A 41987-nucleotide genomic window follows, 5' to 3' on the forward strand; every position below is an offset into this window, starting at 1 on the left:
TGATCAGGCGGATCGGGCCCATCAACCGGTCACGCTCCCGGGGCGCCAGGTCTGCCAGCCACAAGGGCGTGATACGGGGGTCGTAATAGCGAAAAAAGGCCTTGGCATCGCCCTCGAAGCGGGCGTGAATCAGGCTGCGCAGGTGTTGCACTACCGCCGCCTCATTGACCTCGGACTCCAGCCAGATACCCGCCGTCGTACTCCACTCTTGGCTAAAGGCATGCGCCAGCGGGCTGTTCGGCACGACCGGCAGCAACACCGGGCTCACCGTTACCAGCGCGCTGTACGCAGTCTGTTGATACAGCAATTGATACGCCGTACTGCCGGCGAGCTCGAACAGGCGATTCGGCAGGTTGTCGATCAGGGCGCCATCGAGCAGCAAATACGCCTGACTCATGGGTTCGACTCCGCTAGTTTTTGGCATGCGGCGCAGAACGGTGCGGCTTGCTGAGCGGCCTGCCGCAACGCCGCTTCCTGGGTAACCGCCGGCAAAGCATCCAGCGCCGCGGCAACCATCGGTATGGCCGAAAGGGCCTGCTGCGCGGGCACCCCCGATACCGGTGCACCGCCCAGAACGATGGGGACGCTGCTGAAGATTGCGCCGGGACCGATGACGAGATGCTGGCCGCCGCCTTTCAAGGTGATGCTGGCGCCGGCATCGAGGATCACTTGCGCCCCGGCATTCAGGTGCACTTGCTGACCGGCCTCGACCACCAGCGTTTGCCCGACCCGGGTGTGGATGCTGCTGGCGACTTGCAGGTAGTCGTTGGCCTTGAGTTCGACCTTGCGATCCGCCGTCACAGTGCGCTGATCTTCAGCTTCCAGCACCGCAATGCTGTTGCCCTTGATGGTTTCCCGGCGTTCGTTACCCACCTCAAGCTGGCTGTCGTTCTCGATCTTTTGCTCGAGATCGCGCTGGGCACGCAGGTAGATTTTTTCCTGCCCGGCCCGGTCTTCGAGCGACAACTCGTTGTAGCCACCACCGGCGGGCGAACTGCGGCTGCGCAACACGGTCTTGGTTTTGTTCGCGGGCAACGGGTACGGCACCGCCGTGCGGGTATTGGGCACGCAGCCGGTAATCAACGGCTGGTCGGGGTCACCTTCCAGGTAGGTCACCACCACTTCCATACCGATGCGCGGGATGGTCACCGCGCCAAAACCCTCACCGGCCCAGCTGGATGAAACCCGTAGCCAGCAACTGCTCTTGTCGCTGTTCAGCTCGGCACGGTCCCAATGGAACTCGACTTTGACCCGGCCATGCTCATCGCAGAAGATTTCTTCGCCCTCAGGCCCGGTTACGCGGGCGGTCTGGCTGACCAGCACGGGTTTTCGGGTGACCAGCGGTGGCCGGTAGAACACGTCCCAGGGAATGGCGCTGAAGCTGTTGCGGTAGCCTTGGCTGAAGCCGTCCTCGGCCTGGCTGTCGCTGTCGGCCGACTCCTCCAGTACCTGCGGCTGCTTGCCTTCGTGCGTCACACTGAGCAGGAGCCACAAGTCGTTGCAGGTTTTACGCGGGTGCTCGCGCAGGTCGAAGAAATGACCGCTGCGCAAGTTCGGCTGATCGCTCTTGCCTTCGGCCAGCTGATAGTCGCTGCGGTGCCGCTCCAAGGCCTGACGGGCCAGCTGTTTGCCGCGTTCTTCGGTGTCGATCGGCGTGGGGTAGTGGTAGTCCTCGAGCGCCGGCTTGAACTCGGCGGTGCACTGGTTCTCCACTAACCGGCTTGGCCTTTTCAGGTCGTAGTCGCGCCGGGTGACCTTAGTGGTCCGGGTACTGAAGCGCTGGGAGAACTGGCTGATGACCGGGTGATCGGCCACCTGCCCGGTGCCTTGCTGATACGGCGTTTCCCCCAGCTTGGGAAAGAAGGTCTGGTCTTCGGTGAACACCAGCCGGTGACCGTCCGGGCTGTGCTCGTGATGCCAGGCAATGCCTTCTTCACTGCACAGTCTTTGCAGTAGCTGGTAGTCGTTTTCGAAGTATTGAGTGCAGTATTCGCGCACGGGACTGTTGCGGACATGGAAGCTATAGGCATCGGCCTGAATGCCATGGCCGTGGAGCACCTGGGCGATAATCTGCGGCACCGTCAGCTGCTGGAAAATCCGCTGGTTATGGCTGAACTGCAAGTAGTGCAGGGCTGGCACCAGAGTCAGGTGATAACGGGTCAGACGTGTACCGGGCTCGCCGACCCTGACATCTTCGATCCGCCCATGGATACCTTCGCCATTCAGGCCGAACTGAAGGAACGCCGGCTGACTGAGCAGGCTTTCGAGGTCGAAGTCGGGGTACTCGCTGACCAGCTCGACCTGGATCGCATACAAGCAACTGATGGTTTCGGTACCGTCAAACGCCAGCACCTTGAAATCGTTGCGCACAGAAGGGAGCAAAAACGCGAAGTGCGCAGCATTGGCCGACGCGAACATAGGCTTATCCTTAAGCTGAAAAGTGAAAGCACAACGCGATGTCCAGGCGAACGCCCGGGCACGCTCAAATTTCAGCGCACGCTACCAAGGCAGCAAAGGAATTGATGTAAGACGCATCCTAAAGCGCGTGGGAAATTTCGCTTTCTCACACTCTGAGTGGCGCAGTGGCCTAGGTGTGGTCTGCGCGCACAAACCACCCATCCCGCTGCTGCAACCGCCAGCCCATCAGCCCCAGCGTCACCCCGCGCAAGGCCATGAACAGCAGAAAGCCCAGCCACACGCCATGGTTGCCCAGGTCTCTGGCGACATAGGCGACCGGCAAGGCAATCGCCACGCTGAGCAACATGCCATTGCGCATCTCCCGCGCCCGCGTCGCCCCGATGAACAGGCCATCGAGCAAGTAGCTCCACACCGCCACCAGCGGCAACAGCGCCAGATAAGGCAAGTACTGGTAGGCCGTGGCGCGCACGCTGTCGATATCGGTCTGCATATTGATGAACAGGTGCCCGCCAAACAGAAACAGCACGGCAAAGCCACTGCTGGCCAGCAGCGACCAGCCGCAGGCCACGGTCAGCGAGCGCCGCAAGGCCTGGCGATCACCGGCACCGATGGCATGCCCGCACAAGGCCTCGACCGCATGGGCCAGGCCATCGAGGGCATAGGCGGTCAGCAGCAGGCCATTGAGCAACAGGGCATTGGCCGCGACAGTGGCTTCACCCAAACGCGCGCCCTGCACGGTGATCAGGAAGAACACCGCCTGCAAGGCCAGGCTGCGGATGAAAATGTCGCGGTTGACGGCCAGCAATGGCCGCCAGCTCTGCCAGCGGCGCAGCAGGGCCCAGGCGACTTGCCCCGGGTAAGCGCGCAAGGCCGGGCGGGTCAGGGCCAGGCCGAGCAGGGCGGCACTCCATTCGGCAATCACCGAGGCCCGCGCCGAACCGATCACGCCCCAGTCCAGGCCCAGCACGAACCACAGGTTGAGGGCGATGTTGAGCAGGTTGGTGGTCAGCAGAATCACCAGCGGTGCCTTGGCGTTCTGGGTGCCGAGGAACCAGCCGACCAGGGCGAAACTGGCGAGCGCCGCTGGCAGGCCGAACAGGCGGGTCTGGAAAAAGTCCTGGGTCGATTGCTCCAGCGCCGCCGACGGCTGCATCAACTGCAGGGCCAAGTGACTGAAGGGCAGGGCCAGCAGGCCCAGCAGCAACGCGAACAGCAGCGCCAGCAACAAACCCTGTACCAGTACCTGGCGCAACGCTGCGCCATCGGCACGCCCGGCGGCCTGGGCGGCAAACCCGGTGGAGCCCATGCGCAGAAAACCCATGACCCAGGCGAGGAAGGTGTACAGGCTGGCGCCCACGGCGACCGCACCGAGCTGATGAGCATGCGGCAGATGGCCGATCACGGCGCTATCGACCAGCGCCACCAGGGGGACGGAAATATTCGAGAGAATCATTGGCGCGGCCAGGGCCCAGACCTTGCGGTGGGTCGGGCGGTCGCGCCAGTCGGTCAACAATCGGGACATGTCGGCTCCAGGCAAGCCGGACATTGTAGCCGCAGCGCACGCAGGCGGCCCGGTTGATATATAGTTCTTCCCTCAGAACCTGCTGCCAAAGAGTTTTTCCCATGCTCAACAAAGGATTGTTGCTGGCCTGCGCGCTGGCGTTGCTCAGCGCCTGCGACTCGTCTGCTCCGGACAAGCCAGCCCCGGCTCCGGCCCCCACGCCTGTGCAGACGCAGGAAGCCGCCAAGCCGGCCCGTGAAGACGCCGCGACCCTGGCCAAGCGTTATGCCGGTCGCGAACTGAGCGTCGTGGATGTCTCGGAAGTTCAGGTCGATGGCGCCAGCGCGCTGTCCTTGAGCTTTTCGGTGCCACTGGATGCACAGCAGAATTTTGCCGACCGGGTGCACCTGGTCGATACCGTCAAAGGCAAGGTCGACGGTGCCTGGGAGCTCTCCGACAACGGTATGGAGCTGCGCCTGCGTCACCTCGAGCCGCAACGCAAACTGGTGCTGACCATCGATGCCGGCCTGCAGGCCGTTAACGGCGAACGCCTGGCCGCTGAATCGGTCAGCCGTCTGGAAACCCGCGACATGCAGGCCACCATCGGTTTCGCCAGCCGTGGTTCGCTGCTGCCGACGCGCCTGGCCGAAGGGCTGCCGGTGATCGCCCTGAACGTCAACAAGGTCGATGTCGAGTTCTTCCGCATCAAGCCTGAATCGTTGTCGTCGTTCCTCAGTGCCTGGGGCCGCAACAGCAGCCTGTACTACTACCAGTCGAAAGAAACCCTGGACATGGCCGAGCTGGTTTACAGCGGCCGTTTCGACCTCAACCCGGCGCGCAACACCCGTGAAACCGTGTTGCTGCCGATCGCCGGAATCAAGCCGCTGCAGGAGCCGGGCGTGTACCTGGCGGTGATGCGTGCGTCGGGCACCTACGACTACTCGCAACCGGCCACCCTGTTCACCCTCAGCGACATCGGTGTGTCTGCACACCGTTACCAGAACCGCATGGACGTATTTACCCAAGGGCTGGAAGGCGGCAAGGCGTTGAGTGGCGTCAACCTTGAGCTGCTCGATGCCGAAGGGCGGGTGCTCGGCCAAGGCAAGACCGACAGCGACGGCCATGCCCAGCTGCCGATGCCGCCGAAGGCGGAAACCCTGCTGGCCCATCAGGGCGTGCACACCACCATGCTGCGCCTGAACAGTGCCGCGCTGGACCTGGCGGAGTTCGACATCACCGGCCCGCAAGCCAACCCCCTGCAGTTCTTCGTCTTCGGTCCACGCGACCTGTACCGCCCAGGCGAGACCGTGCTGCTCAATGGCCTGTTGCGCGATCAGGACGGTCGTCCGCTGAAGCCGCAGCCGGTGACCGTGGAAGTGCGCCGGCCGGATGAACAGATCAGCCGCAAGTTCGTTTGGGAACCGGGCAGCAATGGCCTCTACCAGTACCCGCTGCAACTGGCGACTGAAGCCCCGACCGGGCGCTGGCAGTTGTTGTTTGACCTGGGCGGCGGCAAGAAGCAGATCTACGAGTTTCTCGTCGAAGACTTCCTGCCCGAGCGTCTGGCCCTGGAACTCAAAGGCAGCGATGAGCCGCTGAGTCCTGAGCAGAGCGCCGAGATCGACGTCAATGGCCGCTACCTCTATGGCGCCCCGGCTTCCGGCAACCGCCTGAGCGGCCAGGCTTATGTGCGCCCGCTGCGCGAAGCGGTAGCGGCGTTGCCGGGCTATCAGTTCGGTTCGATCACCGAGCAGGAGCTGAGCCAGGACCTGGAGCTGGATGAAGTTACCCTGGACGCCAACGGCAAGACGACGATCAGCATCGAAAGCAAATGGTCCGAAGCCCGTTCGCCGCTGCAACTGACGGTGCAAGCCAGCTTGCAGGAGTCCGGTGGCCGGCCGATCACCCGGCGCCTGGAACAGCCGATCTGGCCCGCCGAACGCCTGCCGGGGCTGCGCGGCTTGTTCGACGGTGAAGAAACCGACAGCGATGGTCCGGTGGAATTCGAAGTGCTGGTCGCCGACCGTGACGGCAACAAGCTGGCGGCCAACAATCTCAAGGTGCGCCTGATTCGCGAGCGTCGGGACTACTACTGGAACTACTCGCAGAGTGACGGCTGGAGCTACAACTTCAACGAGAAGTTCCTGACCCAGAGTGAAGAGACGGTCAATATCAAGGCCGGCTCGACCGCCAAGCTCAACTTCCAGGTTGAATGGGGCCCGTACCGCGTCGAGGTCGAAGACCCGCAGACCGGCCTGGTCTCCAGCGCGCGCTTCTGGGCCGGCTACCGTGCCCAGGACAACGCCGACGGCGGTGCCGTGCGTCCGGACCAGGTCAAGTTGGCCCTGGACAAACCATCCTACGCCGATGGCGCTACCGCCAACGTGACGGTCACGCCACCTGCGGCCGGTACCGGTTACCTGATGGTCGAGTCCAGTGAAGGGCCGCTGTGGTGGCAGGAGATCGACGTGCCCGCCGAAGGCAAGACCTTCGCCATCAACCTCGAGCGTAAATGGGCACGCCATGACCTGTATGTCAGCGCCCTGGTGATTCGTCCGGGCGAGCGCAAGGTCAACGCCACGCCCAAGCGTGCGGTCGGTGTGCTGCACCTGCCGCTGGATCGTGGCGAACGCAAGCTGGCGGTGACCCTTAGCGCGCCGGAAAAAATGCGTCCCAAGCAGCCGTTGACGGTCAAGGTCCAGGCCCGCAATGCCGACGGCAGCGTGCCCAAACAGGTGCATGTGCTACTCGCCGCGGTAGACGTGGGCATTCTCAATATCACCGATTACACCACGCCAGACCCGTTCACCGGCATGTTCGGCCGCAAGGCTTATGGCGCCGACCAGTTGGACATCTATGGGCAGTTGATCGAAGCCGGTCAGGGCCGTCTGGCCAGCCTCGCTTTCGGTGGCGATGCGGCGATGGCCAAGGGCGGCAAGCGCCCGAACACCAGCGTCACCATCGTCGCCCAGCAGAGCGCGCCGGTGACCCTCAACGACAACGGCGAAGGCGAGGCCAGCGTCGATATCCCCGACTTCAACGGTGAATTGCGCCTGATGGCCCAGGCCTGGACCGATGAGCGCTATGGCGTGGCTGAAGGCAAGACCGTTGTCGCCGCGCCGTTGATCGCTGAGCTGTCGGCGCCGCGCTTCCTCGCCGGTGGCGACAGCACCACCCTGGCGCTGGATGTCTCGAACCTGTCCGGGCAGGCGCAAAAACTCAACGTGCGCCTGAGCACCGAAGGCCAGTTGAGCCTGATGCGCGCAGCCGAGCAAAGCCTCGAACTGACCCAGGGCAAGCGTGTCACCCTGCTGGTACCGGTGCAGGCCAACGGTGGTCTGGGCCAGGGCAAGGTCAAGGTCGAAGTGACCGGGCTGCAACTGCCGGGTGAGACGGCCACAGCCTTCAGCCGCGAATGGACTTTGGGCGTGCGTCCGGCGTACCCGGCGATGCTCAAGCACTACCGGGTGGCGCTCAACGATCAACCGTGGAGCCTGCCGGAGGCTGATCTGGCCGCATTCGAGCCGGCCGGTCTGGAGGCGATGCTGGCCTTGTCCAGCCGTCCGCCGCTGAACCTGGCCGAACAGATCCGTGCCCTGGAAGCCTACCCCTATGGCTGCCTTGAGCAGACCACCAGTGGTCTGTATCCCTCGTTGTATGCCGATGCCGCGACCCTCAAGCGTCTGGGCATCAGCGGCGAGCCCGCCGAAGTGCGCAAGCGCAAGATCGAGATGGGTATCGAGCACTTGCTGGGCATGCAGCGCTACAACGGCAGCTTCGGCCTGTGGAGTTCGGATTCCGAAGAGGAGTATTGGCTGACGGCCTATGTCACCGATTTCCTGCTGCGGGCTCGCGAGCAGGGTTATGCGGTGCCTGCCGAGGCCCTGAAAAAGGCCAGTGAGCGTCTGCTGCGCTATCTGCAGGAGCGCAACCTGATCGAGGTCAACTACAGCAACAATGCCGAGCACAGCCGTTTTGCCGTGCAGGCCTATGCTGCCCTGGTGCTGGCCCGCACCCAGCAGGCGCCGCTGGGCGCGCTGCGCAGCCTGTTCGAGCGGCGCAGCGATGCCCGCTCCGGCTTGCCTTTGGTGCAGCTGGCCATTGCCCTGGAAAAAATGGGTGACAAGCCCCGTGCGCAGCAAGCCTTGCAAGCGGGCCTGGCGGTCAGCCGCAACGACAAGGACTGGCTGGGCGACTACGGCAGCCCGGTGCGCGACCAGGCCTTGATCCTGGCCTTGCTCGAAGAGAACAACCTGGCCAGCACCCAGCTGGATCAACGGCTGTTCCAGTTGTCCGACCAGGTCGCGGCCAGCCAGTGGTTGTCGACCCAGGAACGCAACGCCTTGTTCCTCGCCGGCCGCGGCTTGCTGAACAAACCGGAAGGCAAGTGGTCGGCGCGTCTGGACAGTGCCGGCGAATTGCGTGACCTGGACAGCGCGCAGTCGGGTCTGAAACTGGAAGGGCCACTGCTGGCTTCGCCGCTGACCGTGCAGAATCAGGGCAGCGACACCCTGTACCAGCAACTGACCCTGTCCGGTTATCCACGCTACGCCCCGGCGCCGAGCAGCTCGGGCATGAACATTCGTCGTGAGTACCTCGGTTTGAACGGTCGGGCCCTGGATATCCGTGCGCTCAAGAGTGGTGATCTGGTGCTGGTGCACCTGGCCGTGACCGCCACCTCCCGGGTGCCGGATGCGCTGGTGGTCGACCTGCTGCCTGCCGGCCTCGAGCTGGAAAACCAGAACCTGGCGCAGAGCGCGGCGAGCCTGGACAACGCCAGCAGTGCGGTCAAACAGTGGCGCGACTCGATGCAGAACGCCAACATCGTGCACCAGGAGTTCCGCGATGATCGTTACGTTGCGGCGTTGCCTGTGGACAGCTACGGCACCACGCACTTGCTGTACCTGGCGCGTGCAGTGACCCCGGGTACCTACCGGGTGCCGCCGCCGCAGGTGGAGTCGATGTATCGACCGAACCTGCAGTCGGTGGGGGAATCGGCAGGTGAGATGGTGATCAAAGGTCGCTAAAGGGAATCGGTAGGAGCGGGCTTGCCCCGCGATTGCGGTGTGTCAGTTACATCGCATCGCGGGGCAAGCCCGCTCCCACCCACCGTCAGTGAATGATCCAGCTCATAACCCACAAGCCCAGCACCAGCCAGATGATGCCGAGGATGATCGAGGCACGCATGAAGGCACGGATGGCCGAGTACAGCAGCATCAAGCCGATGATCAGGGCAACGATGCTGACCAGCGAGGTGTCCATGCCCAATGTGCGCGCCAGGCCATCGATGAAATTGCCACCGGCGTTGGCCAGCAGGTTGAACAACCCGCTCAGGCCATCGACGACAAAGCGGATCAGTGCCCCCAACGCCTGGCCGAGCCACTCGAAAAAACCTTCTACATGCATAGTTGCTTCCTGATGATCGTATCGGCGAATCTGCCGTTGCCAACCCTTTGGCTGTGTACTGGCCTGCTCAGTTCCCTGGCCAGCGACACGGAGGCCTGATGCCCATCTTAGCGAAACGCCTGAGTGTCGTATCGGCTGTCGTGCTGTTGTGCGCCGCGCTGTTGTGGGCGGCTGACCGTCTGTGGCCTTTGCCGCTGCCGGCCGATGACCTGGCGCGCGTGGTGCTGGCTGAAGACGGCACGCCGTTGTGGCGTTTCGCCGATGCCGACGGGGTCTGGCGTTATCCGGTCAGTGCCGATCAGGTATCGCCCTTTTACCTGCAGGCGCTGCTGACCTACGAGGATCGCTGGTTCTACCACCATCCCGGGGTCAATCCACTGGCCCTGGCTCGTGCTGCCTGGCAAAACCTGCGCGGCGGACGGGTGCTGTCGGGTGGCAGTACCCTGTCGATGCAGGTCGCGCGGCTGCTCGATCCGCATGCGCGCACGCTGCCGGGCAAGCTGCGTCAGTTGTGGCGCACGGCCCAGCTGGAGTGGCACCTGAGCAAGGCGCAGATTCTGGAAATCTACCTCAATCGCGCCCCCTTCGGCGGGACCTTGCAGGGCGTGGCAGCAGCCAGTTGGGCCTATCTGGGCAAATCGCCGCAACACCTGACGCCGTCTGAAGCGGCCATGCTCGCGGTACTGCCCCAGGCGCCAAGCCGCTTGCGTCCGGACCGGCACCCGGCACGCGCGCAAGCGGCCCGCGACAAAGTGCTCAAACGCCTGGCCGAGTACCAGGTATGGCCCGAGCAACGCGTCATCGAGGCGATGGAAGAGCCATTGTTACTGGCACCACGTCAGGAACCTGCGCTGGCACCGTTGCTGGCGCGCCGCCTGAACCGGCCACACAGTCCGCCGCTGATCCGCACCACGCTCGATGCGGCGCTGCAGCGGCGCCTGGAAGACTTGCTGCTCGGTTGGCGCGCCCGCCTGCCCGAGCGCACCTCGGCGGCAATTCTGGTGGTTGAGGCGCAGACCATGGCGGTACGCGCTTACCTTGGCTCGGTCGACCTGAACGATGAGCGCCGTTTCGGTCATGTCGACATGATCACCGCATTACGTTCCCCCGGTTCGACCCTCAAACCGTTTCTCTATGGCATGGCCATGGACGATGGTCTGATTCATTCCGAATCCTTGCTGCAGGACGTGCCCAGACGCTACGGCGACTATCGCCCGGGGAATTTCTCCATGGGCTTCAGCGGCCCGGTGGCGGCCAGCTCCGCCCTGGCGCTGTCACTCAATCTGCCTGCGGTGCAGTTGCTTGAAGCCTATGGCCCCAAGCGCTTTGCCGCGCAGATGCGCAATGGCGGTGTGCCGTTGACCTTGCCCCCGCTGGCAGAACCGAACCTGTCGTTGATCCTCGGTGGCGCGGGCAGTCGCCTGGAAGACCTGGTGGCCGGTTACGGTGCGCTGTCTCGCGGTGGCTTGAGTGCGCCCATGCGTTTGCAGCCGGACGCACCGCTGCTCGAACACCGACTGCTGTCGCCAGGCAGCGCCTGGATCATCCGGCGCATTCTCAGTGGCCAGGCACGTCCGGACCGCGATCCGCATGCTGAACTGGTACAGCGTCCGCTGCTGGCCTGGAAGACAGGCACCAGCTATGGCTTTCGCGATGCCTGGTCGATTGGCGTCGGACCGCGCTATCTGATCGGTATCTGGATCGGGCGCCCGGATGGCACACCGGTACCCGGACAGTTCGGCCTGGCGTCGGCGGCGCCGTTGATGCTGCAGGTCCATGATGTGCTGAGCAATCGCGACAGCCAGCGCGGTATTGCCGTGCCGGTGGCGGCGGTGCCGGATAATGTCGGGGTGGCCGCAATCTGCTGGCCGCTGGGGCAACCGCTGGCCCGCCAGGACAGCAATTGCCGGCGTCAGCGTTTTGCCTGGACCCTGGATGGCACCACGCCGCCGACTTTGCAGGCCGCCGACCAACCCCTGAGCGTCGGGTTGCGTGAAACCGTGTGGGTCAACGCACAAGGGCAGCGGGTTGATGCCAGTTGCCCGGGCGCTCAGGCCAGGGAGATTGCCTTGTGGCCTGCGCCGCTGGAACCCTGGTTGCCCCGCGTGGAGCGTCGCGAAGCACGGCTGCCCGCGGTAGATCCGCAGTGCCCACCGCAGGTAGCGGCCACGGCACCGCCGCTGTCCATCGTCGGCGTGCGCCAGGGCGATCAACTGCGCCGTCCGGCTGCCAGCAGCGAACCGTTGCGTCTTGAGGTTTCGGCGCTGGGCGGCAGTGGGCGGCGCTGGTGGTTCCTCAATGGCGCGCCGCTCGGTGAGTCGCAGGGCCAGGAGCACTTGAGCGCTCGCTTCGAGCAGAGCGGGCGGGTGGAGTTGAGCGCGTTGGACGAGAGCGGCCAGACCGCGCGGGTCGAGTTTCAGATCAATGAATGAGCGGGCTGGGTGGCAGCCCCTTTCTGATTAGACGACCCTGCGCGCAGCACCTACGCTTGAACCTGACGAGGGAGCCGTCCTGGTGCTCTTGTATCTGTCGGGATCATGGAGCGTCACATGCGTCCGTTGGCCGTCGCGGTTCTCAGTCTTTCTTGGGCAAGCGGGCTGAGCGCCGGATCGCTGCCAGTGTTTCTCGATAGCAATGAAGTCGAACGCAGCCTGCCCGCGCCCAACCTGCCCGCCGACAGCTATCGGCCCAGTACACCGGTCTTGCATGTAGCCACCCCTGCGGCACCGTCGCTGCAACTGCCGATGAACACGCGGATCCTGTTGCACAAGGTGCGCTTTGTCGGCGGCACCCTCTATCCGTTGAGTGATCTGCGGGACAACTACCAGGCTCTGGTCAATCGCGAGATCACCCTGGGTGAGCTGGTCGAAGCCACCCAGCGCCTGACCCGGCGTTATCAGCAGGATGGTTACCTGTTGTCCTACGCGTACCTGCCGCCACAGGACTTTGCCGATGGACACGTACAGGTTGTGCTGGTCGAGGGCTACATTCGCGACTATGAACTGCAAGGTGATATCGGCCCGGCGTCTGCCTATCTGGACACGCTAGCGAGCAAGCTCAAGGCCGAGCGCCCGCTCACGCGCAAGACCTTGCAGCGCTATACCGCACTGATGAGCCGGGTGGCTGGCGTTACGCTGCAGGCCCAGGTGCTGCCTGGCGACGCCAATGGCGCGAGCACCCTGGTTGTCCAGGCTGCGCGCCAGCCCATCAGCGCGACGCTGAACCTCAGCGATGGCAGCCGCGAGGACCTGCAGGCGCTGTTGGGTGTCAGCAGCAATGCCCAGACTGCGCTGGCCGAGCAAGTTAGTTTCACGGCGCTGTTTCCTCCGGGTGCTGAGCATGAGCATTACTACCGCCTGGACTACGCCCAGCACCTGGACAGCGAAGGCAGTCAGCTGAACCTGTCGGCCACACGCTTTCGCAGTGATCCAGCCGCTCTGGTTCGCCTGAACAACGGCACCGACCTCAAGCAGCATCGTGAGCATGAGCGCTATTCGATTGGTTTGAGCCAGGTCGTGACAGCGTCACCCAGCGAGTGGCTCAACGTTGCCGGGCGTCTTTACGCAGTTAGCGACGACACTGATTATCAGGCCGTCGGCTCGGTCTTCAACAGCCGCAGCCGTACCGACCTGCGCGCCCTGGCCTTCGAAGGCGACTGGCGCCAGGCCGATCCCCGGCAATTGCGCATCCTCAGTGTCGGCGCCTACCAGGGCATGGATTACCTGGGGGCGAACACCGACAGCGATATCGACCTGGACTTTCTGCGCCTGCGGGTGTCCGGGCTGCAGAGTGATCGCTATTTCGATCATTGGCAGGGTGTGGTTTCGGCGGTGCTGAACTGGAGCAACGACAGTTTGCCGGACAGCGAGCGTGCCGTATTTGGCGGCCAGCGTTTCGGTCGTGGTTATCCCGCCGACCAGGCTTCGGGGGACAAGGGCTGGGGTGTGGCTTATGAGCTGAACTACAGTTTCAAATCCGATGGCCACGGGTTCAAGCTGGTGCAGCCCTATGTGGTACTGGATGCCGCGCGCAGCTGGTTCAACGAGCTTGAAATCCGCGACTCAAGGTTGTCTTCGGCAGCACTGGGGGTGCGCATTGGCGATGCACGCCACTACAGCATTGCCCTGGAAGCGGCCAAACCGATGTCGGACATCGCCCTCGACAGCCTCGACCGGCAGCCGCGTATTACCTTGAGTTTCAGTTTTCAACTGTAATCGCGTGGCTTGGGAAAGAGGTTATCCAGCGTTTCCAGCAGGCGGATGTGATAGACCGGTTTGCGAAACAGGTCCAGCACCTGAGGGCGCAGCAGGTCACTGATGTCGTCCATGTCGGCATGACCGGAGGTGACGATCACCGGCAAGTGTTGGCGGGCAGTGTGCTCGCGCAGGCGCTTGATCAGTGAAATGCCACTTTCTTCCGGCATGCGCAGGTCGGTGATCACCAAGGCCACGTCCGGGTGGCGGGTGAGCTGCTGCAGGGCGAGTTTTACCGAGGTGGCCGTGTGGCAGCAGAAACCTTCGCCCTCAAGCAGTTCGGCAAGTTCCAGCAACGCACCCTCTTCGTCATCCACCAGGAGAATCTGTTCACGCAGAGAGGAGGTTGGCATGGTGTATTTCCATTACAGGTCAAAGGTCAGGCCGTTCAGTCCATGAAGCCCGCCGCCAGGAAGCGGGCCTAGTGCGCTGTTGTCCGCAGGTGCAATGGCGAAGTGCTCGATGACAGCGCCAGCGCCAGCTGCGTGCGGTTGTGCATATGGGTCAGGCGCAGTACCTGGGAGACGTAGAGCTTGACGGTGTTTTCGGTGATGCCCAGTTCGCAGGCGATCTGATAGTTGGTCTTGCCCTGGCTGACCAGGCGCGCGACTTCCAGTTGCCGGGGGGACAGTTGTTCGAAGTTGCCCGGAAGGTTCTCGGCGACCGGCTCGTTCTCGACGTCGGTGGCGCGACGGTGTGCACCCAGGCCCCGGGCTTTTTCCAGGTCCTGGTAAAGGTCGTCGATCGAGTCGGCCAGGTACTGCAGTTTCTGGTTGAGGTTGCCCAGCCGCTGTTGGTTTTGCTGTTGTTCCTGCAGTGCGGCCTCCTGGCGTTGCACGCCTTCGAGCAGTTCGTTCAGGTCCAGGGGTTTCTGGTAATAGTCGGCAAAGCCTGCGCGCAAGGCCCTGATCACATCCTGTTTGTCGGCTCTGTCAGTGAGCATGATGGCCTCGAAAATCCGCTGTTGCCCGGCAATCGTCCTCAAGGCACCGAACAGCTCAACGCCATCGCATTGCGGCAGGTGCAGAGTGCACAACACCAGGCCGATCGACGGGTCGGCGGCAAAGTTTTCGATAGCCTGGTTACTGGACAGGCAAGGCAGGCAACGGTAGCCATTGCGCTCGAGAAATTCACACAGCTCTGCGACGACCAGGGGGTGGTCATCGACGACCAACACTTTTACTTCACTGAGGTTCCTGTTCACACGCTACTCCCTGCTGATAAGCCCCTCTCTCCCGGAGCCTGGGGTTTTGCAATCGGTCGTCAACTCACTAGAAAGTAGTCGTACTTTGCGTTCATGTAAAAAACGTGCACGGGCCAGAGACAGGCTTGGGCGACTAATGGATCCAGACACTGGCCAGGACAAAACCCGCCAGTATGAAGGGGGCAAAGGGTTGTTTGTTTGCCGATTCCTCAGTCAATTGCTTGATGCGGTTCTTGACCTTCTGACTCAACAGGGACCACAGCCAGCGACGGCTGGAGAGCCAGATCAGCACGGCAATCCCGGCGCCGATGAAGGTGCCCAGCACATACATGCGATCGGTCGCCAGGGCCAGGGCCGCGAGTAGCTTCACATCACCCGCGCCAAAGCGCCCGAGCATGTAACCGGGCAGAGTCAGGAGCATGACGATGGCCAGTGCCCAGCCGCCTTCACTGGCGTCGGCGCCGATCCAGGTGTGTCCGGTCATGAACAGGTAGGCCAGGGCGCAGGTCGCCGCGCCGAGGGTCAGGGTGTTGGCGATCTGGCGCTCACGCACATCTTGTTCAGCGCACAAGGCAAGCCACAGCAGCAGAACAATGCTTTGCATTGGCGAAATGCATCCCTTTGTGGTGAATGATTCTATGCTGTCAGTCAGGTGTCACTGTCAGGGTAGACGCGATCATGAAAGCAAGCCTGGTCGGAAGGCAAAAAGGCGCTGTGGCGCTGGCGTTCATTGCGGTATTCGTGATCTTTTTTACGCTGTTCCCTGCTGCGCTCAGCGACAAGGCCCAAGCGAGCCGGCAACGGTGAGTGGCGTGGCACGGTTGTTCGGGCGTTGGCGTGGGCGCTCGACACCGGTGATTGCCGAGCCGGAGCCACCGGCCAGTGTGCCCGCCGTGGGATTGCAGATAGGGCTCGACGATGGCGCCAGGGTACAGCGCCTGGCCGGCCCATTGCGTGCGGCGCTGGCGTTGCCGGCGCACAGCGAGGTGCGATTGCAGGACTATGTGCAACCCTACAGTCTGGTGGTGCTTGAGGGGGCGCCCATGGACTGGCAGGCGCAGCCGTTGGACCTGGATTTCAAGGCGGTCGGTGGCGGTACGCTGCATACCCGAGGCTGGTTGCTGGGACAGCCCGGCAATTGGCTGCTACAGCTGTTTGATATCGGCGATCTGTTGCAACATCGCCAGCAGTCGCTGGGCGCAGAGCGCCAACGCCACCTGATGAGTCATTTGGCCTGCGAATTACGCAATTGCAGTATCGAGCGTCTTGAGCACGTGGCCCGGGAGCAATTGCAATGGCTGGTTAGGCATTGGCGGGCCAGCGGTGGGCGGATCCTGCTGCCTGGGGAGCAGGGCTGGCAGACCTATGCCAGAAGCAACGACCCACTGCAGTGGCCCAGTGATGATGTGATCGGGCGTCTCCTGGATCGACGGGGTCCGGGGCAGATGGTCTCAAGCACCGAGCATGCAGACCTGCAGGCACTACTGCCGCAGGTCGATATTTACCTGCTGCCATATGCCCACGGGCATAGTGTCCAGGCCTGGCTGATTTGTGCCGATCCGCTTGAGCCGCTGGTTGCGGCGGATGCGCTCAGTGCCTGTGCCGCCTATGCCGAGCCTCTGGTCAGCCGTTTGGCTGTATTCGATCTGCAACAACACCGCGAGCGCCTGGACAGCCTGCAACTGCAGCTCGGCGCCGGGTGGTGGCAGTGGCGTTTGAACGAAGCGATGTTGCAATTGGACCCCAGCCTGGCAAGTAGTCTGGGGATGCCGAGTCAGTTGACCATCAGTCAGTGGCTGAGCCGCGTGCACCCGGCCGACCGCGAAGCGGTGCAACTGGCCCTTGGTGAGCTGCAGCGCGACGGTTGTGCCTTGCACTTGAGTCTGCGCCTGCTCGACAACAAGCTGCCGGCCACTGCCCGCTGGTATCGCCTGTGTGGGCAAGTGCGTGGCAGTGGCCAGCAACGTCGCCTGCAAGGTTTCATGCTCGATATCAGTGACATCAAGTGTCAGCAACGCTAGGCCCGCGCCTTCAGCGCGGCGGATAGTTCGACAAGGCGTTCATCACCGTTTCCTGGATCGCATTGCTGCGTTCTTCCGGGCTTGGCGGGTAGTTGTTCATGATCTGCTCGGCACTGCCGCGCCACACCAGCTTGCCATCTCTGGCGTCGAACATATCGACCTGGATGGTCGCCACCTTGTAGTCAACGCTGCGGGTCTCGTTGTACATCGGCCCGCCCCAGTAGTTACCCCAGTAGCCGCCCCAGGCCCCACCATAGTTGGTAGTGATCTGCTGCTGACGCTGTTCGACGATCAGGTAAGTCTGCACTTTCAAATCGCCTTTGCTGCTGCCCTGGGCCGGGCGCAAACCACGCTGATCCAGCTGGCCGGTAACGGCCTGGCGGATGCGCTGTTCGGTCAGGTCGCTCTTGATCCGCGGGTCGTCGGGGCGGTACTGCAGGGCCGGTTCCTGCCAGACCCAGCTGCGATAGGCAGTAAAGTCGCGGCTGGCGTCATAGTCCTGAGTGACGTTGTGGCTCTGGCAAGCCCCCAGAAACACCACGAGTGAAAGTAAAGCGAGACGGCACAACATGATGGATCTCCAATTGCCTTTAGCTGGGAGGATAGCCGTTGAGGGCCTTTTTCACTGATTCGCGCAGGGCCTCCTCGCGTTCGCGTTGCGAGCCCTGGCTGGCGGTTTCGGCGCTGGTGCTCCAGACGGCCTGACCGTCGCGGGCGTCATACAGGTCGACATGGACCACCATCACTTCGACTTCGTAGGTGCGTACCAAAGGCACGCTGGCATATACCCCATAGCCATTGTGGTAACGGCCGGCACTGCCGTAAGCGCCGTAGCCGCCGTACGGATAAGCCCCATAGGGGTAAGCATCGTAGGGGTAATAATCTTCGCGCACCTGCTGCAGACGGCGTTCCAGTTGCACATTGGCGCTGACCAGCAGATCGCCGGCCTGGCCATTGCGCGCCGGGCGCAGGCCGTGCTGATCGAGGGCGTTGCTGACCGCTTCGGCCAGTTGCGCAGGTTCTGCCATTGCGCCGCCGGCCGGCAGCTGGCCGTCGTGCCAGGCCCAGCTGCGGTAGCGGCCAAAGTCCCGTGGCGGCGCAGGATAGGCGCTGGCATCGAAAGTCGTGGCCGCTTGCGGCGGGGCTGGGGGCAGCGGGCGGGAACTGGCGACATAGGGGTTGCTGCTCTGGCAGCCGGCCAGGGCCAGGCACAGCAGGCCCAGAGGCAAACGGTACGGCATGGCACCCTCCCGGCGTGGTTCAGCGTGGTCGACAGAGCCAATGCAGGTAACGCCCCAACCCGGCAAAGGCGGGATGGCGCCGATGCGCCAGTTCCATTTCCAGCAGGTCGGGCAACTCGGCTCTGGCCTGGAATTCACTGGGCATGTAATCGTGAAACACCCGTACTCCGCTCTCTGTTTCGACCTGCCACAGATCTTCAAGTTGCACCCTGAGCGTGCGTGGATCAAGCGGTTTTTGCGGGGTCAGGCTTTGCTTTTCACCGGCCATGTCATCGCGCCGCAGTTTGCGGAAATGGCCCTTGAGCAGGTTGCGATAGACCAGCGCATCACGGTTGTAGAACGCCAGTGACAGCAGGCCATCGCGGCGGGTCAGCTGGTGCAGGACCGGCAGGATGGTTTCCGGTTCTGCCAGCCATTCCAGTACCGCATGGCACAGTACCAGGTCGTAGGGCTCGGTCAGTTGGCCGAGCAGCTCCTGCCAGGGCGCCTGGATGAACGTCGCCTGCTGGCCGGCTTCGGCAAACCGTGCGCGGGCGCCTTCGAGCATCGGCGCGGCGGGCTCGGCGAGGGTGACCTGGTGGCCGCGCTCGGCCAGCCATAGGGCCATGTGCCCGAGGCCCGCGCCGATATCGAGGACGCGCAAGGGGCGCTCGGGCAGGGTTTCAGCGAGGTCGGCCTGCAGAACCGCAAGGCGGATCGCGCCTTTGGCACCGCCGTAGATTTTCTCGGCAAAGCGCGTGGCCAGGGCATCGAAATGGCGGTCTTTCATCGGGCAAACCGCCGTTCGCTGTCGGCCAGCTTGGCGCGCACCACCTGCTCCATGTCCAGGCCCAGTTCGCTGCACAGCAGCAACAGGTACAGCACCACGTCGCCGACCTCCTGGCCGGCATGCTCCAGTTGCTCAGGTGCCAGCTGGCGCGACTGGTCTTCGCTCAGCCACTGGAAGATCTCCACCAGTTCGGCCATTTCCACGCTGGCGGCCATGGCCAGGTTTTTCGGGCTGTGAAAACCGCGCCAGTCGTTGTTGTCACGGATGCGGTGCAGGCGTTGGGTCAGTTCGTGCAGGTTCATCAAGGCTCTCCTCAAGCCGCATAGCTTCAGGCGGGCCGCTGTGCAACGCAAGCGCGGCGTTTCAGTCCAGTGACCGCCAGCTGCCGTGCATATGGACCAGCTCGCCGTGGCCGTCCAGACGGAGCTGGCCTTGGGCGGCGGCGGGGCTGGCGTTGAGGATCACTTCGCTGGGCAGGCGCAGCGGTTTGAGGAAGTCCACCGCGATCTCATAACCACTGGCCGGCAAGTGTCCGCGCAACGCGGCAAGGGTCATGGCTTTGCTCCACATGCCATGAGCAATGGCGCAGGGGAAGCCGAACAGCCTGGCGCTGGCGGCGCTCAGGTGGATCGGGTTGTAGTCGCCGCAGACCTTGGCATAACGGCGACCGATATCGCTGTCGGCGTACCAGCGGGTCAGTTCATCCAGCGGTTCACTGACCGGTTCTTCAGTCGCCGCGGGCTCACCGCTGAGCTTCACGCCGCGGCAGAGCATGCGGCTGGTTTCCGACCAGAGCAGACCGAGGCCGTCTTCCGCCTCGGTAATCATGTCGCAGGTGGCGCCTTTCTCGTGTGGCTGCAGGTTATCCACATGCACAGAGAAGCGCAGGCGACTGACACCACCCAGTGGACGCATAACGCGGATGCTGTTGTGCAGATGGACCATGCCCAGCAAAGGGAAGGGGAATTCCCTGGCCGTCAGCAACTGTAACTGCAAGGCGAAGGCCATCACGTGCGGGAAGGTTGGCGGCAAGCGTCCGTCGTCGCTGAAATGACAGAGCTTGCGATAGGCCTCAAGCTGCTGCGGCTTAACCTCCAGGTAGCAGCGCAAGCCACTGTCGGGCAAGGTATCGCCGGTGATCTTGCGCTTGCGCGCGGCGCGCAGGTAAAGGCTGGAAAGTGCCGCTGTGCTGCTCAGGTCCTGCCAGTGTCGAGTCATGTTCAGGCTCCCATTACGGCCTGGCCGCAGACACGTAGTACCTGACCGTTTACCGCACCGGAACCCGGTTGTACCAGCCAGGCAATGGCTTCGGCGACGTCCTGGGGCAAACCGCCCTGACCCAGGGAACTCATGCGCCGTCCGGCTTCGCGCAGGGCGAAGGGAATGGCCGCGGTCATGCGGGTTTCGATAAAACCGGGGGCCACGGCATTGATGCTGCTGCCGCGCGCGGCCAGTTTCGGCGCCCAGGCCTGGGCCAGGCCGATCAGCCCGGCCTTGCTGGCGGCGTAGTTGGACTGGCCGCGATTGCCGGCGATACCGCTGATCGAGGCCAGCAGCACGATGCGCGCGTGGTCATGCAGGGCGCCGCTGTCGAACAGCGCCTGGGTCAGCAGCTGCGGCGCCTTGAGATTGACGGCCAGCACCGAGTCCCAGTACTCGGGGGTCATGTTGGCGAGCGTCTTGTCACGGGTGATGCCGGCGTTGTGCACGACGATGTCGATGCCGTCCGGGAGCCCTTCAAGCAGTTGCGCGGCGGCGTCGGTGGCGCAGATGTCCAGCGCCAGACAGCGCCCGCCGAGACGTGCGGCCAGGGCCTCAAGGTCAGTCTTGGCCTGGGGTACGTCGAGCAGCACGACCTCGGCGCCGTCGCGGGCCAGGGTTTCGGCAATGGCTGCGCCGATGCCGCGCGCTGCCCCGGTGATCAGCGCCTTGCGCCCGGCCAGTGGCCGGGTCCAGTCCTGCACTTGCGTGGCGCAGGCCTGCAGGCGCAGGACCTGGCCGGAAACGAAAGCGCTCTTGGGCGAGAGGAAAAAGCGCAAGGCACCTTCGAGTTGGTCTTCTGCATCGTCACTGACGTACAGCAACTGCAGAGTGCCGCCAGCGCGCAGTTCCTTGGCCAGTGAGCGACTGAAACCTTCCAGGGCGCGTTGCGCGACTTGTGCCAGCGGGTCATCGAGCTGCTCCGGCGCCCGCCCGAAAATCACCACATGGGCGCAGGGCGCCAGGCTGCGCAGCAGCGGCTGGAAGAACTCGCGCAATTGCTTGAGCTGGTCAATGTCGTCCAGCTCGCTGGCGTCGAACGCCACGGCCTTGAGCTTGGGGCCAAGGCCTGCGACCCATTCGGTCGCGTTCAGGTCGGGGCTGGCGAAGCTGTAGACCTCATCGGTCAGGCGTTGGGCAAACGCCTCGACTTTGTTTGCCAGGGGGCCGCCGCCGAGCAGCAAGGCGCCTTCGACCGGGCGCAGTCGGCCTGCCTGCCAGCGTTCCAGGCGAGCAGGGCTGGGCAACCCGACGGCACCGACCAGGCGGCGGCCGAGATCGGAGTTGGCGAAGTCGATATAGCGGTCGCTCATGGCTTGCTCTCCCTCAAATAGCTTCAAAGTGTGGACCATCTTTGGCCATCGGTCGTTCGAACCCTGAAAAAACACCTACGCTGTGGGTGGGAACACCACTGCCTTAACCAGCCTCCCACCGTTAGAAAAGGACGAAACTTATGCGCTCACTGCGCCGGGTCGCAATCATTGGCGGCAACCGGATTCCCTTCGCCCGCTCCAACGGCGCCTATGCCACGGCCAGCAACCAGGCGATGCTAACGGCAGCCCTCGAAGGGCTGATCGAGCGTTTCGGGCTGCATGGCCTGCAACTGGGCGAGGTCGCCGCCGGGGCGGTGCTCAAACATTCACGGGACATGAACCTGACCCGCGAGTGCGTGCTCGGTTCGCGGCTCTCGGCGCAAACCCCGGCTTACGACCTGCAGCAAGCCTGTGGCACCGGGCTGGAAACCGCCTTGCTGGTGGCCAACAAGATCGCCCTCGGGCAGATCGACAGCGGGATTGCCGGGGGCGTCGATACCACCTCCGATGCACCCATCGCGGTCAATGAAGGTTTGCGCCGGATTTTGCTCCAGGCCAACCGCGGCAAGACCCTGGCAGACAAACTCAAGGCGTTTCTGCAGTTGCGTCCAGGGCACTTGAAACCGCAACTGCCACGCAACAGTGAGTCGCGCACCGGGCTGTCCATGGGGCAGCATTGCGAGCTGATGGCGCGGACCTGGCAGATTCCCCGTGCGGATCAGGACCAGCTGGCCCTGCTCAGTCACCAGCACATGGCAGCGGCCTATGCCGAGGGCTGGCATGACGATCTGCTCACGCCGTTCCTCGGCCTGACCCGCGACAACAACCTGCGCGCCGACCTGACCCTGGAGAAGCTCGCCAGCCTCAAGCCAGTGTTCGAGCGTAGCGACAAGGGCACCCTTACCGCCGGCAACTCCACGCCGCTCACCGATGGCGCTTCTGTGGTGTTGCTGGGCAGTGAAGAGTGGGCCCGTGAACACCAGCTTGAGGTGCTGGCCTATCTGGTCGACGGCGAAACCGCTGCGGTGGACTTCGTCAAAGGCCAGGAAGGGCTGCTGATGGCACCGGCTTACGCGGTGCCACGTTTGCTGGCGCGTAACGGCCTGGACCTGCAGGATTTCGATTACTACGAGATTCACGAAGCCTTCGCCGCCCAGGTGCTGTGCACCCTCAAGGCCTGGGAAGACCCCGACTACTGCCAGCACCGCCTGGGGCTGAGCGAACCGTTGGGCGCGATCGACCGCCGCAAGCTCAACGTCAAGGGCAGCTCATTGGCTGCCGGGCACCCGTTTGCCGCTACCGGTGGGCGCATCCTGGCCAACATGGCCAAACTGCTGGCCACCGCCGGCAAGGGCCGTGGCCTGATTTCAATCTGCGCCGCCGGTGGTCAGGGGGTGACGGCGATCATCGAGCGCTGACCCATGTGGCCATCGTGATGGGCGCAGGACGATTGGCATAGTGTTCGGCCATGATCGAGCAGACGATCAGCTGCAGCGGATGGTAGATCATGATCGGCAGCAGGATCAGGCCCAGCCCCGGATGCGCACCGAAGATCAGTGCAGCCATCGGCGCACCAGCGGCCAGGGATTTCTTGCTGGCGCAGAATACCGCTGCCACTTCATCGGCCGGGCTCAAACGCAGGGCCCGGGCAGTGCGGGTGGTCAGCCAGAGAATCAGCGCCAGTAACAGGGCGCTGCCCACAAACGCAGTGATCAGCACCGCACTGCCTTGTTGCTGCCACAGGCCCGAAACCATCGAGTTACAGAAGGCGGCATAGACCAGCAGCAGGATCACCAGCTTGTCCATGACGCTGGTGTAGCGCTTGTAACGGGCGAAGAAACGCCCCAGCCAGGGGCGCATCAATTGGCCGAGCACCAGCGGCATCAGTAGCAGGGCACAGAGGTCGAGCAGGGTCGCACCGAGGTCGATGCCGTTGCTGCCGCTGCCGACCACCAGGCTGACCAGCCAGGGCGTGATGAAAATGCCGAGGACACTGGACAAGCTGGCATTGAGAATCGCTGCGGGCACATTGCCGCCCGCGCTGCCGGTCAACGCCACCGAGGACGAGATGGTCGAGGGCAGGGCGCACAGGTAGAAAAAGCCCAGCATCAGCAGCGCCGGTACATGGCTGCCAAGCAGCTTGTCAGCCAGCCACCAGAGCAGCGGGAAGACCACGAAGGTGAAACCCTGCACCATCAGATGCAAGCGGCCGTTCTTCAGGCCACGGCCAATCTGCTCGCTGGACAGGTTGATACCGTGCAGGAAGAACACCAGGAACACCCCGCCATTGATCAGGTACTCGGCATGCAGTGCCCCGCCGCTGCGGCCAACACCGGGGAACAGCCAGGCGAGGAAGGTGGCGAGGAACATGCCGCAGAGGAACCAGTCGGTTACCACGCGTTTAAGGTGTTTGAGCGCTTGCATCGGCGGGCCTTCGAATCATTTTGTAATCATTGAGCGCACAGGCTACGCTCGGCGGATGATTGCCGTCTTGCGACATAAGGCCAAGTGATGCCGATAAACGGACAACAACCGTCACCGCGTCCGATTCCTGTGCTTGAGCGCCTGCCGCGGGCGCTGTATGCGCGGGCGGAAAGTCTCGGGGCCGGCTCCTGGACACCACGTCATCAGCATGACTGGGTACAGTTCTCCTACGCGATCAGTGGCGTGCTGGGGGTGTACACCGCCGAGGGCAGCTACTTCGCGCCGCCGCAGTGGGGCGTCTGGATCCCGCCTGGGGTTGAACACGAGGTGGTGACCTCGATGCAGGCCGAGATGCGCAGCCTGTATGTGCGCCGTGAGGACGCCAGCTGGGCGCCGGGGCAGTGCCGGGTGCTGGAAGTCACGCCGCTGGCCCGTGAGCTGATCAAGCAGTTCTGTCTGCTGCCGGTGGACTATGCCGAGGGCGACAGCGCCGACGCGCGGTTGGTGTCAGTGTTGTTGGACCAGTTGCAGACCCTGCCGGAGGTGGGCTTTTCCTTGCCTTTACCCCAGCATCCACGCTTGCTTGAGCTGTGCAACGAATTGCTCGCCGAGCCGGAGCAGGGGCAGTCCCTGGGGCAGTGGGCGCAGCGCTTGAACACCTCGGAAAAGACCCTGACACGTCTGTTCCAGCGTGAAACCGGCTTGAGCTTTCGCAGCTGGCGGCAGCGCATGCGCCTGTTGTCGTCGCTGACGGCGCTGGAGGCCGGACAGAGCGTCACCGAAGCTGCGCTGGGCTGCGGTTATGATTCCACCTCGGCCTATATAGCGGCGTTCAAAAGCCTGTTCGGTTTCACCCCGGGGGGCATGCGGCTGTAGTGCGGTAAAGAAATCTGGCGATTTTTGTGAACGATTGAGCACCAACATTTACAAAAACTATGGCAAGTCAGGCCGATTGCCGTTACAACGCAGTGCGGTCTTGCTACAGCGACAATCCGGTGCAGCACCGGTGACCTACAAAAAATCCCGTGTCTGGCAGAACAGGACCCCCGACAAAAGCCGATGAAGACTCCAAAACGCATTGAACCACTGGTTGAAGATGGACTGGTCGACGAAGTACTGCGACCGTTGATGAGTGGCAAGGAGGCCGCCGTGTACGTGGTGCGCTGCGGCAAGGAATTGCGCTGTGCCAAGGTCTACAAAGAGGCTAACAAGCGCAGCTTCCGTCAGGCCGCCGAGTATCAGGAAGGCCGCAAGGTGCGCAACAGCCGCCAGGCCCGGGCCATGGCCAAAGGCTCCAAGTACGGGCGCAAGGAGGCTGAGGACGCCTGGCAGAATGCCGAAGTAGCGGCCCTGTTCCGCCTGGCCAATGCCGGCGTGCGCGTGCCGCGACCTTACGACTTCCTTGATGGCGTGCTGCTGATGGAGCTGGTGGCCGACGAGTACGGCGATGCCGCCCCACGGCTCAATGATGTGTACCTGGAGCCTGAGCAGGCGCGCGAGTACCACGCGTTCGTGATTCGCCAGATCGTCCTGATGCTGTGCACCGGCCTTGTGCATGGCGACCTGTCGGAGTTCAACGTGCTGCTGGGGCCGGATGGCCCGGTGATCATCGACTTGCCGCAGGCGGTGGATGCGGCAGGCAACAACCACGCCTTCAGCATGCTCGAGCGCGATGTCGGCAACATGGCCGCCTATTTCGGGCGTTTTGCCCCTGAGCTCAGGGACACCCGTTACGCCCAGGAAATGTGGGCCCTGTACCAGGCCGGCGAACTGTTGCCGGAAAGCGAGCTGAGCGGTCAGTTCGCCGAGGACGAGCACAGCGCCGATATCGACGGGGTCATGCGTGAAATCGATGCGGCGCGCCTGGACGAAGCCCGTCGGCGCGCCATCCGCGAGGACGCCGAACGGGGTTCGAGCAAGGAAGAAGAGCCGACACCGCCCTGGTTGCAGTAAGCCGTCAGTGACAGCAGCTGCCCCCGGCTGCCAGGTCCTTGAGGATCGGGCAGTCGGGACGATCATCGCCCTGGCAATGGGCGACCAGCTCGCTCAGGGTATCGCGCAGGCTCACCAGTTCTTCGATGCGCCGGTTGAGGTCATCGATATGCTGGCTGGCCAGGGCCTTGACGTCGGCACTGGCGCGCTGGCGATCCTGCCACAGGGTCAGCAGACGGGCGACCTCATCCAGTGAAAAGCCCAGGTCGCGCGAGCGCTTGATGAAGGCCAGGCGGTGCAAGTCTTCCTGTTGGTAAACGCGGTAGCCACTGTCACTGCGCAGGGCTGGCTTGAGCAGGTTAATGGACTCGTAATAGCGAATCATCTTGGCGCTCAATCCTGAGCGCCGGGCGGCTTGGCCGATGTTCATTGGGCGTCGTCCTGTATTGGGTGTTCAGGCAGGCCCCCAGCATCAACCTTTCCACAAGGGTAAGGTCAATAGCCCAGCCCGGATCTGATCAACGTGAGGCCATTCTGATCGGTCGCAATCCGGTATTTATTGATCTGACCGGCCAACAGCTTCAAGTGGTTACTGCGCTGATTCTCGATCCCCGGCTGGCAGCCTGGGGCCTGGCCAGGCAGGTAGCGCAGACGCACATCGAGTTCGCCCGGTGGCAGGTTGAATGAGGTCGATTGTTCCTGGAACACGCGTCCGGCCAGTTGATCGTTGATGTACACACCAATCTCGCACGAGGTCGCCACTTCCAGACGCTCGCGGGAGATGATCAGAATGCTGTAGTCGCTTGGCCCCGCGGCATTGGCCTGGGGAAGCACGGCGAAAATACCCAGCAGGCCGAAAAGGCCGAAAGCTGCCCTGCGCATGAAATGAAACTCCTGCATCGTCAATCGTCAGGCTCGCAGCTTGGCCGACCCGCACGATGATTTCCAGCCCGGCAGCGTAAAGCGGATCTTGACCTTGCCCCGGTGGCAAGCTTGAAACTTGGTCAAAACCCACAGGAGGCAGTTCCCATGCAAGTGTTCAACGTTCAAGGAATGACCTGCGGCCATTGCGTCAAGGCCGTGACCCGTGCCGTACAGGCGCAGGATGAAGACGCCGTGGTTGAAGTCGATCTCGCGCAGAAACAGGTGAAGGTGCAAAGTTCGCTGCAGGCTCCGCAGATTCTTCAACTGATCCGCGAAGAAGGCTACCAGGCCGAAGCGCTCTGACCCCTGCGGGTCCGCGCGGTGGATAAAAGATTCATCGCGCGGGCCCAACTCTTCGCAGCGAAACCCCGGCAGGCCGGTTAGACTAGCAGACTTGCTTAGCCTGCTATGGATTCCCGATGAACCTGCGAACCATCCTGATTCTGGGCGCCTTGAGTGCGTTCGGGCCCCTGGCAATCGACTTTTACCTGCCAGGCTTTCCAGCGATGGCGCTGGCTTTCGGTACTGACGAAAAACATATCCAGACCACTCTGGCTGCCTACTTCCTCGGCTTGTCCATTGGTCAGCTGGCCTATGGGCCGGTGGCTGATCGCTTCGGCCGCAGGATTCCGCTACTGGTCGGCGTCTGCCTGTTTACCCTGGCGTCACTCGCTTGTGCCTTTGCGCCCAATCTCGATGCGCTGATCGTGGCGCGCTTCGTTCAGGCGCTGGGTGGCTGTGCCGGCATGGTGCTGTCAAGGGCCATCGTCAGTGACAAATGCGATGCGATAGCCTCGGCCAAGGTGTTTTCCCAACTGGTCCTGGTGATGGGCCTGGCGCCGATCCTGGCACCGATGCTCGGTGGTGTGCTGGTCAATGTGTATGGCTGGCAATCGATCTTTGTTGCCCTGACTCTGTTCAGCGCCCTGTGCACCCTGGCTGTTGCGTTGGGCTTGCCGGAAAGTCTGCCGGCCAGTCAGCCACGTCAGCCGCTTTCCGGTGCCTTGCGTCAGTACGGGCGCCTGCTCAAGGATCGGCTCTTCATCGGCCATGCCTTGACCGGGGGTATCGCCATTGCCGGGATGTTTTCCTATATCGCCGGTTCACCCTTCGTCTTCATCAAGCTCTACGGGGTGCCCGCCGAGCACTATGGCTGGCTGTTCGGCAGCAACGCGGCAGGTTTCATTCTGGTGGCGCAGATCAATGCGCGGCTGCTGGCCAAACGTGGGCCGGCCTTTTTGCTGCGACGGGCCGTATGGGTGTACCTGGCGTCGGGCTTGACCTTGCTGGCGATCAGCGCCTTGCAACCGGCTCAGCTGTGGCCGCTGCTGATTCCACTGTTCATCTGTATTGCCAGCCTGGGTTGCATCATCCCCAATGCCTCGGCGTGCGCCATGAACGGACAAGGCGCACGGGCCGGGAGTGCTTCGGCGCTACTGGGCTGTATTCAGTTCAGCGTCGCGGCGGGGGCTGCGGCATTGGTCGGCGTATTGCACGATGGCAGCGCAGTGCCCATGGCGCTGGTCATCAGTCTCTGTGGTCTGGGGGCGGTAGCGATGTCGATGGCTACGCGCCGGTTACAGCTCAGCCGACCCGTTTGAGCGGGTGTGGCGCCTGCAAGCGGGTCTGCAAGGTATTGACGAAGGCCCGGGCCTCGGCCTCGCTGCGAAAGTTCACGACCTGCTGGTCCAGTCGAACCTGCCAGGGGCAGCCGGGCTTCTGGGCTGATGCACTGACTTGAATAATCATCGCGGCATACCTGCAGTTGGCGTTGGCTGACGAATTGTAGCGCTGCTGTACGCCAGGGAAATGACCGGGATCAGTTGTCGGACTGACGGTCATGCCCACCCCGATAGCGGGGCGGGCGCTTTGCCTCAGAAACCCTCCAGTACGATCTTGCCTCTGGCTGCACCGCTTTCCAGCAGGGCGTGGGCGCGGCGCAGATTGGCGGCGTTGATGGTGCCGTAATGCTCGCCCAGAGTGGTCTTGAGGGTACCGGCATCGATCAGTTCGGCAACCCGGTTGAGCAGGTTGTGCTGCTCGATCATGTCGGCGGTTTCGAACAGCGAACGGGTGTACATGAACTCCCAGTGCAGCGACAGGCTTTTGCGCTTGAGCAGGCCGACGTCCAGTTGCTTGGGGTCGTCGATCAGCGCCAGCTTGCCTTGCGGGGCCAGGGCCTCGACCAGTTGTGCCAGGTGCTGGTCGGTCTGGGTCAGGCTGGCGACATGGGTGACGTAATCGATACCCTGCGCCTTGAGTGCTTCGGCGAGTGGCTGGCTATGGTCGACCACCTGGTCGGCGCCCAGTTGACGGACCCATTCCTGGGTCTGTGGACGCGACGCGGTGCCGATCACGGTGAGCCCGGTCAACTGACTAGCCAACTGGGTCAGGATCGAGCCGACGCCACCAGCTGCGCCGACGATCAACAGGCGTTGGCCCAAATCCTTCTTCCCTTCAGCAACCTGCAGGCGTTCGAACAGCAGTTCCCAGGCGGTGATTGCCGTCAGCGGCAGGGCGGCGGCTTCAGCGAAACTCAGGGTTCTGGGCATATGGCCGACGATGCGTTCGTCCACCACATGCAGCTCGCTGTTGGCGCCGGCCCGGGCGATGGAGCCGGCGTAATAGACCTTGTCGCCAGGCTGGAACAGGCTGACCTCGCTGCCCACCGCCTTGACCACACCGGCCACATCCCAACCCAGCACCTTGGCGACACCCGCTTCAGGCTGCACGTTCTGGCGGACTTTGGTATCCACCGGGTTGACGGAAATGGCCCGCACTTCTACCAGCAGGTCACGTGGCCCTGGCTCAGGGCTTGGCAGCTCGATGTCCTGCAGGGCGGCCGGGTCGGTAATGGCCAGGGAATGGTAGTAGGCGATGGCTTTCATGCGTGACGTCCTCAAGGGCAAATCGTTGGGCGCCATCATTGGCGCTTTCACTTCCTGTTAAAAGCCGCTAGAACGACAGATACTTTCAATATTTTTTTGATAATGCCGAGGCCTTCCTGTGCGAATCGATGACCTGCAGCTGTTCGTTCGCACCGCCGAACTGGGCAGCCTGTCAGCGGCGGCGCGCCTGCTCGACCTTTCTCCGGCGGTGGCCAGTGCCGCGCTCAAACGCCTGGAGCAGCAATTGGGTACGCGCTTGCTTGCTCGCTCTACCCGCAACCTGCGCCTGACCGCCGAAGGCGAGGGCTTTCTGTTGCACGCACGCAATGCCCTGGCAAGCCTGGATGAAGGACAGCGTCAGCTGGCACGGGGGCAGGATGACGTCAGTGGCGTATTGCAGCTGTCGGCGCCGTCGGACTTCGGGCGCAATGTCTTGCTGCCCTGGCTGGATGAACTGCAACGTGAACACCCGAAGCTATCGGTGCGCCTGTTACTGGGCGACCGCAATGCCGACCTGTTTCGCCAGGCGGCGGACATTGCCCTGCGCTACGGTACGCCGGAGGATTCAAGCCTGGTGGCACTGCCACTGTGTCCAGATAACCGCCGGGTGTTGTGCGCCGCGCCTGCGTACCTGGTCCGCCATGGCGAGCCGAAGGACGTTGCCGACCTGGCCCGGCACAATTGCCTGCTCTACCAGTTGGGCAGCCGTGTTCACGATCATTGGCGATTTGGCCGCGGAGCAGCTGAAGCCGGGATAACCGTCAGCGGCGACCGTTTTTGCGACGATGCCGATGTAGTCCGCCGCTGGGCGCTGGCAGGCGTGGGGATCGCCTACAAATCCTGGCTGGATGTGGCGTATGACGTGCAGGCAGGGCACTTGAAGGTGTTGTTGGGGCACCTGGAGGGCGAAGCCGCGCCGCTGAACCTGATGTGCACGCATCGGGCGCAATTGGGTAAGCCGGTGCAGTTGCTGCGCAATCTGCTCAGGGAACGCTGCCAGTTGCTGTTCGAACAATTACAGCATGTGAGCCCGTAGAGCACTTTTGCTGCTACAGAACTTGCCGATTTATTTGTAGTTCGTGAGTGCTTGAACTGTAGGCTTAGTTCCTGGTTTTTTTATGACCCGCTGTTTGAAAGTTGAAACGAACAGGTATGGCGTGCGGGTCTACAACAAACGTGTCGAAGGTTAACCCGTGCCTTATGCGAATACGTTGTGGCTATGGTTTGGCAGAGCAGGGTAGTTTTACCCCGTTGCCTGCAGAGAGGAACGGGGTTTGTTGCGCCGAGGCGGCTTATAATCGCCCCGGCAGTCGTTTCCAGCGAGAGAAACTTCCATGTCTGCGGCCGACAAGTTATCGCTATCACTCGATCTTTGCCTGGTTCAAAGCGCTGGCTGACTGCTGGTGAGTCAACACTAAAACTTCCAGCCGCTCTGACATCGGGAACCTCGCAGTAAACGCCGCTGCCATGGTTATTCGAACGATTTCAGATGTGATCTCGCAGGGAGTTGAGATATGAAACCTGTTACAAGTATCAGCCAGATTGCCAGCCTGCTCGCTGATCCCAAACGCAGCGCGATGCTCTGGGCGTTGATCGACGGAATGGCACGGCCCTCTGATGAACTGGCGGACATAACCGGCCTGACGCTTTCTTCAGCCTGTGCACATTTGGCAAGGCTCTCGGCCAGTGGCTTGCTCAAGCTTGAGCCGCGCGGCAGAAAACGCTATTTCAGGCTGGCCGGACCTGAAGTCGGCGCTGCTGTGGAAGCATTGGCCAGTGTTCAGGTCACCACCCGGGAAATGCTCGCGGCCCGGGAGGACGTCGGCATTCCCCTGTCCATGCGCCGGGCCCGGTTATGCGGTGATCATCTGGGCGGTGAGCTGGCGGCGGACCTCTACCAGCGCCTGTTCGACGCCGGCTGGCTGGAGGGCCTGGAGCAACAGATCGAAGTGACTCCGGAAGGGCGCACACAGTTTGCCCGCCATGGCATCTTCATTGACGCGCTGGCCCGCTATCAGCATAGAAGATTCAGCAGTTGTCGCTGCTGCAGCGAATGGAGCGACCACCGCCCGCACCTGGGTGGCGCGTTGGGCAGCAGCTTGCTCAAGCTGTTCATGCAATCGGGCTGGATCCGCGAGAGCGAGACTTCACGCAGGTTGCAGATCAGCGCGGCAGGACTGCATCAGATCAACCGGATTGCCCAGCCGTTAACGCTGCAATCCGTCGGCTAGCGCCGTAAGGCAAGCCCGCTCCCTCCGTAGGAGCGGGCTTGCCCCGCGATCACTCAACGATGTTTACGGCTTCACCAACCGCGCATCCAGGCTGTTCTGTGCCAGACGCCGGGCCTGATCCTGAGTCATGCCCAAGTGGGTATGCAGGGCATGGAAGTTTTCGGTGACATAACCACCAAAATAAGCTGGATCGTCCGAGTTCACTGTGACCTTCACGCCACGCTCGAGCATGTCGAGGATGTTGTGCTGGCTCATGTGGTCGAACACGCACAGTTTGGTGTTGGACAGCGGGCAGACGGTCAGCGGGATCTGCTCGTCGATGATCCGCTGCATCAGGCGCTCGTCTTCAATCGCACGCACACCATGGTCGATGCGCTGGATCTTGAGCAAGTCGATGGCTTCCCAGATGTACTCGGGAGGCCCTTCTTCACCGGCGTGGGCAACGGTCAGGAAACCTTCGCTGCGGGCGCGGTCGAAGACGCGCTGGAACTTGCTAGGCGGGTGGCCCATTTCCGAGCTGTCCAGGCCAACGGCGATAAAGGCATCGCGAAACGGCAGGGCCTGGTCTAGGGTCTTGTGCGCTTCTTCTTCGCTCAGGTGGCGCAGGAAACTCAGGATCAGGCCGCTGCTGATGCCCAGCTGCTGCTGGCCATCTTTGAGCGCAGCGCTGATGCCATTGAGCACCACTTCGAAGGGAATGCCACGATCGGTGTGGGTTTGCGGGTCGAAGAACGGCTCGGTGTGGATCACGTTCTGCGCCTTGCAGCGCAACAGGTAGGCCCAGGTCAGGTCGTAGAAGTCCTGCTCGGTGCGCAACACGTCGGCGCCCTGATAGTAGAGGTCGAGAAACTCCTGCAGGTTGTTGAACGCATAGGCCGAACGCAGCGCTTCGACGTCGTTCCAGGGCAGGGCGATTTTGTTGCGTTCGGCCAGGGCGAACAGCAGCTCGGGCTCCAGCGATCCTTCCAGGTGCAGGTGCAATTCTGCCTTGGGCAGCGCGTTAAGCCAGTCGTACATAAAGTCGGTTTCTCATCAGGTGCGGTTGCCCGCATTCTACAGGGTTGTTCGCCGCTGGCCGAGAAAGCTGACCGGGTGGTGCATGCCACAAACCTTCTACAGTGACTACAGTCACTTTGTCCGCCATCACTGGATCAAGGCCGTCAATGCTTGCCCTCATGAACCAGGAAAAACCGTTGTTACTGGCTGTGCTGCTGGCGGCCCTGGCCTGGCCGCTGCAGGGACAGCTCTTGGAGCATGGTCACACGGTCGCGTTACTGGCGGGGTTGGTACTGGTGGTGGCAATCATCTGTGCATCGATGCGCGTGGCCCAACATGCCGAACGGCTGGCCGAGAATGTCGGCGATCCTTACGGCACCATGATTCTGACCTTGTCCGCGGTGATGGTCGAGGTGCTGGTGCTGGCGATCATGATGAGCAATGAGCCCTCGCCCACGCTGGTACGCGACACTATCTACTCGGCGGTGATGCTCGATATCAACGGGATCCTAGGCCTGGCAGCGCTGATGGGCGGGCTCAAGCACGGCGAGCAGCCGTACAACGATGATTCGGCACGCACTTACAGTGTGATGATCATGACCGCCATGGGGGTTTCCATGGTGGTTCCGGAGTTCATTGCGCGTGAGCACTGGAAGCTTTATTCGGCGTTCACCATCGCCGCCATGCTGCTGCTCTACGCCTTGTTCCTGCGCATGCAGGTCGGGCCGCACAGCTATTTCTTCAGTTACAGCTATCCGCAGAAGAAACGCCGCAATCCATCGCCGGTAGCGGTGAACAAGGTTCACTCGATCGTCATCCTGGTCTTTGGAGTGCTGGTTATCGGGGTACTGGCGGAGGCCATGTCGCATCCCCTGGATTATGGCCTGGAGGGCAGTGGGGCGCCGCCGGTATTGATGGCCATTGTGGTGGCGACGATTTCGGCAGCGCCGGAGATCCTCACTGCATTGCGTGCAGCGCTGGCCAACCGCATGCAGTCAGTGGTCAATATCGCCCTGGGAGCATCGCTGTCCACGGTGATATTGACCGTGCCACTGATGGAGGCGATGGCGCTCTACACCGGCCAGCCCTTCCAGATGGCCATGACGCCAGTGCAGACGGTGATGATCGCCATCACCCTGATCGTCAGCGCAATCAATCTCAACGATGGCGAAACCAACGCGATCGAGGGCATGACCCATTTCGTGTTGTTCGCCACCTTCATCATGCTGGCGTTTCTTGGCCTCTGAAGCCTCAGCCGGCAATCAGCTGCGCAGCGGCCTGGCGGTGATCGGCGATCAGGCCCTGGACGTCCAGGCCTTCGATCTGCCCGTCGATCACTCGCCACTGGCCAGCGATCATGACCCGGTCGGCGCGATCGGCACCGCACAGCAACAGTGCCGAAAGCGGATCGTGGCTGCCGGAGAAACGCAGTTCGTCGAGTTTGAACAGGGCCAGGTCAGCCTGTTTACCCACAGCAAGCTCCCCGATGTCTGTACGCCCAAGCAGTTGCGCCGATCCACGGGTAGCCCAGCCCAGGGCGAGTTCCGGGGTGATCGCTTCGGCGCCGTAGCGCAGGCGCTGCAGGTACAGGGCCTGGCGCGCTTCGAGGATCATGTTGGAGGCATCGTTGGAGGCTGATCCGTCGACCCCCAGGCCAACCGGGGCACCGGCGTTGGTCAGATCAACGGTCGGGCAGATGCCCGAAGCCAGACGCATGTTCGAGCTCGGGCAGTGGCAGATCCCGGTACCGGCGGCGCCCAGGCGGGCGATTTCGTCCGGGTTGAAGTGAATCCCGTGGGCCAGCCAGGTACGCGGACCAAGCCAGCCGACACTGTCCAGGTAATCCACGGTACGCAGACCGAAGCGTTGCAGGCAGAAGTCTTCTTCATCGAGGGTTTCGGCCAGGTGGGTGTGCAGGCGCACATCCAGTTCTTCGGCAAGGCTGGCACTGGCGCGCATGATCTCCGGGGTGACAGAGAACGGCGAGCAGGGGGCCAGGGCAATCTGGATTTGCGCGCCTTCGTCACGTTCGTGGTAGCTGTGGATAAGTCGTTGGCTGTCGGCCAGGATCACTTCACCCTGTTGCACCGTCTGCTGCGGCGGCAGACCGCCGTCGGCTTCGCCCAGGCTCATCGAACCGCGGGTGAGCATGGCGCGCATGCCCAGCTTGCGCACGGCTTCGACCTGTACGTCGATGGCGTTTTCCAGGCCATCCGGGAACAGATAGTGGTGGTCAGCGGCAGTGGTGCAGCCGGACAACAGCAATTCGGCCAGGGCCACGCGGGTGGCCAGCTCGAGCTTGGCCGGGGTCAGGCGGGCCCAGACCGGGTAGAGGGTCTTGAGCCAGGGAAACAGCGGCTGGTTGACCACCGGCGCCCAGGCGCGGGTCAGGGTCTGGTAGAAGTGGTGATGGGTGTTGATAAGTCCTGGCAGGACCACGTGCTCACGGGCGTCGAACACTTGTCCACAGGGGCTGGACGGGCTTTCGCCGAGGGCCAGGACTTCAGTGATGCGGCCGTCTTCAAGGACCAGGCCGCCACGGGCATCGAGGCTGTTGGCGGTGAAGATGGCAAGCGGGTTTTTCAACCAGGTACGGGTCGCAGGCATGGTGCCGGCTCCTCTGAAAGTGGGTTCAGGTTAGCCAGCTCAGTGTTGTCCTGTCTGCTGATCCAGGTCCGCCACGGTGGGCGAGGTGTCGAGTCTACACCCACCGTGAACGGTTTCACCAGATCAGGCTGTCGCCCTTGTAGTTGATGAAGTACAGACCACCTTTGCCGGCGTAGGCCTTGACCTGTTCAAGCAAGCCACGGGTGCTGGTGAGCACGTCAATGTCGGCACCTTCGCCACCCATGTCAGTTCTGACCCAGCCCGGGTGCATGGCCAGCACCGTGAGCGGAGTGTCGCCCAGGCGTACCACGAAGCTGTTGATCATCGAGTTCAAGGCAGCCTTGCTGGCTTTGTAGAGCGATAGTTCCGGTTCATTGGGAATGCTTACGCTGCCAAGCGCTGAGCTCATGAAGGCGATCACCCCGCTGTTTTTTCGCAGCTGTGGGCTAAAACGCTCAGCGACGCGGATGGGGGATACGGCATTGGTCATGAACAGATCGCCAACCTCGGCCAATTGCGCGTGTGCGGGGCTCTGGTCAGTTGGACCCATGACGCCGGCATTGACGAACAACAGGTCGAACGTCTGACCTTGCAGACGTTGCTGGAGTGCGTCGAGCTGGGTGCTGCTGTTCATCTCCAGGGTCTGCACCTGGACGCCTGGCAAAGGTGAAAGGTTAGTGGCCTTGGCCGGGTCGCGTACGGTAGCAATAACATTCCAGCCATCCTCTTGCAGACGTTCTACCAACCCAAGGCCCAGACCGCGAGAGGCACCGATGATCAGGGCGGTTTTGTTCTCAGGCATGTGGAAGCTCCTATCAATGGGACAATGGTTGATCAAAGAATAACCAGTCTAGCCAAACCGTGGCTGAACAGGCTGTTGACGCAGGGGTACACGGCTTATCCACAGCTTGCTCCACAGTATCTGTGAGCAAGCGCCGGATGTGGATATAAGCGCCTGCAGGCTTCCTCCCGGGGGTAATAAATGGGGATAACTGACTGATTTTCCGGCAGTTGAAACGCTGTCATCAAATCTTGATCAAAATATGATCGTTTGCCTGAAAGCCACGTGATTCAAGGCGCTCAGACGAATGCCCAGAGCTTATCCACAGCCAGGCCCACAGTGAATGTGGGCAAATGTTCAGCGCCGTTCCAGCAGGATCCGACCGCGGCTCAGGTCTGCCAGCTGACGTTGCAGCGGCTCGATCTGTTCTTCACCCAGCGCCAGCAACAAATCGACGCCGTTGGCGGTGAAGTGTTCTTCCAGCACCAGGCCGTCGGCTTCTGCCACACGCAATTTAAGCAGGGCCAGCTCACTGAAACTGCAACTGCAGCTGACTTCGCTGCGGCTGACCAGCAGGCGCTTTTCTGCCTGCTGCAGGCATTTGTTGGCACCGCCGCCATAAGCGCGGGCCAGACCGCCTGTGCCCAGCTGAATACCGCCGTACCAGCGGATCACCAGGACCACGACCTGATCGCAGTCCTGGGCTTCGATCGCTGCCAGGATCGGGCGTCCGGCGGTGCCGCCGGGTTCGCCGTCGTCGCTGCTGCGGTATTGCGCACCCAGCTTCCAGGCCCAGCAATTATGGGTGGCGGCCAGGTCGCTGTGCTGTTCTATGAAGCTCATGGCCTCGGCAGCGCTGCTGATCGGCGCTGCCAGGGTAATGAAGCGGCTCTTGCGAATCTCTTCGCGAAATTCGCAGGTGTCGAGCAGGGTAAAAGGCATAAACGCAGGTTCAGTCGGGAAGTTTCAGGCCACAGCCTTTGAGAATGATGTGGATAAGATTATTGCTGGCATCTTCCATGTCTTGCTTGGTCAGGCGGCTACGGCCGGTGACCTGGCAGATCTGGGTGGCGAAATCGGCATAGTGCTGGGTGCTGCCCCAAAGCAGGAAAATCAGGTGCACAGGGTCGACCGGGTCCATCTTGCCGGCGTCGATCCAGGCCTGGAACACCGCCGCGCGGCCCTTGAACCAGTCGCGGTAGTCCTGGCTGAAGTAGTCGCTCAGGCACTGGCCGCCGCTGATGATTTCCATGGCGAAGATCCGCGAAGCCTGGGGATTGCGCCGGGAAAATTCCATCTTGGTGCGGATGTAGGTGCTCAGCGCCGTTGCCGGATCGTCCTCGACGCTCAGGGCGTTGAAGGTGCTGTCCCACAATTCGATGATGTTGCTCAGCACCGCCACATACAGGCTCAGCTTGTTGGTGAAGTAGTAGTGCAGGTTGGCCTTGGGCAACCCGGCCTTGAGGGCGATGGTGTTCATGCTGGTGCCCTTGAAGCCATGCCGGGCGAACTCGTCTTCGGCAGCCTGGATGATGGCTTGCTCGTTCTTCTGACGAATGCGGCCGGCGGGCTTGCCCGGGGCGGTGACACGATGCGCAGGGACTTCGAAGGGCATGGGCGGTTCCAGGCAAGGCAACGGTTATCTTTTCTGACTGGCTAAGCTATCAGCATTAGTGCTCAGCGAGTAGCCGCCAGGCTTTCCAGAAAGCTTTCCAGGACCAGATGCGGGCGCCGCCCTTTGCGCGTCACCCAGCACAGGCTCAGGTCATAGAAGCGCTGCGCTGGCTTGAGCGCGCGCAGCCTGCCTTGTTGGACCCAGAAGCTGGCGTAGTGATCCGGCAGGTAGCCGATATAGCGCCCGGTGAGGATCAGAAAGGCCATGCCTTCACGGTCCGAGGCACTGGCAGTGCAGTTGAGTGCCTGATAGTGCGCCTGGACATCGGCCGGCAAACGGAACGTCGGGGCGATGGCGTCCTGGCTATTGAGACGCTCGTCGTCCAGCTGCCGGTCGTCGGCATAGAACAGCGGATGGCCCACTGCGCAATAAAGCAGCGAGCGTTCGCTGTACAGCGGCTGATACTCCAGCCCCGACAGCGGACTGGTCTGCGGTACCACACCGACATGCAGGCTGCCGTCGAGCACCCCTTGCTCAACCTGGCTGGGCGCGATCATGCGGATCTGGATGCGCACATCCGGGCCACGGTCCTTGAGCTGCGCCAGGGCGTGGGTGATGCGCATGTGCGGCAAGGTCACCAGGTTGTCGGTCAGGCCGATGTTCAGCTCGCCGCGCAGGTGCTGGTGCAGGCCGTTGACCTCGGTGCGAAAGCTCTCCAGGGCACTGAGCAGTTGCAGGGCCGACTGATACACCTCGCGGCCTTCCTCGGTCAGCGAGAAGCCGGCACGCCCGCGCTGGCACAGGCGTAATCCCAGGCGCTGCTCCAGATCGCTCATCTGCTGGCTGATGGCTGAACGGCCGATGCCGAGGACGTTCTCGGCCGCCGAAAAGCCGCCGCACTCGACTACGCTGCGGTAGATCTTCAGGAGACGGATATCAAAGTCGCTGACTTGCGCGAGGGGATCGGGGCGCCGGCTCATAGTTTAGTAGTCGTCTATCTGAAGATTAGAAAAGTTGGGTTTTCCAGACTTTATCCCCGTGACAACTTAGTCGCAACAACACTTATCGCTGCCCAATTGCCTTGCGAGGACTTGCCCGATGAATCTGCCTGAAAACGCTCCTGTCGGTCTGGCCAGCCAGCTCAAGCTGGACGCCCACTGGATGCCCTACACCGCCAACCGCAATTTTCAGCGCGATCCACGGCTGATCGTTGCCGCCGAAGGCAGCTACCTGACCGACGACAAAGGGCGCAAGATCTATGACTCGCTGTCGGGCCTGTGGACCTGCGGTGCCGGTCACACCCGCAAGCAGATTCAGGAAGCGGTGTCGCGCCAGTTGGGCGTACTCGACTACTCGCCAGCCTTCCAGTTCGGTCACCCGCTGTCGTTCCAGCTGGCCGAGAAGATCACCGAGCTGACCCCGGGCAACCTCAACCACGTCTTCTATACCAACTCCGGTTCCGAGTGCGCCGATACTGCGGTGAAGATGGTGCGCGCTTACTGGCGTCTGAAAGGCCAGGCCACCAAGACCAAACTGATCGGCCGTGCCCGTGGTTACCACGGGGTGAACATCGCCGGTACCAGCCTGGGCGGCGTCAACGGCAACCGTAAACTGTTCGGCCAGTTGCTCGATGTCGACCACATTCCACATACCCTGCTGGCCAGCAACGCCTTCACCAAGGGCATGCCGGAAGAGGGCGGTATCGCCCTGGCCGATGAAATGCTCAAGCTGATCGAGCTGCACGATGCTTCGAACATCGCTGCGCTGATCGTCGAGCCTCTGGCCGGTTCCGCCGGCGTCCTGCCGCCACCTAAGGGTTATCTGAAACGCCTGCGGGAAATCTGCGACCAGCACAACATCCTGCTGATCTTCGACGAAGTCATCACCGGCTTTGGCCGTATGGGCGCGATGACCGGTGCCGAAGCCTTTGGCGTTACCCCGGACCTGATGTGCATTGCCAAGCAAGTCACCAACGGCGCTATCCCGATGGGCGCGGTGATTGCCAGCAGCGAGATCTATCAAACCTTCATGAACCAGCCGACCCCGGAATACGCCGTGGAATTCCCGCACGGCTACACCTACTCGGCGCACCCGGTCGCTTGCGCTGCCGGTATCGCCGCCCTGGATCTGCTGGAAAAGGAAAACCTGGTGCAGGCTGCCGCTGAACTGGCGCCGCATTTCGAAAAAGTGCTGCACGGCATCAAGGGTGCGAAGAACATCATCGACATCCGCAACTACGGCCTGGCCGGTGCCATCCAGATTGCCGCCCGTGACGGTGATGCCATCGTGCGTCCGTACGAGATTGCCATGAAGCTGTGGCAAGCCGGCTTCTATGTACGCTTCGGTGGCGACACCCTGCAGTTTGGCCCGACCTTCAACAGCCAGCCGCAGGAACTGGATCGTCTGTTCGATGCGGTCGGCGAGGCCATCAACCAGGTCAGCTGATTCTTACACCTATATAAGAAGAGGACGCGAGCGCGCTCGCGTCCAGGATCACCCCCTTTTCTGGAGTTTTGCATGAGCACTGTTCAACACCTGATCAATGGCGAGCTGGTTGCTGCCGACGAGCGCACCGCCGATGTTTTCAACCCGTCTACCGGCCAGGCTATCCACAAGGTCGCCCTGGCCAGCAAGCAAACCGTGCAACAGGCCATCGATTCGGCCAAGGCCGCTTTCCCGGCCTGGCGCAACACGCCGCCGGCCAAGCGCGCCCAGGTGATGTTCCGCTTCAAGCAACTGCTGGAGCAGAACGAAGCACGTATCTCCCAGCTGATCAGCGAAGAGCACGGCAAAACCCTGGAAGACGCCGCCGGTGAGCTCAAGCGCGGCATCGAGAACGTCGAATTTGCCTGCGCTGCCCCGGAAGTGCTCAAGGGCGAGTACAGCCGCAATGTCGGCCCGAACATCGATGCCTGGTCCGACTTCCAGCCGCTGGGCGTGGTGGCCGGCATCACCCCGTTCAACTTCCCGGCCATGGTGCCGCTGTGGATGTACCCGCTGGCGATTGCCTGCGGTAACTGCTTCATCCTCAAGCCTTCGGAGCGCGACCCGAGCTCGACCCTGCTGATCGCCCAGCTGTTGCACGAAGCCGGTCTGCCCAAGGGCGTGCTGAACGTAGTGCACGGTGACAAGGAAGCAGTCGATGCGCTGATCGAGGCGCCAGAGGTCAAGGCTCTGAGCTTTGTCGGCTCGACCCCGATCGCCGAATACATCTATTCCGAAGGTACCAAGCGCGGCAAGCGCGTCCAGGCCCTGGGCGGCGCGAAGAACCACGCCGTGCTGATGCCGGATGCCGATCTGGACAACGCCGTCAGCGCACTGATGGGCGCAGCATATGGCTCTTGCGGCGAGCGCTGCATGGCCATCTCCGTAGCGGTGTGTGTGGGTGACCAGGTTGCCGATGCACTGATTGCCAAGCTGGAACCACAGATCAAGGCGCTGAAAATCGGTGCGGGAACTTCTTGTGGCCTGGACATGGGCCCTCTGGTGACTGCAGCTGCCCGTGACAAAGTGCTTGGCTACATTGACGACGGTGTTGCTGCCGGTGCGCAGCTGGTAGTGGACGGTCGTGGCTACCGCGTTGCCGGTAACGAAGATGGCTACTTTGTCGGCGGCACGCTGTTCGACCGCGTGACCACGGACATGCGCATCTATAAAGAAGAGATCTTCGGGCCGGTACTGTGCGTGGTTCGCGTGGATAGCCTGGAAGAGGCCATGCGCCTGATCAACGAGCACGAATACGGTAACGGCACCTGCATCTTCACCCGTGACGGTGAAGCGGCGCGGTTGTTCTGCGACGAGATCGAAGTGGGCATGGTGGGCGTTAACGTACCGCTGCCGGTACCGGTGGCTTACCACAGCTTCGGCGGCTGGAAGCGTTCGTTGTTCGGCGACCTGCATGCTTACGGTCCGGATGGTGTGCGCTTCTATACCCGACGCAAAGCGATCACTCAGCGTTGGCCGCAGCGTGCCAGCCATGAGGCTTCGCAGTTCGCATTCCCTAGCCTGTAAGGCCAGGTAGAGAAGGGGAGGCCGTGAGGCCTCCCTTTTTGTTTTTAGGGGTTTTGACCTTTATGTCAGTTTTATTGAAATAAGTCCTTGACGCCCCGTTTAATCTCTCTATAATTCGCCCCACTTCCGGCGCAGTCGGAACGGAAAACTCCTTGAGATTCAATGAGTTAGATGTTCCAGGTAGTACCGGAG

39 protein-coding genes are annotated in these 41987 nt (G+C 62.4%); 15 read left to right on the forward strand and 24 right to left on the reverse strand.

The genetic code is table 11. The features are described 5' to 3' along the window. The 3 genes from NPS47_RS23155 to NPS47_RS23165 all read right to left on the reverse strand — a co-directional run. Nucleotides 1-397, reverse strand: a 397-nt coding sequence (locus tag NPS47_RS23155) for a DUF4123 domain-containing protein (protein WP_274297073.1), incomplete at its 3' end; no start/stop codon positions are given. Beyond that, on the reverse strand, nucleotides 394-2418 hold the full coding sequence (locus tag NPS47_RS23160) for a type VI secretion system tip protein VgrG (RefSeq protein WP_274297074.1): 2025 nt from the start codon (nucleotides 2416-2418) through the stop codon (nucleotides 394-396). The genes NPS47_RS23155 and NPS47_RS23160, both read right to left, overlap by 4 nt. Nucleotides 2419-2587: 169 nt before the next feature. Then, the gene (locus tag NPS47_RS23165; protein ID WP_274297075.1) at nucleotides 2588-3940 is read right to left on the reverse strand and encodes an MATE family efflux transporter; all 1353 of its coding nucleotides are present in this window, start codon (nucleotides 3938-3940) and stop codon (nucleotides 2588-2590) included. Nucleotides 3941-4041: 101 nt separating this feature from the next. On the opposite strand from NPS47_RS23165, the gene NPS47_RS23170 reads away from it, so the two are divergent. Further along, a complete protein-coding gene (locus tag NPS47_RS23170) occupies nucleotides 4042-8946 on the forward strand; it encodes an alpha-2-macroglobulin family protein (RefSeq protein WP_274297076.1) in 4905 nt (1634 codons plus the stop codon). Between the two features lie 85 nt (nucleotides 8947-9031). Here the strand turns inward: NPS47_RS23170 and NPS47_RS23175 are convergent, their stop codons facing one another. Then, nucleotides 9032-9325 carry a hypothetical protein gene (locus tag NPS47_RS23175; RefSeq protein ID WP_274297077.1) on the reverse strand — a complete coding sequence of 98 codons (294 nt, stop codon included), beginning with the start codon at nucleotides 9323-9325 and terminating at the stop codon, nucleotides 9032-9034. Nucleotides 9326-9423: 98 nt separating this feature from the next. Between NPS47_RS23175 and pbpC the strand changes: the two genes are divergently transcribed. Both pbpC and NPS47_RS23185 read left to right on the forward strand, forming a co-directional pair. Next, the gene (pbpC, locus tag NPS47_RS23180; RefSeq protein WP_274297078.1) at nucleotides 9424-11757 is read left to right on the forward strand and encodes a peptidoglycan glycosyltransferase PbpC; all 2334 of its coding nucleotides are present in this window, start codon (nucleotides 9424-9426) and stop codon (nucleotides 11755-11757) included. Nucleotides 11758-11874: 117 nt separating this feature from the next. Continuing rightward, on the forward strand, nucleotides 11875-13539 hold the full coding sequence (locus NPS47_RS23185; RefSeq protein WP_274297079.1) for a ShlB/FhaC/HecB family hemolysin secretion/activation protein: 1665 nt from the start codon (nucleotides 11875-11877) through the stop codon (nucleotides 13537-13539). Here NPS47_RS23185 and NPS47_RS23190 read toward each other — a convergent pair. From NPS47_RS23190 to NPS47_RS23200, 3 genes are all read right to left on the reverse strand, one after another. After that, nucleotides 13530-13931: a response regulator gene (locus NPS47_RS23190; protein ID WP_274297080.1), complete on the reverse strand. Its 402-nt coding sequence runs from the start codon at nucleotides 13929-13931 to the stop codon at nucleotides 13530-13532. The two genes, NPS47_RS23185 and NPS47_RS23190, sit on opposite strands and share 10 nt — an antisense overlap. 68 nt (nucleotides 13932-13999) lie before the next feature. Continuing rightward, nucleotides 14000-14782, reverse strand: a complete 783-nt coding sequence (locus NPS47_RS23195; protein WP_274297081.1) for a response regulator transcription factor — start codon at nucleotides 14780-14782, stop codon at nucleotides 14000-14002. Nucleotides 14783-14915: 133 nt separating this feature from the next. After that, nucleotides 14916-15386 (reverse strand): prepilin peptidase, encoded by a 471-nt coding sequence (locus tag NPS47_RS23200; protein WP_274297082.1) that lies wholly within the window; start codon nucleotides 15384-15386, stop codon nucleotides 14916-14918. A gap of 74 nt (nucleotides 15387-15460) precedes the next feature. On the opposite strand from NPS47_RS23200, the gene NPS47_RS23205 reads away from it, so the two are divergent. Beyond that, nucleotides 15461-15589, forward strand: coding sequence for a hypothetical protein (locus NPS47_RS23205; protein ID WP_274297083.1), 129 nt, complete (start codon nucleotides 15461-15463; stop codon nucleotides 15587-15589). A gap of 5 nt (nucleotides 15590-15594) precedes the next feature. Beyond that, nucleotides 15595-16803: a hypothetical protein gene (locus NPS47_RS23210; protein WP_274297084.1), complete on the forward strand. Its 1209-nt coding sequence runs from the start codon at nucleotides 15595-15597 to the stop codon at nucleotides 16801-16803. A 10-nt stretch (nucleotides 16804-16813) separates the two neighbouring features. Here NPS47_RS23210 and NPS47_RS23215 read toward each other — a convergent pair whose 3' ends face one another. The 6 genes from NPS47_RS23215 to NPS47_RS23240 form a co-directional block, all read right to left on the reverse strand. Then, nucleotides 16814-17374: a DUF4136 domain-containing protein gene (locus NPS47_RS23215; protein WP_274297085.1), complete on the reverse strand. Its 561-nt coding sequence runs from the start codon at nucleotides 17372-17374 to the stop codon at nucleotides 16814-16816. Nucleotides 17375-17393: 19 nt separating this feature from the next. After that, nucleotides 17394-18044: a DUF4136 domain-containing protein gene (locus tag NPS47_RS23220; protein WP_274297086.1), complete on the reverse strand. Its 651-nt coding sequence runs from the start codon at nucleotides 18042-18044 to the stop codon at nucleotides 17394-17396. Between the two features lie 19 nt (nucleotides 18045-18063). After that, on the reverse strand, nucleotides 18064-18813 hold the full coding sequence (locus NPS47_RS23225; protein WP_274297087.1) for a methyltransferase domain-containing protein: 750 nt from the start codon (nucleotides 18811-18813) through the stop codon (nucleotides 18064-18066). After that, nucleotides 18810-19115: a MazG-like family protein gene (locus tag NPS47_RS23230; protein ID WP_274297088.1), complete on the reverse strand. Its 306-nt coding sequence runs from the start codon at nucleotides 19113-19115 to the stop codon at nucleotides 18810-18812. Before NPS47_RS23230 ends, NPS47_RS23225 begins: the two co-directional genes overlap by 4 nt. Nucleotides 19116-19176: 61 nt before the next feature. After that, nucleotides 19177-20031: a MaoC family dehydratase gene (locus tag NPS47_RS23235; RefSeq protein ID WP_274297089.1), complete on the reverse strand. Its 855-nt coding sequence runs from the start codon at nucleotides 20029-20031 to the stop codon at nucleotides 19177-19179. A 2-nt stretch (nucleotides 20032-20033) separates the two neighbouring features. Further along, nucleotides 20034-21386, reverse strand: coding sequence for a 3-oxoacyl-ACP reductase (locus NPS47_RS23240; RefSeq protein ID WP_274297090.1), 1353 nt, complete (start codon nucleotides 21384-21386; stop codon nucleotides 20034-20036). Nucleotides 21387-21526: 140 nt separating this feature from the next. Between NPS47_RS23240 and NPS47_RS23245 the strand changes: the two genes are divergently transcribed. Next, complete coding sequence (locus tag NPS47_RS23245) at nucleotides 21527-22804, forward strand: acetyl-CoA C-acetyltransferase (protein ID WP_274297091.1); 1278 nt, start codon at nucleotides 21527-21529, stop codon at nucleotides 22802-22804. Here NPS47_RS23245 and NPS47_RS23250 read toward each other — a convergent pair. Further along, complete coding sequence (locus tag NPS47_RS23250; RefSeq protein ID WP_274297092.1) at nucleotides 22791-23810, reverse strand: bile acid:sodium symporter family protein; 1020 nt, start codon at nucleotides 23808-23810, stop codon at nucleotides 22791-22793. The genes NPS47_RS23245 and NPS47_RS23250 overlap by 14 nt on opposite strands. An 87-nt stretch (nucleotides 23811-23897) precedes the next feature. Here NPS47_RS23250 and NPS47_RS23255 point away from each other — a divergent pair, with 87 nt between their 5' ends. Beyond that, nucleotides 23898-24686: an AraC family transcriptional regulator gene (locus NPS47_RS23255; RefSeq protein WP_274297093.1), complete on the forward strand. Its 789-nt coding sequence runs from the start codon at nucleotides 23898-23900 to the stop codon at nucleotides 24684-24686. 183 nt (nucleotides 24687-24869) lie between these two features. After that, a complete protein-coding gene (locus NPS47_RS23260) occupies nucleotides 24870-25763 on the forward strand; it encodes a PA4780 family RIO1-like protein kinase (RefSeq protein WP_274297094.1) in 894 nt (297 codons plus the stop codon). A gap of 4 nt (nucleotides 25764-25767) precedes the next feature. On the opposite strand, the gene cueR is transcribed toward NPS47_RS23260, so the two are convergent. Both cueR and NPS47_RS23270 read right to left on the reverse strand, forming a co-directional pair. After that, complete coding sequence (gene cueR / locus NPS47_RS23265; protein WP_274297095.1) at nucleotides 25768-26172, reverse strand: Cu(I)-responsive transcriptional regulator; 405 nt, start codon at nucleotides 26170-26172, stop codon at nucleotides 25768-25770. Between the two features lie 65 nt (nucleotides 26173-26237). Further along, nucleotides 26238-26624 (reverse strand): hypothetical protein, encoded by a 387-nt coding sequence (locus NPS47_RS23270; protein ID WP_274297096.1) that lies wholly within the window; start codon nucleotides 26622-26624, stop codon nucleotides 26238-26240. A gap of 147 nt (nucleotides 26625-26771) precedes the next feature. On the opposite strand from NPS47_RS23270, the gene NPS47_RS23275 reads away from it, so the two are divergent. Both NPS47_RS23275 and NPS47_RS23280 read left to right on the forward strand, forming a co-directional pair. After that, entirely contained in the window at nucleotides 26772-26969 is a 198-nt protein-coding gene (locus tag NPS47_RS23275; RefSeq protein ID WP_274297097.1) for a heavy-metal-associated domain-containing protein, read from the forward strand. 116 nt (nucleotides 26970-27085) lie between these two features. Then, the gene (locus tag NPS47_RS23280) at nucleotides 27086-28267 is read left to right on the forward strand and encodes a multidrug effflux MFS transporter (protein ID WP_274297098.1); all 1182 of its coding nucleotides are present in this window, start codon (nucleotides 27086-27088) and stop codon (nucleotides 28265-28267) included. On the opposite strand, the gene NPS47_RS23285 is transcribed toward NPS47_RS23280, so the two are convergent. Together NPS47_RS23285 and NPS47_RS23290 are read right to left on the reverse strand one after the other, a co-directional pair. Beyond that, nucleotides 28251-28415: a hypothetical protein gene (locus tag NPS47_RS23285; RefSeq protein ID WP_274297099.1), complete on the reverse strand. Its 165-nt coding sequence runs from the start codon at nucleotides 28413-28415 to the stop codon at nucleotides 28251-28253. The two genes, NPS47_RS23280 and NPS47_RS23285, sit on opposite strands and share 17 nt — an antisense overlap. A gap of 125 nt (nucleotides 28416-28540) precedes the next feature. Further along, nucleotides 28541-29554, reverse strand: coding sequence for a zinc-binding alcohol dehydrogenase family protein (locus NPS47_RS23290; protein ID WP_274297100.1), 1014 nt, complete (start codon nucleotides 29552-29554; stop codon nucleotides 28541-28543). Nucleotides 29555-29672: 118 nt separating this feature from the next. On the opposite strand from NPS47_RS23290, the gene NPS47_RS23295 reads away from it, so the two are divergent. Together NPS47_RS23295 and NPS47_RS23300 are read left to right on the forward strand one after the other, a co-directional pair. After that, nucleotides 29673-30590: a LysR family transcriptional regulator gene (locus NPS47_RS23295; protein ID WP_274297101.1), complete on the forward strand. Its 918-nt coding sequence runs from the start codon at nucleotides 29673-29675 to the stop codon at nucleotides 30588-30590. A gap of 478 nt (nucleotides 30591-31068) precedes the next feature. Then, nucleotides 31069-31785: an ArsR/SmtB family transcription factor gene (locus NPS47_RS23300; protein ID WP_274297102.1), complete on the forward strand. Its 717-nt coding sequence runs from the start codon at nucleotides 31069-31071 to the stop codon at nucleotides 31783-31785. Between the two features lie 63 nt (nucleotides 31786-31848). Here NPS47_RS23300 and NPS47_RS23305 read toward each other — a convergent pair whose 3' ends face one another. Further along, entirely contained in the window at nucleotides 31849-32802 is a 954-nt protein-coding gene (locus NPS47_RS23305) for an adenosine deaminase (protein ID WP_274297103.1), read from the reverse strand. A gap of 146 nt (nucleotides 32803-32948) precedes the next feature. On the opposite strand from NPS47_RS23305, the gene NPS47_RS23310 reads away from it, so the two are divergent. Further along, nucleotides 32949-34028, forward strand: a complete 1080-nt coding sequence (locus tag NPS47_RS23310; protein ID WP_274297104.1) for a calcium:proton antiporter — start codon at nucleotides 32949-32951, stop codon at nucleotides 34026-34028. Between the two features lie 4 nt (nucleotides 34029-34032). Here NPS47_RS23310 and NPS47_RS23315 read toward each other — a convergent pair whose 3' ends face one another. From NPS47_RS23315 to NPS47_RS23335, 5 genes are all read right to left on the reverse strand, one after another. Beyond that, nucleotides 34033-35388, reverse strand: a complete 1356-nt coding sequence (locus NPS47_RS23315; RefSeq protein WP_274297105.1) for an 8-oxoguanine deaminase — start codon at nucleotides 35386-35388, stop codon at nucleotides 34033-34035. A gap of 115 nt (nucleotides 35389-35503) precedes the next feature. Beyond that, complete coding sequence (locus tag NPS47_RS23320; RefSeq protein WP_274297106.1) at nucleotides 35504-36190, reverse strand: SDR family oxidoreductase; 687 nt, start codon at nucleotides 36188-36190, stop codon at nucleotides 35504-35506. Nucleotides 36191-36526: 336 nt separating this feature from the next. Further along, nucleotides 36527-37111, reverse strand: a complete 585-nt coding sequence (locus tag NPS47_RS23325; RefSeq protein WP_274297107.1) for an IMPACT family protein — start codon at nucleotides 37109-37111, stop codon at nucleotides 36527-36529. A gap of 10 nt (nucleotides 37112-37121) precedes the next feature. After that, complete coding sequence (locus NPS47_RS23330; RefSeq protein ID WP_274297108.1) at nucleotides 37122-37784, reverse strand: TetR/AcrR family transcriptional regulator; 663 nt, start codon at nucleotides 37782-37784, stop codon at nucleotides 37122-37124. A gap of 62 nt (nucleotides 37785-37846) precedes the next feature. Then, nucleotides 37847-38764, reverse strand: a complete 918-nt coding sequence (locus NPS47_RS23335; protein ID WP_274297109.1) for a LysR family transcriptional regulator — start codon at nucleotides 38762-38764, stop codon at nucleotides 37847-37849. Nucleotides 38765-38882: 118 nt separating this feature from the next. Between NPS47_RS23335 and NPS47_RS23340 the strand changes: the two genes are divergently transcribed. Further along, nucleotides 38883-40229 (forward strand): aspartate aminotransferase family protein, encoded by a 1347-nt coding sequence (locus NPS47_RS23340; RefSeq protein WP_274297110.1) that lies wholly within the window; start codon nucleotides 38883-38885, stop codon nucleotides 40227-40229. A 72-nt stretch (nucleotides 40230-40301) separates the two neighbouring features. Then, on the forward strand, nucleotides 40302-41795 hold the full coding sequence (locus tag NPS47_RS23345; protein ID WP_038614971.1) for a CoA-acylating methylmalonate-semialdehyde dehydrogenase: 1494 nt from the start codon (nucleotides 40302-40304) through the stop codon (nucleotides 41793-41795). Nucleotides 41796-41987: the final 192 nt, after the last annotated feature.

It is taken from the genome of Pseudomonas putida, from assembly GCF_028682475.1.
GTDB lineage: Bacteria > Pseudomonadota > Gammaproteobacteria > Pseudomonadales > Pseudomonadaceae > Aquipseudomonas > Aquipseudomonas putida_AG.

Bases quoted from the DNA above. Each gene is read 5' to 3' on its own strand.
- NPS47_RS23160 (WP_274297074.1), bottom strand. From the start codon at position 2,418: ATGTTCGCGTCGGCCAATGCTGCGCACTTCGCGTTTTTGCTCCCTTCT.
- NPS47_RS23230 (WP_274297088.1), bottom strand. From the start codon at position 19,115: ATGAACCTGCACGAACTGACCCAACGCCTGCACCGCATCCGTGACAAC.
- NPS47_RS23285 (WP_274297099.1), bottom strand. From the start codon at position 28,415: ATGATTATTCAAGTCAGTGCATCAGCCCAGAAGCCCGGCTGCCCCTGG.
- NPS47_RS23315 (WP_274297105.1), bottom strand. From the start codon at position 35,388: ATGCCTGCGACCCGTACCTGGTTGAAAAACCCGCTTGCCATCTTCACC.
- NPS47_RS23165 (WP_274297075.1), bottom strand. From the start codon at position 3,940: ATGTCCCGATTGTTGACCGACTGGCGCGACCGCCCGACCCACCGCAAG.
- NPS47_RS23345 (WP_038614971.1), top strand. From the start codon at position 40,302: ATGAGCACTGTTCAACACCTGATCAATGGCGAGCTGGTTGCTGCCGAC.
- NPS47_RS23280 (WP_274297098.1), top strand. From the start codon at position 27,086: ATGAACCTGCGAACCATCCTGATTCTGGGCGCCTTGAGTGCGTTCGGG.
- NPS47_RS23235 (WP_274297089.1), bottom strand. From the start codon at position 20,031: ATGACTCGACACTGGCAGGACCTGAGCAGCACAGCGGCACTTTCCAGC.
- NPS47_RS23250 (WP_274297092.1), bottom strand. From the start codon at position 23,810: ATGCAAGCGCTCAAACACCTTAAACGCGTGGTAACCGACTGGTTCCTC.
- NPS47_RS23190 (WP_274297080.1), bottom strand. From the start codon at position 13,931: ATGCCAACCTCCTCTCTGCGTGAACAGATTCTCCTGGTGGATGACGAA.
- NPS47_RS23225 (WP_274297087.1), bottom strand. From the start codon at position 18,813: ATGAAAGACCGCCATTTCGATGCCCTGGCCACGCGCTTTGCCGAGAAA.
- cueR (WP_274297095.1), bottom strand. From the start codon at position 26,172: ATGAACATCGGCCAAGCCGCCCGGCGCTCAGGATTGAGCGCCAAGATG.
- NPS47_RS23240 (WP_274297090.1), bottom strand. From the start codon at position 21,386: ATGAGCGACCGCTATATCGACTTCGCCAACTCCGATCTCGGCCGCCGC.
- NPS47_RS23300 (WP_274297102.1), top strand. From the start codon at position 31,069: ATGAAACCTGTTACAAGTATCAGCCAGATTGCCAGCCTGCTCGCTGAT.
- NPS47_RS23255 (WP_274297093.1), top strand. From the start codon at position 23,898: ATGCCGATAAACGGACAACAACCGTCACCGCGTCCGATTCCTGTGCTT.
- NPS47_RS23170 (WP_274297076.1), top strand. From the start codon at position 4,042: ATGCTCAACAAAGGATTGTTGCTGGCCTGCGCGCTGGCGTTGCTCAGC.
- NPS47_RS23270 (WP_274297096.1), bottom strand. From the start codon at position 26,624: ATGCGCAGGGCAGCTTTCGGCCTTTTCGGCCTGCTGGGTATTTTCGCC.
- NPS47_RS23200 (WP_274297082.1), bottom strand. From the start codon at position 15,386: ATGCAAAGCATTGTTCTGCTGCTGTGGCTTGCCTTGTGCGCTGAACAA.
- NPS47_RS23260 (WP_274297094.1), top strand. From the start codon at position 24,870: ATGAAGACTCCAAAACGCATTGAACCACTGGTTGAAGATGGACTGGTC.
- NPS47_RS23205 (WP_274297083.1), top strand. From the start codon at position 15,461: ATGAAAGCAAGCCTGGTCGGAAGGCAAAAAGGCGCTGTGGCGCTGGCG.
- NPS47_RS23310 (WP_274297104.1), top strand. From the start codon at position 32,949: ATGCTTGCCCTCATGAACCAGGAAAAACCGTTGTTACTGGCTGTGCTG.
- NPS47_RS23340 (WP_274297110.1), top strand. From the start codon at position 38,883: ATGAATCTGCCTGAAAACGCTCCTGTCGGTCTGGCCAGCCAGCTCAAG.
- NPS47_RS23320 (WP_274297106.1), bottom strand. From the start codon at position 36,190: ATGCCTGAGAACAAAACCGCCCTGATCATCGGTGCCTCTCGCGGTCTG.
- NPS47_RS23305 (WP_274297103.1), bottom strand. From the start codon at position 32,802: ATGTACGACTGGCTTAACGCGCTGCCCAAGGCAGAATTGCACCTGCAC.
- NPS47_RS23185 (WP_274297079.1), top strand. From the start codon at position 11,875: ATGCGTCCGTTGGCCGTCGCGGTTCTCAGTCTTTCTTGGGCAAGCGGG.
- pbpC (WP_274297078.1), top strand. From the start codon at position 9,424: ATGCCCATCTTAGCGAAACGCCTGAGTGTCGTATCGGCTGTCGTGCTG.
- NPS47_RS23290 (WP_274297100.1), bottom strand. From the start codon at position 29,554: ATGAAAGCCATCGCCTACTACCATTCCCTGGCCATTACCGACCCGGCC.
- NPS47_RS23220 (WP_274297086.1), bottom strand. From the start codon at position 18,044: ATGCCGTACCGTTTGCCTCTGGGCCTGCTGTGCCTGGCCCTGGCCGGC.
- NPS47_RS23175 (WP_274297077.1), bottom strand. From the start codon at position 9,325: ATGCATGTAGAAGGTTTTTTCGAGTGGCTCGGCCAGGCGTTGGGGGCA.
- NPS47_RS23275 (WP_274297097.1), top strand. From the start codon at position 26,772: ATGCAAGTGTTCAACGTTCAAGGAATGACCTGCGGCCATTGCGTCAAG.
- NPS47_RS23325 (WP_274297107.1), bottom strand. From the start codon at position 37,111: ATGCCTTTTACCCTGCTCGACACCTGCGAATTTCGCGAAGAGATTCGC.
- NPS47_RS23245 (WP_274297091.1), top strand. From the start codon at position 21,527: ATGCGCTCACTGCGCCGGGTCGCAATCATTGGCGGCAACCGGATTCCC.
- NPS47_RS23335 (WP_274297109.1), bottom strand. From the start codon at position 38,764: ATGAGCCGGCGCCCCGATCCCCTCGCGCAAGTCAGCGACTTTGATATC.
- NPS47_RS23330 (WP_274297108.1), bottom strand. From the start codon at position 37,784: ATGCCCTTCGAAGTCCCTGCGCATCGTGTCACCGCCCCGGGCAAGCCC.
- NPS47_RS23215 (WP_274297085.1), bottom strand. From the start codon at position 17,374: ATGTTGTGCCGTCTCGCTTTACTTTCACTCGTGGTGTTTCTGGGGGCT.